Origin of the sequence: Paenibacillus sp. P13VS (assembly GCF_015143645.1) — a bacterium.
Lineage (GTDB): Bacteria > Bacillota > Bacilli > Paenibacillales > Paenibacillaceae > Paenibacillus > Paenibacillus xylanilyticus_A.
This window is the reverse complement of sequence record NZ_WYEV01000010.1, coordinates 115,343-165,848: the sequence shown is the minus strand read 5'-3', so window position 1 is coordinate 165,848 and position 50,506 is coordinate 115,343. Positions and strand designations below refer to the sequence as shown.

Here is a 50,506-nt window from a genome sequence, read left to right as displayed (position 1 = left end):
ATTTCCCAGTATGTAAGACCCCTTGAAGACGACGAGGTAGATAGGCTGGGGGTGGAAGTGCAGTAATGCATGGAGCTGACCAGTACTAATCGGTCGAGGGCTTATCCAAATTGCAGGTTCTAGTCGCAAGTTTTCGTTTCGGATCTAGTTTTCAGGGAGCAATCCTTGTTATATTGTTTGATTGACTGTTTGGAGAGATACCCAAGTGGCTATAAGGGGACCCTCTGCTAAGGGGTTAGACTGCGTAAGCGGTGCGAGGGTTCGAATCCCTCTCTCTCCGCCATCTTTATCCTAAGATGGACAAGCAATCAGTGATTATTAATATGGCGGTGTAGCTCAGCTGGCTAGAGCGTACGGTTCATACCCGTGAGGTCGGGGGTTCGATCCCCTCCGCCGCTACCATATTACCCAGGAGGCTTAGCTCAGCTGGGAGAGCATCTGCCTTACAAGCAGAGGGTCGGGGGTTCGAGCCCCTCAGCCTCCACCATATACGCCGGTGTAGCTCAACTGGTAGAGCAACTGACTTGTAATCAGTAGGTTGGGGGTTCAAGTCCTCTCGCCGGCACCATTAATGCCTGGAACCGTGGTGTAGTTGGCCTAACATGCCTGCCTGTCACGCAGGAGATCGCGGGTTCGAATCCCGTCGGTTCCGCCATTAATCTAAAATTGAATAAGGCTCGGTAGCTCAGTCGGTAGAGCAGAGGACTGAAAATCCTCGTGTCGGCGGTTCGATTCCGTCCCGAGCCACCTTTTAATCCTGGAGGATTAGCGAAGTGGCCAAACGCATCAGACTGTAAATCTGCTCCCGTACGGGTTCGGTGGTTCGAATCCATCATCCTCCACCAGTTTTACGAGTCATTAGCTCAGTTGGTAGAGCACCTGACTTTTAATCAGGGTGTCGAAGGTTCGAGCCCTTCATGACTCATCTTGTTAGAAAGAGCGATTAATCATTAAATTGATTAATCGCTCTTTTTGTATATTTGAAAATTAAACAACTGTTTACAGATCCAAGGCATCGAAGGCGATGTATTGTAAGATATGATAAAATAATAAAAAAAAGCAAAGTGGTGGCGTTCATTATATGAAGCTCATACTTGGTCTTAAACAACAAATTGAATCCATTATCGGCACGAGCTTGGACGAATACGAGATTACCGTAGAAGAATGGAATCAATCTGCAATGCAGTTAGTTGGTTGGGAACAGAAACAAAGCGGTTTGCTTGAGATGGAAAGCCCCGAGGAAGGACAACCTAAACAGGAGTTTGCTTCTGACGCGATAGCGAGTGTAAAGAGTTTAAATACAGAGGAACGTATCTACTTCAAAGTTAAGTCTAATAAAAATGAAAGAACGTTAGTATGTTGGGGTTGTTCTGCTAGCTCCATAACTACGGAAACACGGCGCTTAATTGAATTGCTGATTACTAACAGTTCAGACAGAATAGCTGAGGAGCTGCCAGTAACATATGAGAATAATCGGGAACAGGAACTTGCTGAATTGGGGAAATGGCTTCGACAGAAGATAGAGCACCCGGCGGGGCAGGAATCCATTCCGGAGCACTTTTCATTTCGGGATGAGCTGCACTCTGAAAAGATCCCGTTTCTATTGCAATGTGAGACACCAGACGCCCATCGTATTCGTTCAAAGGAATTGAACAAGTTGCTGGGGAGTTATTTTGGTGAGGACATTATGCTGATTCCTCTGGGAGAGCAGGACTGGCTCTTTTTGAGCGACGAGCAGATTGTAACAGGTGAGGCGGAAGAGGATACTCTCGAAGCAAAAAAGGATTTACTAAATGCTTTTTGTTTGGGGCTATATGAGTTGGTGGCGAGTGAATGGGCCGGTGTGTTTCATTTATCTGCGTCCATGCCGTGTATTCCAGTACAGGAGTTATCGACAATTACAGGTCTGCTTGAAGAGAGTATTCATTTGGGAAGAGCATTTCACGTAGCTCAGCATATTCACTTACCATGGGAACTGCATCTTGAGCGATTGGTGGCGAGTATTCCTGAACAGCAGCGTCTTCGTTTTATCAAGGAGACAGGTAAGGATACGACGATATTTGAGGATAGTGAGACACTTGCAACACTGGAGACCTATTTTAGTCTGGACTGCAATGTCAGCGAGACAGCAAAGCGCCTTTTCATCCACCGCAATACACTCGTATACCGTCTGGACAAGATCAAACAGGAGATTGGTTACGATGTAAGAAGCTTTGAAAGTGCTGTTCTGGTGCGGCTTTTGCTCCTTATGTACAAAGTGACGAAAAAGCTCTGATATTTTTGTGCAGTTTGCGAATAGTCAAACATCACATGGATGGGTTAATATAAAACTACAAAATGTATTCGATTACAAAATGATCTCTGAGGAGGCAACAATCATGGCTGGTGTACGTTTAGAGCATATTTTCAAAAAATACCCGGGTTCTGATAAAGCAACAGTAGTTGATATTAACCTGGACATCAAAGATAAAGAATTCTTGGTACTCGTTGGACCGTCCGGTTGTGGTAAATCAACAACACTGCGTATGATCGCAGGCCTTGAGGAAATTTCTGAAGGTAAACTCTATATCGGTGACCGTGTCGTTAATGATGTTGCTCCTAAAGACCGCGATATCGCGATGGTATTCCAATCCTATGCCTTGTATCCGCATATGAGCGTATATCAAAACATGGCGTTTGGTTTGAAACTGCGTAAAGTGAAAAAAGACGAGATCGACAAACGTGTTCGTGAAGCAGCTAAAATCCTGGATATCGAGCATTTGCTTGAGCGTAAACCTAAGGCATTGTCCGGTGGTCAACGTCAGCGTGTCGCTCTGGGACGTGCGATTGTCCGTGATCCACAAGTCTTCTTGATGGATGAGCCTCTTTCCAACTTGGATGCGAAACTTCGTGGTCAGATGCGTGCGGAAATCACAAAGCTTGCTAAACGTTTGGAAACAACAGTTATCTACGTAACGCATGACCAGATCGAAGCCATGACCATGGGTGATCGGATCGTCGTTATGAAAGATGGTATCATTCAACAAGCAGCTTCTCCTGAAGAGCTGTACAACCACCCAGCTAACTTGTTCGTAGCAGGCTTCATCGGTTCCCCGACAATGAACTTTATCTCGGGTAAACTTGCTGAGCAAGGTGCTAACCTGCACTTCGTAGCTCCAGGCGTGGACGTTGAAATCCCGCAAGGTAAAGCACAAGTGCTGAAATCAAGAGGATACATTGGCAAGGAAGTTATTCTGGGTGTTCGTCCAGAAGACATCCACGAAGAGCCAGTATTCCTGGAAGCATCCCCGAATTCTGTATTCTCTACACACGTAGACGTAACAGAGAACCTGGGTCACGAAATGCTCCTCTACTTGAGCGGTGTGGGTAATGATACGACTATCGCACGTGTAGATGGACGTTCCAATACTCGTGATGGTTCCACAGTTAAAATGGCAATTGACATGAACAAGGTTCATATCTTTGACAAAGAGACTGAAGTGAACGTTCTCCTTCAAGACTAATCATACTGGGATTCCTCGGATCCGATGGAACATCAGTTAACGCAATCATACATTGTATTCAGAGCCCCTTCCGTTGTTGCTGGAAGGGGCTTTTTTGATTAATGGGCGGCTGTGGTCCGCGATTGCATTCAACACTGAATTCATTTAAGATTATTTGAAGGCTGGTTTTGTTTTGTAAAGTCTGTAACCTGAAACAAACAAAATGAATGCGCTAATAATGGAATGGAAAAGACGCAAAAATGCTGATGTACATAGAGAGGCAGCGAATGCTGAAAGGAAGAGACAAATGGCGAAAAAAGTGAAGGTATCTGAATTGGTACAGCAGTTCCAGCTTGAGGTCGTTTCCGGATCTCAAGGTTTGAAGAGAGTAATTACGGTAGATGACTTGAACCGTCCTGGCCTCGAAATGGCCGGTTATTTTGAATACCATCCACAAGAACGGGTACAGCTGCTTGGGAGAACAGAGCTGGCCTTTTTTGCAATGTTACCTGAAGCAGAACGTCGTGACCGGATGCAGCGCTTATGCACAGAGGAAACGCCATGTATCTTGGTGACTCGTGGACTGGAAGTACCACAGGAACTTATCGAGATCAGTGAGGAGCAGAATCTGGCCGTGCTTCGCAGCAACATGGCAACTACGATTCTGTCCAGCCGTATTACCGGATTCCTGGAGCGTAAACTTGCGCCTACGGCAACAATTCATGGCGTACTTTGTGATGTGAACGGAGTTGGTATGCTGATTACTGGCAGCAGTGGTATTGGTAAGAGTGAAACGGCACTTGAATTGGTTAAGCGTGGACACCGCCTGATTGCCGATGATGCCGTTGAAATCCGTCAAACATCAGACTTCCAGCTGCACGGAACTGCACCAGAGCTTATCCGTCACCTGCTGGAGATTCGCGGAGTCGGGATCATCAACGTAATGACACTGTTTGGTGCAGGAGCTGTTCGTAACAATAAACGGATTACCCTGGTAGTGCGCCTTGAGGCTTGGCAGCAGGACAAGCAATATGATCGCCTCGGCTTGGATGAGGAAACAACACGAATCATCGATACGGATGTACCGCTGGTAACCATTCCTGTTCGTCCGGGACGAAACTTGGCTGTCATTATTGAAGTAGCGGCGATGAACTATCGTCTCAAGCAAATGGGACTTAACGCTGCACTGCAATTTACGAACAAGCTGACAGCAACGATTTCGGAAGACATGGAAGACATGGACTAGGATTGAAGAAATATTTTTTAGAAATGTAGGAACATAAGTTAAACGGATTTGAAATAAAGACCAAGACTGGCCTGCTCTACTTCTTACGGAATTTGGAGCAGGTCCCATTTGGTCATGCATACAGATGAGTGAATTTATAGGAGTGTGAATGAATGGATACATTATTACTGTTGAACCCCATTGCGTTCTCTATAGGAGCGTTAAAGGTTCACTGGTATGGGCTTATTCTCGGTACGGCAGCGCTCGTAGGTCTGCTGCTGGTGATCCGGGAGGGCAAGCGGTACAACATACCGCAGGAAGTATTTATGGATATGGTCCTGCTGGGTGTACCTTCTGCCATTATCGGAGCACGTATATACTACGTAGCTTTTCGATGGGATGATTATAAGGATAATTTCTGGGATGTCTTCAAGATATGGAATGGTGGTATCGCCATATATGGTGCGCTGATTGGCGCAATCATTTGTGCTGTCATTTTCTTCCGGCGTAAAGGGTACAATTTTTGGCGTATGGCTGACATTTGCGCACCTGGACTCATTGTTGGTCAAATGATTGGACGCTGGGGGAACTTTGTAAACCAGGAAGCCTACGGCGGACCTGTGGAAGAGTCCTTTTTACGGGACAAGCTGCATTTGCCAGACTTTATCGTCAATCAGATGAATGTGGAAGGTGTATTCCACCACCCTGCATTTTTGTATGAGTCGTTATGGAGCCTTGTTGGCTTGGTGCTGTTGTTAGTTCTTCGCCGGCAGAAGTTTCTGCGTGCTGGTGAGTTGTTCATGTCCTACTTTATCTGGTACTCCATCGGTCGATTCTTCATTGAAGCTCTGCGTACAGACAGTCTGGGCTTCCAGGCGCCACAATGGCTTGCTTCGCTCGTCAACGGTCTATGGTCTCCAATGACTGCACTGGGCTTCGAACAGGGTTATCTGGATCCAGCCTACGGTAACGTAAGAATCTCGCAATTGCTCGCCATCGGCATCATTATTGCAGCTATCATATTTATTGTTGTGCGAAGAGTAACAGGAAAAGCGGATGCACGTTATAGTGATCCAATTGTATCTTACAAGGTTTCATCTGAACCAACGGATGATATGCCGCAAGCAGGTCCGGTTGCCAGCAAAGAGAGTAAAGCAAGCCCAAGTCCCGCTAAAGAGGAGACGAAGCAAGCTGAGGATAAAAAGGAGTAATGCAGCATGATTGAAACGGTACTATTTGATCTCGACGGAACGATTATTGATACAAATGAGCTGATTATCAGCTCATTCCTGCACGTCATGGAAGGATGGGAGCATTCTGCTCCGTGGACGCGTGAACAGATTATCCCGCACATGGGAGGCACACTGGAGCAGCAGATGCGTACCTTCTCCGGACAGGATGAGGTGGCCGAGTATGTCAAAGGGTACCGCGCATATAACGATATCCATCATGAAGCGATGGTAAAACCTTTTCCGCATGTGAATGAGGTTGTTGAGGCTCTGCATCAAGCGGGCATTGTGATGGGAGTAGTGACGACCAAGATTCGCCCATCTACGCTTAAAGTGCTGGAACGTTTTGACCTGATGAAATATATGAAATCCATTGTAACGGTGACCGATGTAACCCATCCGAAACCTCATGCTGAACCTGTACTTAAAGCAATAGAGGAGTTAGGTGCAGATCCGGCTACAACGCTGATGGTTGGGGATAGCCCGGTCGATATCCAATCCGCCCAAAATGCGGGTGCACTTGCAGCAGGTGTTGCCTGGTCTCTCAAGGGAGAGGCAGTACTGAGTGAATATGGCCCGGATTATATACTACATGACATGAAGGACTTGCTTGCGCTGACCCGTATTGAAACGGGACGTTCATGAGGAAAGTCACCCGCTATCCGGTAGAGGGCCACAATGCACTCTGGCATATCTACAAGACGGTAAGTCCGTGGAAGGGTGTTCGCAACTTTATATGGATTCAGTTGTCACGGTATTGTCCTATTCTTCCGGTGAAGAACTGGATCTATCGCCACATGCTCGGTATGAAGGTGGGCAAACATACGGCATTTGGACTGATGGTTATGGTGGATGTGTTCTTTCCCGAGAAGATCACAGTTGGCGAAAACTCAGTTATCGGTTATAACACAACCATTCTCGCGCATGAGTACCTTATTAAAGAGTACAGATTGGGAGAAGTCATTATCGGTGAAAATGTGCTGATCGGTGCCAACACGACAATCCTTCCAGGGGTAACCATCGGGGATGGAGCAGTGGTCGCAGCAGGAGCGGTTGTTCATAAGGATGTAGCCCCAGGAGCTTTTGTCGGTGGGAATCCACTTCGTGAACTATCGCGCAAGGTCGATACCAGTGAATTGGAGCTTCACGTGAAAATGGATGAGCGTGTCCATTAGGGTTGGGTATCAAAAGGTATAGCAGTGGACACCCTGTGGAGTCGCCCTAAATTACATGATATACAGAGGCACACGACAATTGTGCTTGCTTCTGATGAGAAAGAGCTGCTGATGGCAGCTTTTTTCGTATACAGATGTTGCTGAGAGGACTTGTTTGAACAGATATAAATGATAAGGCAGAGCGGGTAAGCTAGAGAACTGCTTTGTTGACGATGAGGAGTCATTCATGTTATCATATCCCATATCCTTTAGTTTGTTAGCACTTTACCATATGAAAGTATTATGGAATAGTAAGAACCTATCATCAATCAAGAACAGATCGAGAATGCATCAAGAAGGCTGCCCGGCAGCATCTGAACAAGGTCCCTTAATAAAGGGTAATAGAAGATGGAATCGGGATTTACGATACATAAATCCTATTTAAGATAAAGCTAAAGCCCATAAACCAAACTACTGACTCGGGGTGAATGATACCAATGTCCAAACCAAAAGGCTTCGAAAAACCGACAGGTTTTCGTGACTATACACCACTTGTGGTAAACAAGCTGAGAACGATTGAACGGAACGTATTGGAATGCATGGAACGCTGGGGTTATCGCCAGATTATAACGCCAACGATTGAATATTACGATACGGTAGGAGTGGCGAGTTCGACTTCGGATCGGAAGTTGTTCAAACTGCTGAATAGCCGGGGAACTACACTTGTACTGAGATCGGATCTGACAGCACCCATTGCACGAGTAGTATCTTCTCTATTAAAAGATGAATCGCTCCCGCTGCGTCTGTCCTATCATGCGAATGTGTTTCGTTCCATTGAAGAAGAAGCCGGACGTGAGGCTGAATTCTTTCAGACAGGTGTAGAGCTGGTTGGGGATGACTCACCAGAGGCAGATGCCGAAGTGGTTGCACTTGCGATTGCCTCGCTGCAGGCAGCGGGTGTGTCTTCTTTTAAAATAGCGATGGGACATATGGGATTTCTAAACGGTTTGCTGGAGGAAGTCATTCCAGGACAGACGGCACAACAGGCCGCACTCAAAGAAGGGTTGCTCGGACGCGACTATGTTGGATATCGTCAGTCGATCGAGGAGCTTAATCTGGAAGCCAAACCGAAAGAACAATTGGAAGCCATTCTGCGATTGCGTGGCGGGAAAGAAGTATGTGCACATGCAGCAGAGCTTAGCTCCAGTGCTGAAGCAGCGCAATCCATTGCTCATTTGTGTGCTGTGTTTGAAGTACTGGAAGCCTACGGTGTCTCAGAGCATGTGCTGATTGACCTGACAATGATCGGAGACTTCTCCTACTATACTGGAATGACCTTCGAAGGGTATGCGGCAGAACTGGGATCACCGGTGTGCAGCGGGGGACGGTATGACAATCTGCTGCAGCAGTTTGGCCGCTCGCTTCCGGCAACGGGATTTGCGCTGAAAACGAACCGGATCATCGATGGTGTGCACGGCATTGCAATGGAAGAGAACAAACCTGTGCTTATCCAGTACGACAAGGCGCGCCGAGCTGAAGCACTGGCGGAAGCGGCCCGTTTACGGAGCAGCGGACAAAACGTGGTGACCAGCCTTTTAACGGATCATGAAGTAACAGAACCAGCAGCAGAAGTGGTGGCATCATCCGGTGGTAGCTCAGTGCGTTCATCAAGGGACGTCTACGATCAGGTTATCACCTATCAAGCTGAACAAGGAGGACGCTGAGATGTCGGATATTTTGAAGGTAGCCATGCCCAAGGGCCGGATCTATAAAAAAGCTTCCAAGCTCTTCCGTGAAGCGGGCCTCGATATTCCTGTTGATGTGGACGATACACGCAAATTGGTCATTGAAGTACCCGAAGCAGGAATGGAGTTCATCATGGCGAAGCCTGTAGATGTGCCAACGTATGTTGAATACGGTGTAGCGGATATCGGAATTGTCGGTAAGGACGTACTGCTGGAGGAAAATCGTGATGTCTACGAGCTGCTCAATCTAGGGATCGCACAGTGCCGGATGTCGGTGATCGGTCTGCCGGATTGGACACCGGGTATCCAGCAGCGTGTGGCAACGAAATATCCGAGAATTGCCTCTCAATATTTCCGCGAACAGGGCCAGCAGGTGGAAGTGATCAAGTTGAACGGCTCCATTGAACTTGCACCTCTGATCGGGCTAGCTGACCGGATTGTGGATCTGGTGGAGACGGGACAGACACTGCGTGAGAATGGATTGGTTGAGATGACAGGCATTCTGGATATCACGAGCCGCCTTATCGCAAACCGGGTGAGTTATCGGATGAAAAATGGACGGATTCAGGCATTGTGCGATGCATTGCAGCAGGTCATTCCAACGCCTAATGAAATTTCGGCAGGAAGCCTTCAGGGATAAATGATCGGCAAGATAGAATAGAGGAATGGATGAACACTTATGGCTGACAGGAAATACAGGGCCAGGGAGGTAGAAGGCATGAAAATTGTACCTGCACGGGAATTCGATCTGAAGCGGGAAGTGGATTACGGTACACCTGAGCAAAATGAAACAGTGCGCCGCATTGTCAGTGATATCCGCCGGGAAGGAGATGCGGCCCTGCTGCGCTATACGGAGGAGCTGGACCGCACAAAGCTGACTGCTGCCGGACTGCGCGTGCCGCAGGAAGAGCTTCAGGCAGCTTACGCTGCTGTAGAACCTTCCTTCGTGACGGCGATTCGGCAAGCCGCCGCCAACATTCGAGCGTTTCACGTGAAACAGAAACGTAATTCGTGGATGGATTGGCAGCCGGACGGCAGTCTGCTGGGCCAGGTCATCCGGCCGCTGAAGCGGGTCGGGGTGTATGTGCCTGGCGGTAAAGCAGCGTATCCTTCGTCGGTGCTGATGAATGTCATTCCGGCACAGGTTGCTGGTGTGCCGGAGATTGTTATGGTGACGCCGCCGGCAACCAACGGCGGCGAGGGCATTGACCCGTACATTCTCGTAGCTGCTGCGGAAGCAGGCGTGAACGAGATGTACCGGGTTGGCGGCGCGCAGGCCATCGCCGCTCTGGCTTACGGCACGGAGAGCATTGCCCCGGTCGATAAGATCTGTGGACCGGGTAATATCTACGTGGCGCTCGCGAAGCGTGAGGTCTACGGCGCGGTCGATATCGACAGCATCGCCGGGCCGAGTGAGATTGTGGTGCTCGCCGATGATACGGCGAATCCGGTGTATGTCGCCGCAGACCTGCTGTCGCAGGCGGAACATGACGAGATGGCATCGGCCATTCTCGTCACGACCTCGGCCGTGCTGGCGGAAGCCGTGCAGGCCGAAGTGCAGCGCCAGCTTGAGGCGCTGCCGCGGAAGGCGATCGCCGCTGCTTCGGTGGAGCAGTATGGCGCGATTATTGTGGTCGATTCCATGGATGAAGGAATCGACGTGGTGAACCGGCTTGCACCAGAGCATCTTGAGATTCTGGTGCAGGAGCCGATGGCTTATGCCGGCCGAACCGAAAATGCCGGCGCGATTTTCCTCGGCCCGTACAGCTCGGAGCCGGTAGGAGATTATTTTGCCGGACCGAATCATATCATTCCGACAAACGGAACTGCACGGTTCAGTTCTCCGGTAGATGTGGATGACTTTATTAAGAAATCAAGTTTGATATACTACAGCAAGGAAGCGCTGCTTCAAAATGGAGCGGCTATCATAGAACTGGCCCGCCATGAAGGGCTTGAGGGGCACGCCCGTGCAATCGCTGTACGGTTAGAACAGGAAGGAAAGGCGGAATCGGACAATGGATAAGCTAAATAACGGAGTAGAGCTTGAAACTACAGGTGCTGTGCGCCAGGCAGAGGTTGACCGCAAGACGAATGAAACCGATATTCAATTGGCATTTGCCGTAGATGGTACAGGGCAATCGACGATTGAGACGGACGTTCCTTTCCTTAACCATATGCTCGATCTGTTCACGAAGCACGGACAATTCGATCTGAATGTACAGGCGCGTGGCGACATTGATATTGATGACCACCACACCGTAGAGGATATCGGAATCTGCCTGGGACAGACCCTTCGCGAGGCGCTCGGAGACAAGCGGGGCATCAAGCGTTATGCGAGTGTATTTGTACCCATGGATGAGGCACTTGCTCAGGTTATCATTGATGTAAGCAACAGACCTCACTTCGAGTATCGTGCGGAGTATCCATCCCAGCAAGTGGGCAGCTTCTCGACAGAACTGGTGCATGAATTTCTGTGGAAACTGGCGCTGGAGGCGCGGATTACGCTGCACGTCATTGTTCACTACGGCCTGAACACACATCACATGATTGAGGCAATATTTAAAGCATTAGGACGCGCACTGGACGAAGCAACGATGATCGATCCACGTGTAACGGGCGTGCCTTCCACGAAGGGAGTGCTGTAGACGATGGCGATTGCAATTGTCGATTACGGTATGGGGAACCTGCACAGCGTCGGCAAAGCGGTCGAACGTCTTGGCTATGAAGCGCTGGTGACAGGTGACAGGGAAACGATTTTACAGGCAGACGGGGTCATCCTTCCTGGCGTTGGTGCATTTGGTGATGCCATGGAGCACCTGCGGGAGAGTGGATTGGACACTGTTGTGAAAGAAGCGGCAGCTGGAACCAAACCGCTGCTTGGGATCTGTCTGGGTATGCAGCTGCTATTCAGTTCCAGTGAGGAGCATGGGGAGCACACCGGATTGGATATCCTGCCAGGGAAAGTGGTGCGTTTTGCAGCAGGAGAGCTGAAGGTACCTCATATGGGCTGGAATCGCCTGGAGTTCCTTCATAAGGAAAATCCCCTCTTTGAAGGGCTTGAAGCCGGACATGTTTATTTTGTTCATTCCTATCATGCACGTACCGAAGTAGAAAGTGATCTGCTGGCAGTAACGGATTACGGACACCCGGTGACAGCCATTGTGGGAAGAGGAAGCAACTTTGGCATGCAGTTTCACCCGGAGAAGAGCGGTGAACTGGGCATGAAGCTGCTCGGAAACTTCCTGGCGTTGACAGGCAAGCCGAATCAGGGGGAAATCTGATTTTCCGGCAGGAGAACTGTTAGGTTGAAGCTATGCAGGATAGGCAGCCCCTATCCTACTTTTAATAAGCAGTCATACTCATATAGATGGATAAACAAATAAAGAACAAATCAGGAGGCCTTGTATGTCATCTTTTATTATATATCCGGCAATTGATATCCGGGACGGCAAATGTGTAAGACTGGTGCAGGGGGATTACAATCAGGAGACGGTATATAATGATGACCCTGTACAGGTTGCCCTCTCCTGGGAGAAGCAAGGTGGTACATACGTTCATCTGGTCGATCTGGATGGTGCAAAAGCGGGTCACCCCGTAAATGACGAACTTATTGGTCGCATTGCATCCGCAGTGAACGTGCCTGTTCAGGTAGGCGGCGGGCTGCGTACCGTAGCTGATGTAGAACGTTTGCTGGGTCTTGGTGTGAGCCGGCTCATTATCGGAACAGCAGCTATTGAAGACCGTGCATTTACCGAAGAAGTGTTAGGACGTTATGGAGATAAAGTGGCGATCGGTATCGATGCCCGAAACGGTTATGTGGCTACTCGCGGCTGGCTGGAGACATCTGAGGTGCAAGCTGAAGTACTGGCGAAGGAACTGGCGGCATTTGGTGCCGAGACGTTTATCTTTACCGACATATCCCGTGATGGAATGATGCAGGGGCCAAATGTGGAAGCCATTGTATCTCTCGCCAAGGCGAGCGGACGTAATGTTATCGCTTCCGGAGGTGTCAGTGTGATGGATGATCTGCTTCGCCTGAGCCGTCATGCGGATGATGGAATCGGAGGAGCAATCGTTGGTAAGGCGCTGTATACCGGCAGTATCGATCTGTCCGAAGCGGTGCGCGCAGTCAACAAGTAAAGGAACTGGATAGAGAGGAAGAGGAGTATGCTGGCAAAAAGAATTATTCCCTGTCTGGACGTTAAGGATGGCCGGGTTGTCAAAGGCGTTAACTTCGTGAATCTCCGCGATGCGGGTGATCCGGTTGAGCTGGCGGCACTGTATGACCGTGAAGGTGCAGACGAACTGGTATTTCTCGATATTTCCGCTTCTGTCGAAGGTCGTGAAACGATGGAAGAAGTGGTACGGCAGACCGCTGGCGAAATCGCCATCCCCTTTACTGTGGGTGGTGGCATCTCCAAAGTTGAAGACATGAAGCGCATTCTGCGTGCGGGTGCAGACAAAATCGCAGTCAACACGGCTGCTGTACTGAATCCCCAGCTGATTGCCGACGGTGCTCGCCGCTTCGGTTCCCAATGTATTGTAGTGGCCGTAGACGCCAAGTACAATGAAGCCTGGGGAGAGTGGGAGGTCTACACTCATGGAGGACGGAAACCTTCAGGAATCAAGGCGCTCGAATGGGTGAAACAGGCTGAGGAACTGGGAGCCGGCGAAATTCTGCTAACCAGCATGGATGCGGATGGAACCAAAGATGGATTCGACCTGAAGCTGACTGCTGCTGTATCCGAATCAGTACGAATTCCTGTCATTGCTTCAGGCGGTGCGGGTAAGGAATCTCATTTCTATGACGTGTTTACTGCTGGCAAAGCAGATGCAGGACTTGCTGCAACGATATTTCATTATAAAGAGATCGCTGTACCGGCGTTAAAACAACATTTGAGAGAACAAGGGGTGGAGATCCGTGAGTAATGTAAGTAACGAGATCAGGGAGCGCTTATCCCTGGAGCAGGTTGTAGAGCATATCCGCTGGAGTGACGGTCTGGTTCCTGCAATCGTGCAGGATGCTGAGACACGCCAAGTGTTAATGATGGCATACATGAACCGGGAATCATTGAAATTGTCACTGGAATCGGGAGAAACCTGGTTCTGGTCCCGTTCACGCCAAGAGCTGTGGCATAAAGGGGCTACGTCCGGGAACGTACAGACGATTACCTCACTGAAGTACGATTGTGATGGGGATACGCTGCTGGTAGAGGTTAAACCAAACGGTCCTGCCTGCCATACCGGTGAGGTGACCTGTTTCCATAATGAAATTGTAGGGCTGCCTCAGAATTCTACAGAACAATCCGGAAATGAAACAAACGCAGACGTCTCGGAATCAAAAGCCGAAGGTCGCTTTGAGGTACTTGCTGAGCTTGAATCCGTCATTGCTCAACGTGAAGTGGAACGTCCGGAAGGTGCATATACCACGTATCTGTTTGATAAGGGCGTTGATAAAATATTGAAAAAAATCGGCGAAGAAGCGTCCGAAACGATCATCGCCGCCAAAAATAAAGATAATGACGAGCTTCGACTTGAGGTCAGTGACCTGATGTATCACCTGCTCGTTCTACTGCAAGAGCGCAAACTGCCGCTGGACGACATTATGGCTGAGCTGAGCCGCCGTCATGAACGGCCACGCCGCGATTAGGGGGTGCTCTAATGCGTATTGACTATCACACTCACCATGAGCGCTGCGGTCATGCTGTCGGCAAGCTTGAGGCATATGTACAGCGAGGCGTGGAGATTGGACTGTCCCAGATTGGACTGTCTGATCACATGCCTTTGCTGCATGTAGATCCAGCGAATTATTATCCCGAAATGGCCATGCCCATGGAAGAGCTGCCTCGCTATGTGGAAGAATGCTTCTCACTGAAAGAGCGGTACCGCGGACAGATCGAGGTGCGTGTTGGCCTTGAAGGGGATTATATCGAAGGATGGGAGTCCGAAATCCGGTCAATCATTGAACGTTATCCTTGGGATTACATCATCGGTTCGGTTCATTTCCTTGGGGAATGGGATATCACCGACTTCCGCCAGACCCATCACTGGGAAGGCAAAGATATTTTAGAGGTATACCATCAGTATTATGATGCGGTAAGTAAAGCTGCTGCTACAGGCATGTACGATATTATGGGGCACACTGACGTTATTAAACGTTTTGGCTTCAATCCCTCACCGGAGCAGACGGAAGAGCGTATTGCACTGGAGAATGCAGCTCTGCAAGCCATTGCGAAGAGTGGCTGCGCTATGGAGCTTAATGCGTCCGGATTGTCGAAGCCTTGTGCCGAGATGTTCCCTAGTCGCCGGATGTTAACAGAAGCCATTAAGCTGGGTATCCCGCTCACCCTTGGTTCTGATGCCCACGACCCACTTAAACTGGGTGAACATTTGCCAGAAGCCGAGCAGCTTCTGAAGGAGCTGGGTTGTACGGAGGTGGCTGTTTTTGAAGGTCGCCGCCGCTCTTTCGCTCCTTTAAATGTATAAGACAGTGGGGTATAATGAGGTTAGGAAATAACCTTGTTCAATAAGGGATTATATAGGGAATCTAACCCTCGGGAGGGGCATTATGCAACATTCGTTACGTATTTTTTCCGGTTCATCGAACCCCAAGCTGGCAGAACAGGTATGTGACAAGCTGGGTGTACAGTTGGGCAAAATTAAGCTGTCCCGGTTCAAGAGCGGAGAAATATACGTTCATTACGAAGAAACCATCCGTAACTGTGATGTGTTTCTGGTCCAGTCACTGTCTCATCCGATTAACGAGCTGTTTGTCGAACTGCTCGTGATGATTGATGCGGCCAAACGGGCTTCTGCCCGCACAGTGAACATTATCGTTCCCTATTACGGATATGCCCGTCAGGAGCGCAAGTCTGCACCACGTGAGCCAATCTCGGCTAAGATGGTGGCAGATGTCCTGACGACAGCCGGTGCAAACCGGGTGGTAACGATTGATTTGCATGCAGCAGCGATCCAGGGCTTCTTCAACATACCTGTCGATCATATGACATCGCTTGATCTGATAAGCGAGTACCTGCTTAGCAAAGGCATTGAGAATCCGGTGGTCGTATCCCCGGATGCAGGACGGGCATCCATGGCGGAGAAGCTGGCCAATCGGTTGGATTCACCTTTTGCCATTATGATCAAAAAGCGGCCGAGCCACAATGAATCCATCATTACACATGTGATTGGAGATGTAGAAGGACGCACGCCAATTATCATTGAGGATCTCATTGATACAGGGACGACCATTTTAAATGTGGTGGAAGGGTTGAAGGAACGCGGGGCCAAAAATGTGTATGTGTGTGCGACACACGGTCTATTCTCGGGTAATGCGCTAACCAAGCTTAATCATCCATCCATAGCCGAAGTGGTTGTCACCGATTCCATTGCGCTGCCTGATGACCATCCGGAGTGCTTCAAAGTCCTGCCTGTTGCGCCAATGCTGGCAAGAGCCGTTCGCATTATTGTGGATGGAGGCTCCATGGCGACATTGTTTAGAGATTCGGGAATTTAATGTGTTCATGGAGATTTGCTGTTCCGTGTTTGAGTAGCTAGCTGCTCAGCACGGTTTTTTGTTTTTCTAAATTATATCTGAACTGCTTGATGCTATAATTCCCTGCTTGGCTGCTCTGAAGCTTGTGCTATAATAACATCAAATTGCATCTATCGGACTTATTTGGAGTTACCCGAAAACGCCACAATCAGAGCAAGAATGAATGAAAATGTGATAAATAGGAGAACCACAGCTGATGTACATTAGCTCAGTGGAGTGAGGAGTGGGGTCTATTGTCCCGTACTTGGTATTATCGGTTACTCTTTTCGTATTTCCCTATTTTTTTTCTTACCGTGACCATACTCATTTTTATTGCTTTTGTGTTCATTAACGATATCTCCCGAGAAGAAACGAGAAAAGCGGACCGTATATCCGCCAGTTATCTGGTAGATAACCTTGATCGTACTATTCGTGATATTGAACTGTCGGTGACGGAGGCCGTACAGAGTGAGCAGGCGTATAAGCTCTACTTCAACAATCCAGGTCAGGCAAGCAAGGAAACCGTCTATACCATCGCGCAGAGTTTGCGTGAACTGACGAATTCCTCCTCTTGGATTCAATCAATTTATTTATATGATAAAAAGAATGATAGCGCTTTAACTTCAAGCGGAGCACGAGAAATAGAAGGTTTTGCAGATCAATACTGGATTGAACAAATCATGTCTGGTTCCCTTGCTCCCGGGTGGCAGCCTGTCCGCGTATATGATGTGGAGTCGGTTCAGCGCACCCCAATCCGGGTGCTCACGGTTAATAAGGACATGCCTTTACCCTTTGGTACCGATGGTGTACTGGTCATTAATATCAAGATGAGTAGTATTGAGCAGAGCATCGACAGCATGGTGAATGGACAGCTTTCCTTCATGACGGTTACGGATCAGAAGGGTCAGGTTGTATATAATGCCCACTCAGACAGTGAAGGCGCTCATGGGGGACAACCATTAAATACACTTCACCTCGAAAGGCTTGGTTGGACGCTCGATAGTGGTATTAAGGCAGGCAATCTCTTTGGCTGGGTATCGGTCATTTCTTATGTATGGGTGTTTATTGCAGCCCTGACTGTTGTCTGTGCCATCATTTATATTGTCTATATCACTCGCCGCAATTATAAGCCTATTCAGATAATCATGAACCGAATTGAGGCCCATCAAATCAGAGCATCGGAGCAATCAGGGTCAAGTGTGGATGAAATGAAGCTGATTGACGGTGTGCTGGAAAATCTGATTAATCACATGATGGATTATGACGAAAAAAGCAGGGAAAATGCGCTGCTGCAGCGGAGCAAGCTATTTAACGATCTATTGCAGGGGGACAATCTGGATCGTGCCACTGAACGATTAAAGGAGCTATCACCGTTAACGGATACGGATCAGTCATCACACTTTACGGTTGTACTGGGAGAAATCAATCGATATGAGCAGGGGTTCCAGGAACGATATACGCGAGGTGAGCAGAACACGCTAAAATTCGCTCTGATGAACGTCTTGCAGGAGCTCACTCGTAACACGGGAATGCAATGCTGGATGGAGTGGGTGAGTGCGGACCGGATTGCGATCCTGTTTCAGTCCCTGGAACCCAGTGAAGATATGACTGACCGAATCTGTGCAGTTGCAGAAGAGTTCAGGTCTTGGGTGGAACAGAATCTCCGTATTTCGCTTAGCTTCGGAATCGGGCCGATTGCCAGAGGGGTAGGAGCAATCCGTGACTCATATACAGCAGCAGAAGCCGTTATGCAGCGCAAGCTCCTGATGAATGGAGATGTGGTTCTGGCCGGGGCTGGTGAAACCTCTCAGCAGTTGCTGGAAACCTACACCTACTTGCAGATGATTGCCGATTTTGTGAAGCGATTCCGAATGTCGAGCGGCCAGTGGCGTGACCTGCTTGAGGAGATTTTTACTGCCTTTGAGCACAACATGCTGCCTGATGACGATATTCTCTCTCTTCTCGAGGCCATGCTGCAGATGCTTCGCCGCGAAGTGGCCATGATGTCAGAGGAGCTTCAGGAGAAATTATCCGAAGAGAACTTGAATCAGTGGTTAAAATCGATGAAGGAAGCGAAGACGCTTGAGGATGTCAAATCCATGCTGTTTGATGATCTGACTGAACTGTTCCGAACCTATGTATCGGTGACCGAAACCAAGAGTTACAGAGCACTGGTCAATGAGATGAAAACATACATCGAAGAACAGTTTGCGAATCCGGATCTTTCGCTGAAGCATCTGAGTGATCGATTCCAGGTTTCGGGCAAGCATGCAAGTTATCTATTCAAAACAGAGTTTAACATGAAGTTTGTGGATTTCCTGACCGAGCTGCGGATGAAGGAAGTTGAACGACTTCTGGTCCACACCGATCTTTCGTTGCAGGACATTGCTCTGAAAGTGGGGTATGCCAACGGAATTACCCTTGGACGTGTGTTCAAACGGGTAACAGGGATTACACCAGGTGATTATCGCCGTTCGAAGCGTGAGCATCCCGCGAACAATTATAAAGAGAAAGAGTCGAGCGGCTGACTACATCAGGACATGTACAGGGCGGAATTCGTGCAGGCGCTCTCCGTCAGGAGAGCATCATGCACGAATTCGCCCTATTGCTGTTGTAGCATAACGATTCCGCTGTTAGAGGGACAGTTCATCGTGTGACAACCTCACACATGATTCCGGTTTATTGTGTTCATGCGAATATAGGCAGTGTATGAAAATGGTTTATCGTGTTTTGAAAGCAGGTCGGGTTGGGCGGAAATAACACTGTGCAGCATGAATGGAATAAATGGGTCAAGGAACCAATGAAAATGGTCAGTGTACGAAAATCGTCGCTGGCATAAACCATTCTCCTTATGTAAGCGTTTACGAAACGGGTTTGTTGCCAATGTCAGGAATGATGTGGAATACTCTGGGCAGGATTTAACCATTCACACAAGGGCAAAGGAGATGACACAAATGACAGGAAAAGCAACCAAAGGGAGTCTAAAGAAATGGGTAGGACTTGCGCTTACGATGGTAATGGGAGTTTCCTTGCTGGCCGGCTGTTCATCCGCATCAGAACAAGGCGGAGCAGATGGCAATGCGTCAGGTAATGGCGAGCGTGTCACCTTGAAAGTGGAAGTGTTTGATCGTGGTAACAGTCCTTCACCTTACACCATTACGAATAACTACTTATCAAAGCTGGTGCAGGAAAAATTCGGTGACCCGAATAATATTGATGTGCAGTTCGTACCGATTCAACGCTCGGAAGAAGTGACGAAGCTGAATGTTCTCATGGCCAGCAATACCGATGTTCCCGATATTGTTTTTGTATATGACTCAAGTGTGTTCTACCGCTATGCCCAGCAGGGCGGGCTGACCGATGTCGGTGAACTGCTGGATCAGTATGGACCGAACCTGAAGAAGTTCCTGGGCGAGGATACATTAAAGTTTGGACAGCTGGAAGGCCAGCAGTTCGCTATACCGGGTAAACGTGCGATTACAGGACGATACAGCTCGTACATTCGTAAGGACTGGCTGGACAAACTGGGATTGCCATTGCCTACAACTACCGATGAACTGTATACCACTTTGAAGGCATTTAAAGAGAAGGACCCTGGCCAGCTTGGCAGCAAAAACATTCCAATGGGAATGGCGCTGGCTCCAGCTCAATTTGAAACATTAATCTACTCCTTTATCAAGCCGGTTAGTGGTGATCTGACTTACGCGCAGCGTTTTGAGCTGCCACTGCATGAGGGTTTCAAGGATGCCATGAAGTTCATGAACAAACTGTACAACGAGGGCTTAATCAGCAAAGACTTCAGTCTGGATGAAGATAAAACCCAACTGGCCAAGGACGTGCAGAACGGTAACATCGGCTACTGGTCTGAAGATGTGGATGCCATCTTCTATGCAGATGGAACGCTGGACAATCTGCGCAAAAATGTAGAGGGAAGCAACCTGGTTCCAGTCGATGCTTATACCAATGCGAATGTAGACAACAAACATATTAAGTCTCGTTACGGCTCCAACGGCATGTACATCATGATTCCTAAAAGCAGTAAACGCGCTGTGGAAGCGATAAAATATTTGGACTGGATGGCTTCAGACAATAACCTGCTGGATATCCTCAATGGGGTTGAAGGGGAGAACTATGAACTGGTTGATGGACTTCCTGTTGTCAAAGAGGATGCCTCGCAGGAAGCCAAGGATCGTCTTTTCAATGCAGGGGATATGGCCATCATTTCGAACGGCAAAAATGTGGGTGACCAGGCCATGAATGAAAAAGCTTGGGTCTTGGGATTCCCGCAGAACAATCAGGAGATGTTGAAGCAGTCCATTGATATTGCCAATACGGACACTGTAGGACCGATTATCTTCGATAAGCCAATTGAAGCAGAAATGAAATATGGCACAGCACTCAAAGATAAGCTCAATGTCATTATCGTAAAAACAGCAATGGCGAAACCGGAAGAATTCGAAGCAGTATACGAACGGGAAATGAATGATTACATGTCACTCGGCGGTGAAGCACTGAAAAAAGAACTTGAACAAGCTGTTCAGGAGCTTGCTGCCAAATAAGAAAATGATCCTCGCAAGTGGTACAGAGCTTACTGGAGAGAGCAGATAAACTTTGAAGTGACCTGTGCCGTCACCGTCACTTGAGGCGGCACAGTTTATCTTCACGGATTGGAGGAGACAGACATGACCCCCTACTTGAAGAGGTATTGGCAATTGTACGCGTTGATTTCCCTGCCCCTTATTTACTTCGTGATTTTCCGTTACGGACCGATGTACGGCGTACAGATTGCATTTAAGGATTTTAACCTGTTTCAGGGTATTGGCGGCAGCGAATGGATTGGCTTTGATGCCTTCCGCGAGGTATTTGGGATGCGGGACTTCTACACCACGCTGCGAAATACCTTTATGCTCAACTTTCTGGATCTGATTGTATCTTTTCCTGCTCCAATTATCCTGGCAATCATGCTCTATGAAATTCGGTTTAAATGGTTCAAAAAACTGTCGCAGACCATCCTGTATATCCCTCACTTCATTTCATGGGTGATTATCGGGGGGATCGTATACCAGCTGTTTGGCAACCAATCAGGTATGGTAAACGGTGTGCTCGAGAGTATGGGGCTGAACCCCATCCCATTTCTGACGGAAAAGAATCCGTGGCTTGTAACCTACCTGTTTACCGGTGTCTGGCAAAGTGCCGGGTGGGGAACCATCCTGTATCTGGCTGCACTGACGGGTGTGAACAAGGAGTTGTTTGAAGCGGCTGAGATTGATGGAGCAACACGTCTCAAAAAGATCTGGCATATTACATTGCCAAGCATCAAGCCGACCATTGTAACCCTGCTTATTTTGAATCTGGGGCACATGGTCACGATTGGATTCGATCGTCCTTACATTATCGGGAACACAGCGGTGCGTGAATATTCAGATGTTCTAAGCACCTTCGTATACCGGATGGGTTTGGAATCCGGGCAGTATACACTGGCAACAGTAGTCGGACTGTTCCAGGCCGTCGTGGGTCTTATTTTCGTGCTGGGCTCCAACTACATTTCGAAAAAGGTAACTGGTGAAGGGATTTTGTAGAGGAAAAGAACGTAAGCGAGCCTGTTATTCTCTAGACCATCAGTAGAGGAGTTGTGCGCATATGAGTGACCGCACCTCAAATCGGATTTTTGATATCGTTAATATCTCCTTTGTAACCCTGTTTGTCGTGTTCTGTCTAGCTCCTTTTCTGCACACGATTGCCATATCGTTTAGCTCCAACCGAGCGATAACATCGGGAGAAGTGAGGCTGTTTCCGAAGGAGTTTAATTGGGATGCATACGTCAAGGTGTTCTCTGACCATTCCATGCTCTATTCACTTGGTTACACTGCGCTTCTGACGATTGCGACTACGGTATTATGCATGCTGTTTACTATTGCTGCAGCGTACCCGTTGACCAAGAAGAAACTGAAGGGCCGCAAGCTCTTCATGTATGTCATCATCATTACGATGTTCTTCAGTGGCGGGATCATTCCGGAATACTTGCTGATTCGTGATCTGCATTTGCTGAATTCGGTCTGGGCATTGATACTGCCGGGCTTGGTCAGTCCGTTTAACCTGATTATCCTGATCTCCTTCTTCAATGGCATCCCGGAAAGTCTGGAGGAGTCGGCTGAGATCGATGGAAGCTCACATCTTCATACGTTGTTGAAAATCATTCTTCCGCTCTCGCTGCCAGTGATGGCAACCTTGTCTCTCTTCTATGCGGTGGGACGTTGGAACGGATTCCAGGATTCCCTGATGTACATTAACGATCCACAGCTGTATCCGCTGCAGCTTAAGCTGTTCCAAATGGTACAGAACAACATGGTGAGTGAACTGACACAGATGGAGGGTGCAAACCGCGCACCGCTTACACCAGAAAGTCTGAAGGCTGCCACCGTTATATTTGCTACCGTTCCCATCCTGCTGGTCTATCCTTGGCTGCAGAAATATTTCGTTAGTGGTGCCATGCTTGGGGCTGTAAAAGGTTGATTGAAGCCATATCCATCATATGTGGGAAAGGTTGCAATAGAGAAAGGAAGAGTGAGCTTGTATGCAGCAAAATGATAAGGGTGAGTATTCGTTCTCCACATGCTGGAACATTAAGCGTCACCAGGTAGGCGAGGCCATGATCCAGGAAATTCGCGAGCTTGGCTTCCGCCGTGTTGAACTTAACTACAACGTGACGCAGGAAATGCTGACGTCTATTGAGCCTATGATTGAGCGCGGAGAGATTGGTGTTTCCAGTGTGCATAACACATTTCCTCATGTGCCAGACCCGGATTACGGTACAGACTCGGTACTGCTCGGATTCCAGGAAGAAACGAAACGTCAAAAGGCCATCCAGCTGCTTGTCGGTTCTGCAGAATATGCCCATCGTTACGGGGCTGAGGCTGTTGTTGTACACCCGGGAGAGGTACCTATCCCGGAGAGTGTCAGCAAGGAGCTTGCTCAGCTGTATCACGACGAGGGGAAGGATTCACCTAAGTATCGCAGCAAATGGGAGGAATTTGTTGAACGTCGGCAGGCAATGAGCACCGGTTACGTCCAACAGATTATTCGCAGCCTGGATGAAGTCTGCAATCAGGCAGCAGCCCAAGGTCTCCATGTCCAATTCGGCATCGAAACCCGCTCAAGACCCCAGCAGATTCCTACGCTGGCCGAAGCCAAGACCATTATTAAGGCTCTGCAAGGGGCTCCAGTTGGCATCTGGTATGATACCGGGCATGCCATCATGATGGATCGTCTGGGACTCTACGACAGCGTGGGTGAGATGCAAGGGCTGATGGATGATATCGTAGGTGTTCATATCCATGAGACGCTTGGCCTTTCGGATCACTGGTGCCCGTATGTGCACAGTCAAGATATGCATTTCTATGATGCATACCTCCCCATGATCCGCCAGGCAAGGGTCAAGGTCTATGAACTGAAATCCGCTTGTACACCGGATGAAATTCATGAGAGTCACGAACTGCTTATGAAGAAGATGGATACGGCAAGGGAGGAACGATGATGTTGGAAACAGACCGCACGCTGGATGAGTGTGCTGCGGCTGTTTCTTTGGCAATCCAGCCCAGCCACGCGCAAATACTCAGTTTGGAGGGAATGGCACATGTACAAGCAACTGGTGGATAGCAATGACAAGGCGGTGGAGAGAGGCTTGTCCCGGCAGGTGCTTGATCCGAATAGCCGATACTACGGTGGAACAATCGATCCCTACACCGGTAACGCCTGGGTTAATCATACGACCGGAACCCCTACGGATATGTGTTACTGGGGGGCAGCGCTTGCTAACCCCGATTCAAGCTATTATCGGAATGAAGAGCTGTTACATCGCCTTCTACTGGCAACGGAGTTTGTGCTCCGTAACCAGCATGAAGACGGCTCCATATCTCCGGGATGGACCAACTATCATTCACCGCCAGACACGGCGTTTGTCGTGGTGGGGTATGCTCAGTTGTACCAGCTGCTTCAACAGCAGGATTGGGAGAAGCTGCAGCCTGTGCTGGACAATATGCGGTTATTTTTGGAACGAACCGTACCTGTCATGCTTACAGGAGGTTGCCATACGCCGAACCATCGCTGGGTGTTATGCGCGGCTCTTGGTTTCCTGCATCAGCTGTTTGACCTGGAAGAGACAGTGAAGCGTGCAGAGCAGTGGCTGGCGGAAGGAATGGATATAACTCCAGATGGGGAGTGGACAGAACGCAGCAACGGAATCTATAACGCGGTTAGCGACATGATGCTGATCCATGCGGCTCGGTTGTTAAATCGTCCTGAACTGCTTGAGCCCGTCAGACTTAATCTGCGCATGATGGTGTATCTGGTACATCCGACAGGTGAGATTGTTACGGATTACTCGGGCCGTCAGGATCTGGGCAGTATGCATGACCTGTCCCCTTATTACCTGCCATATGCAATCCTTGCGCGAATAGACCAAGATCCGCTCTTGGCCAATATGGCGAAATGGGCAGGCGATTCACTAACAGACCCTGGCGTCTGTTCGGTCAATTCGCTCATTCGGTTATTGCTGGAGCCGGAGCTGCAGGAGATATATGAGGTCGAAGATGAACTGCCTAAGCAGTATGAGATCATGTTGAATGAACACTTTGCGCGCGAAGGTTATTTACAACAAATGGCGTCAGCAGGACATTATGGACATATCTCTCATAGCCGGATGCATACGGATTTTGGCGCGCCTGTTGCCCGAATAAGGGATCATGCGACAAGCATAACCATAATGACGGAAGTGCCGTCTTTCTTTGCTCTTCGTCATGGTTCGGTGCGTCTTCTGGCCGTGCAGCTGGCCTCCTACTTCAATCCCGGCTATGTGCCAATGCAGCAGATGGACCGATTGCCCGCAGGATATCGCCTGAGGGGTGAACAGAAGAAAGGCTATTATGCTCCTATTCCTGCAGATCAGCTGCCCGAGACTGTGAAAACTTCCACTAGCCCTTGGTATCTGCTACCTCATCAGAAACGAGAACTTACGCATGAACAGATATTCCGCATAAGTGCGGAGGTAGTAACAACGGAGAAGGGGTGGAAACTGGAATTGTCAGGTGACGAACCCGAGGAGGTTATGATGCAGTTGTCCTTCGTATTCGGAGATGAAGGGGAGCTGTCAGCTGGCGAGCTGCTTGAGACGAGTGGCGGGCATTATCTGTGGAAGGGTGGAACGCTCCGCTATTCTTGTGGAGAAGACTGGATCGAGCTAACCGGAGGCGAGATGGGCCATCTGGCAGCAACCGTACGCGAGGCGAAATTACCAGACAGGTGCAAGGTTGTGCAGGTCAACTTTATGACACCGTTCAGGAAGACGATAGACATTACACTGTCACCGACGATGGCAGCGAAGTTGTAAATGGAGAGGGATCTCCATTTTCAAAGAGAAATTCCCATGAAATTCAGATGGCATTTCACCCTTCAAGGAGGATGGAATGCCATCTTTTTTATGTGCAATTTTTGCATAAAGCTCTTGAAACTACATGTTGAGAAGACCGCCGCCAGATGTGGTATACTGGAGAGTATGAATGAAAGCAAAGAGGAGGTGCCTTGGAAGATGAAGGGCAAGCTAGTGCGGGCAGAAGGACCCCTTGCCAATATTATACCGATTCACTTGGATGCTTCTTTCTTTTTCGAGAGAGCTGTCCGCTCGCTGGACCGTAATCATGTTGACAAGGCATTAAAATATTTTCGTAAAGCTGTTGAATATGAACCGGAAAATCCGGTGAACCATTGCAATATGGCGGGTATATTATCTGAGAAGGGAGATTACGAAGCTTCCAATGCTGTTCTGGCGCATGTGCTGGAGGTGGTGGATCCGTCCATGACGGAATGCTACTTCTATATGGCCAACAATTATGCGAATATGGACCGGTTTGAGGAAGCCGAGCAGGCACTTGTTACGTATTTGGAGGAGGACCCACAGGGGCAGTTCATGACGGAAGCCGAAGAGATGATGGAGCTTCTGTATTATGAGCTGGATCGCCCGGCCAAGCTGAACCGGATCAAATCCCGTAAAGGTGTGGTTGAGCACGATCAGGCAAGAGAGCTGCTGGAAGAGGGGAAATTTGCTCAGGCAGCCGAACTTCTGGAGGGCATGTCACCCGACTACCCTGACTATTTGGCAGCCCGTAACAATCTTGCGCTTGCTTATTACTATATGGGACTGTTCCCCAAGGCGAAAGAGACGATTGCCGAAGTGCTGGAGCAGGAGCCGGGAAACCTGCATGCCTTGTGTAATCTCGCGATCTTCCACCAGAACGAGAATCGGGCAGACCAAGTGTTATTGCTGATCAAAAAACTGCGTGTCATCGTGCCTTACCAAAAGGAGCAGGTGTATAAATTGGCTACCACCATGGGAATTCTTGGGCAGCATGACTCGGCCTATACCCATTTCCGCCGACTCTTGAAGGATGAAGAGACAGCAGCCGATCCGGCGCTTGCTCATTACGCGGCCGTGGCAGCATATAATACGGCGCGTTACGATGTTGCAGAGCGGCTATGGCGCCATGTGTCCAAGCTTGATCCGGGCTCAGAGGTTTCCCAGTTCTATCTGTCTGGCCTTGATGCCGTTCGGGAAGGGGAGCGTGAGCCGGAGAAGCTCAGCTATCACTACCATCTTCCGTTTGACGAGCAATTCAGACAATGGGAGAACTATGGTAACGGTATACCGGAAGAGATGAAAAATGACCCGCTCATCCGTTCATCGTTCTTCTGGGCGCTGCGCCATGGAGATCGTGCAACGAAGCTTCAGGTCATTCATGCCTTGGCCATGATCGGTGATTATGAGGTGCAGCAAGCCCTGCAATCCTTCGTACAAGAGCCTGATGAAGATCAGGATCTGGTTGCTGCGGCTGAATCTGTGCTCAAAGGGCTCCAAATGAAAGAGCAGAATCAGGGCAAGAACCATGATCAACAACCGGTATCCGGGATAACAGACCGTCTTCTTCCTAAGATGCAATCAAGTACAGTGCAAGCCAAGTCGGAAACGACTTCGCACTGGCAAGCCGTAGTGGAGCGTGCTCTGCAGATGACAGAAGCGAAAGCAGAGCTGCAGCAGGAGATGGAACGGATCTGGACCGATTATGTATCCAGAGTGCATCCGGATGGCCCGGGGTTCAAGCAAATTGAAGGCTGGGCTGCGGGGCTGGAATATCTCGCAGCCAAAATCCACAGTCGTCCCGTTACCTATCAGAGCATTGCGGAACGGTACGGCATATCGGCTTCCACTGTTAGCAAATACGCACGGCAGATTGTTCGGGTGTGCGGAAGCATCCCGCCAACCGTGTAGTCTACTCCGGGTTACATGTACCCTTTCTTGTTGGCCGTATAGATGAGCAACATTACGTGCTTGGAGACAGTTTGAGAAAGATCGGAATTTCATGAAGGATACAATTGCCTGCAAAACGGGTAAACTTAACGAATAGGCTTCGTCATATCACTCTAGAAGTTTTCCAGTCAACACACTCTCAACCTTATCAAGGAGGCGGTATCTATATGTCTAAATACAGAACGATTGTGATCGGAACCGGACCTGCAGGTTTGACGGCAGCGATATATCTGGCTCGTGCCAACCTGAACCCTTTGGTCATAGAAGGTTTGCAACCTGGAGGCCAGTTGACAACCACGACAGAGGTTGAAAACTTTCCAGGGTTCCCGCAGGGCATTATGGGGCCGGAATTAATGGATAACATGCGGAAGCAAGCAGAGCGTTTTGGAGCGGAATTCAAGAATGGATGGGTAGAGGAAGTTGACTTCAGCAAGCCGCCATTCAAGGTGAAGGTCGGAGGCATTGGTGAGCTTGAGGCGGAGTCGATTATTATCTCTACCGGTGCTTCTGCCCGCTATCTCGGCATTCCGGGAGAGCAGGAAAATGTGGGGCGCGGCGTAAGTACGTGCGCGACATGTGACGGATTCTTTTTCCGTGGCAAGAAAATCATTGTTGTGGGTGGCGGCGATTCCGCGATGGAGGAAGCCAGCTTCCTGACCCGTTTTGCAACAGACGTGACACTCGTTCACCGCCGGGATGAATTGCGGGCATCGAAGATCATGCAGGACCGGGCGCGCAGCAATGAGAAGGTGAAATGGGCTCTGAACCGGACACCGCTCGAAGTTGTGCCAGAGGCACTGGGTGTCAAGGGATTGAAGGTGCGCAATAACGAGACCGGTCAAGAGGAGCTGCTCGAAGCCGATGGCGTATTTGTAGCGATTGGCCACACGCCTAACACGGGCTTCCTGGGTAACCAGATTGCTCTCGATGATCACGGTTATGTTCTGGTGAAGCCAGGAACCACCGAAACGAACATTCCGGGTGTATTCGCCTGCGGTGACGTTCAGGATACGAAATATCGCCAAGCCATCACGGCTGCAGGCTCAGGCTGTATGGCAGCCATGGACTGTGAGAAGTACCTTGAAGGTAGTATTATCCACGACTGGAGCGAAACGCTGGATAAGTAAGCATGACCAAGGTAGTGCACTGCATAAACTATAAATAAGAGACAACGGGAAGTCTCATCACGTGAGAGAAGCCGGGAGGCTTCTCTTTTTTTGAAACCAAATGGACATGAGATCGTATACATAATGGGCATATTAGCTGCGAGGTGAAGATTTTGGGGGAAATGATTAAAGAGTGGATAAAAAATGCAACAGTCAGACGCTTTTTGATTCTGCTGTTGTTTTGTTTGGTCCTGTTCAGCATGGGGAGTATGCTGCACATGATCTTGCTGCTATTTCTAGTGACGTATGTCATGAATCGGTTGCAGCAGTTTATTACGGGGAAACTAAATCGGCTATTTCCGATTAATTATAAAGTCGTCGTCATACTGCTCTATCTGATCGTCATTGCAGCCATTGTGCTGGGGATATCGAGATATTCACCGAGAATTGTCAATCAGGTCATTCAGTTAACCAATGAGATTATGACGTTCTTCGATACCGCTGAAGGGGATAATCTGGCAGCCAAAGTGGCCAGCTTCCTTCAATCATACGATATCAAGAACTATGCGAACGATGCATTGAAGTATATTTTCGCTCTGAGCAAATGGCTCGAGTTTATTCTGCTGGTCATCATACTCAGTCTGTTCTTCCTGCTGCAGAAGCAGGAGATCGTCAAGTTCACATCCAAGTTCAAAACGAGCAAGATCGGTTGGTTCTACAATGAAGTAGCTTATCTTGGGGACAAATTCGTATCGTCTTTTGGTAAGGTGATTGAAGCGCAGCTGATGATCGCCGTATTCAATACGGCTCTTACCATTCTGGGTCTATGGATACTCGGATTCCCGTATCTGTTTGCTCTGACGATTCTCGTATTCCTGCTGAGCCTTGTACCGGTAGCGGGAGTTATCATATCATTGGTGCCTCTGTGTCTGATCGGTTATCAAATGGGCGGAATACAGCTGAGCATTATCGTTATCGTCATGATTGTCATCATTCATGCACTGGAAACGTATTTCCTTAATCCAAAACTGATGGCACATAAGACGAAGCTGCCGATGTTTTACACGTTTATCGTACTGATTCTGTCACAACACTTCCTGGGAATCTGGGGCCTTATTATCGGTATTCCGATCTTTGTCTTCCTGCTTGATATCCTGGATGTCAACAAAATGGAGAAGACCGAGGAACCGGTACGTGTGGAAACCAAGCTATAACGATCGGCTCAACGACTGGGATTAGTGAGGATTATACGGCTGAAAAAGTTGAAACGCCTCCCGTAGGGAGGCGTTTTTGTTTTGTGCACGGGCCAGAGGCCACGTCTTTGTATATGTAGTTCGCCTGTGGATCGCGTCACTGGATGACGCAAATCCGATTTACAACCAGCCTTTCTCCTCAGCCACACTGACCGCTTCCATCCGATTTTTTGCCCCAAGCTTGTTAAAGGCTTCGGACAGGTAATTACGTACGGTGCCGTACGAGAGATGGAGTGAGGTTGCAATATGATTGGCGTTCATGCCGGTTGCTGCCAGTTTCAGCACTTCCTTCTCCCGCTCCGTTAAGGGATTAGATTCCTTGGCAGCGCCAAAGACCAGTTCGGGGGACACTTCCCGCCCACCATTCATGACACGGCGAATAGCTTCCGCTAAACGGTCACTTGGCTCGTCTTTCAACAGATAACCTTGCACACCGGCCTGAATAGCTCGTTCCAGGAAACCCGGCCGGGCAAAAGTCGTAAGGATGATAATGCGGCAGGTCAGGCCAAGTTGCTCTATACGTTCTGCGACCTCAAGACCCGTCATGACAGGCATTTCAATATCCATTAGGCATAGGTCAGGCTGAAGAGAAGAGATCTGCTGAAGTGCTTCTTCTCCGTTACCTGCTTCACCGATAACTTCAAAGTCATCTTCGAGATCAAGCAGTGAAGCAAGTGCGCCGCGCAGCATGCGCTGGTCTTCGGCAATCATGATTCGAATCACTATTTCACTCCTCCTTGGGGTTCACTGGCAATCAGCGGAAAGGAAAAGACGAGAATGGTTCCTCCTGCATCGGATGTAATCCGTAGAGAACCATCAATCAGTCCCAGGCGTTCAGACATGCCCTTCAGTCCGTTGCCTGGACGTTCGGTGGAAGGCATGCCGTGACCATTATCCCTTACCGTGATCTGAACGCCATCGTGTGTTCGTTCCAGATGGATCAGACTCTGAGAGGCGCCACTATGTTTCACGACATTGGTACGGCTTCAAGCATACAGAGACTGGCCATGTTCTGGGTCAGGTCCGGCACATCGCCATGCGGCTCCAGATCACCTGTTATTTGAAGCTCAATGTCTGCACTCTTCAGCATCTCTTGGGCGTCGGCTAGCGCTTCAGCTATGCTGATCGCCCGCATGTCAGAGACAAGCTGCCTTACTTCACGCAGCGCTGCTCGAGAGGTGCGTTCGATCTCACGCGCTTCCTGTATGGCACGTTCGGGATTTTTGGTGATCAATTTGGTGACGAGTTCGCTCTTGAGCGTGATCAAAGAGAGTGTATGTCCCATCGTATCATGCAGATCGCGGGCGATACGCATGCGTTCTTCCCGCTTGATCAACTCCTTGATATGCTGGTTGGCCTCATCCAGCTTCGCTTCCAGCTGCTGACGATCCAGCATGGTTCTGATTCCATAGGGTGATACCAGCATAATTAGGTAAAACGGAGTAAAGAACAGGAGTTGCTCCGCAGTAAATTCCTTGATGTTAACAGCAATGGGAATGGTCTGGACGATGGCAAAAAACAATAGAAACCGCCGGAACATCCGTTGCTCCGTATACCATCCGATAAAGTTGGCCGAGAAAAAGCCCAGAAAGAACATATTCGGATCAATCATAAGACTTAGTACCAGTACGGCAGCCATCTGCACACCAAGCCAGTAGGAGAATGCGGAGGTCCCGGACGTCATATATAGCTGCCGGTAGGTCAGGATAAATATAATGAATACCGTGACACCGATGTACAAATCAAGCCCATGAGCTTTCCATAAATAATAAATCGGCATAGCAAGATAGATCATCCAGATGTATGGATAAATTCCGTACCGCTTAGGGAAAAGCTCAAAACGCTGAAACATACCAAGATTAAGCCTCCTTTTGTTTGCTGCGGATATATGTGGATATTAACATAAAAGCCGCCAAGTATGCTGCCAATAGCAGGATATCCCGCAGCTCAGGTACACCACCGGTTACAATAACCCACGCTCCATTGCCGAAACTATAGGAAGGCAGCCAATGACCGATTTCTGCAAGCCAGCTCGGCATGACGTCCAACGGCATCCACATCCCCCCAAGTAAAGCGAGCGAAAGATATAGAGCATTGCTGAGCCCGGTAGCGGTATCGACACGGCGGAAGGTGCCAATACACGTACCAAGGGCGAGAAAGGGCAGAGAACCAGCCAAAATCCACAGTGCGGAGCCGATCCACTCGGAGACCGAGAGGGTAACGCCATTAATCAGATAGCCTGCTACAAAGATAATGACAATGGAACACAGATGCATGGCTGTCTGACCGATCATTTTGCCGCTGAAATAAATGGAGTCCGGGAGAGGAGTGACGCGCAGATAGGTGACCCAGCCGTGCACTCTCTCCTGAACGAGCCGGATCCCCAGGGTCATAATGGATGAACCCATAACGCTAAAACAGGTCATAGACATGAGGTAGTGTGCGTTCCACTCCTTCGCATCTACTGCATCTGTGGTAAATATGCGGGTGTAGAGAACGTAGAAGATCACAGGCATCAGCAGTGACCAAAATACAAAGTAGACATTGCGGGACATGCGAAGCATTTCAACGCGAGATTGGGCAAACAGTATAGACATATCAATGTCCCTCCTTCATGGTATCGAGCAAGGTAGCGTAAGCATCGTCCAGTTGTCCGGTTTCAATACGGATTTCTCTAACAGGCAGCTGGCTTGTAATGATGACACGAATCAGAGCATCAGTATCCTGTGTATGAAGAATACAGCGGTCTTTGCGATACTCGATCCGTTCAACTCCAGGCAGTTCTTCAATCTGTGTATGGATGTCCAGTAGTGCTGCATCGGGAGTTACAAGTCCGTTATCCATCTGGCCAACTGGCAGCGAGAAGGAAAGCGTCCGTTTGGTGATTCCATCTTTGATACGATCAGGCGTATCGTCTGCAACGATTGAACCTCCCGCGAACAGGATAATCCGGTCGGCTGCTTCATCGGCTTCCTGCAGGTAATGTGTCGTGAAAAGTATCGTCTTGCCGCGCTGGGCCAGCTGGCGAATCTGCTTCCAAAAATACCTTCGGGTCTCGGAGTCTAGGCCAACCGTAGGCTCATCGAAGAAAAGCACATCCGGGTCACCTGCCATGGCAAGGGCGAAGTTCAGACTACGCTTCTGACCACCTGACAGCTTCTCAGCCCTTCTGTTCAGATCTTCAGGCCTTAGACCTGTCAAAGCTTCGATCTTGTCCGCATTCAGCGGGGTAGGATAGTAGCTGCGCACCATACGAATGATTTCTCGAACCGTAAGGCCGTCCATGACACTCACGTCCTGAAGCATGACACCGATGCGCTCACGGACTTGTCTATGGCCTGGCGGCATTCCCAGAACGGTCACCTCTCCTGAGGAGGGGGTGGACAGGCCAAGCATCATGTTCAAGGTGGTTGTTTTGCCTGCGCCATTTGGGCCAAGGATGGCAACGATTGAGCCGCGGTTAATCTTCAGGGAAATAGGGTTAACGGCCAGCTTGCTGCCGAACCGTTTGCTGACTTGTTCAAGCTGTATGATGGTTGAGTCGGTATTCATCTTTATTCACGTCCCTTGTCTGTTCTCTAAGATATTTCCATCTTACCGAACGAACTGTGACGGGATTAGTAAGAGTTGTCATGACTTTCAGGTGACAACTGTCATCTTTTACGCATGGAACGAGTGATCATGAAATATCATGAGTTGAGGCTTCCCTTTCTAGTAGGGAAGCATGAAAGCTTGCGTTTTGGTAGAAGAGAGGAGAGGTTGTATACGTATACATGATACGGATGTGATAGGGTTCACAATCGCGGCGAAGCGTTCTGTATCAATGGTCTTATCGTCTTGACCCAGGCGTATCCTTCAATTATAGTTGGTACGTAGGATTAAACTATTTTAGATAGATAAAGGTGGCTTGCGGCATGTCTGAGAAAATCTACGTTGGGGTCGATCTCGGCGGAACAGCAATCAAGGTCGGTATATGCAATGAACAAGGTCAGCTTATGCATACGTATGAAGGGCCGACAGAAGTGGATAAGGGCGTAGATACGGTTATCGCCAACATCGAGAAGTATGTCCGTCATATCGTGGCAGAATCGCCATATAGCTGGGAACAGCTTGAAGGTGTAGGGGCTGGGGTAGCCGGGTTCACGAATGTACGCGAGGGTATTATCGTTCTCGCTCCTAACATCGGATTTCGGAATGTAGCCATTCGTTCGATTCTGGAAGAGCGTCTAGGCAAGCCAGTCAAAATAGATAACGATGCTAACGTTGCTGCACTGGGTGAGGCTTGGGCAGGTGCTGGCAAGGGTGTGGAAAATTGCGTATGTTACACGCTCGGCACAGGTGTTGGCGGAGGCTTGATATTGAACGGCAAAATCTATCAGGGCTTTTCCGGCATGGCAGGAGAACTGGGTCATGTCAGTGTTGTGCCTGATCTGGAAGCCATTCAGTGTGGTTGTGGTAAAATGGGATGTGTGGAAACTGTATCTTCCGCAACGGGCATTATCCGTATGGCTAAGGATGCAGTAGAACGCGGCGATCATACGTCACTTGCGCTTGTGGACAAAATTGCAGCCAAGGAAGTATTCGATGCAGCCAAAGCTGGCGATGAAGTGGCTCTGCGCATCGTAAATCGTGCTGCATTCTATCTGGGTAAATCGATGGCGGCTGTTGCTGCAGTCATAAACCCGGAAATGTTCATCATCGGGGGCGGTGTATCGAAAGCCGGTAATATCCTGTTTGACGAAGTACGTGCTGTATTTGCGAAACTGACACCTGAACCGCTGCAGGAGGGTGTTCAGATCCTGGAAGCAACTCTGGGCAACGATGCGGGAATTGTTGGCGCGGCAGGACTTCTCTTGCGTTCTTAGTAACCTCGGAACCATATGATTAGGCAGCAATATGATAAGGAGGGGACATTTATGCTTGAAGGTGAAGTTTCACCGGGCACAGGCGCCACGCTCATTATCATTACGGGCATGTCCGGAGCAGGCAAAACAATTGCGGTACAGAGCCTGGAAGATCTCGGCTTTTTCTGCGTGGATAATCTGCCACCGGTGTTGATTCCGAAATTTGCGGAACTGATTGAACAATCGAACGGCAAGATCGGTAAGGTAGCCCTCGTGATTGACCTGCGGGGACGGGAATTCTTTACGGCTTTGTCCGAGTCTTTGAACTATATAAAAGATCATTTTACCATTCACTGTGAAATTTTATTCCTGGATGCTACGGATTCCGTCCTTGTACAGCGCTACAAGGAGAGCAGACGCAGACATCCGCTGGCTCCTGAGGGCATGCCTCTTGATGGCATCCGTCTGGAGCGCAAGATGCTGGAGGAGCTTAAAAATTCAGCTACCCAAGTGCTGAACACAAGTACGATGAAGCCGGCGCAGCTTAAAGAGCGGATTATTTCCCGCTTTTCTCATTTGGAAAGTCATATGCTGTCGGTGAATATCACGTCGTTTGGATTTAAATATGGCATTCCAATCGATGCGGATCTGGTGTTTGATGTTCGTTTCCTGCCAAATCCGCATTATATTGATCATTTGCGTCCGAATACGGGGCAGAATAGTGATGTATATGAATATGTCATGAAATGGCCTGAAACACAGTCGTTTTTGACCAAACTGCTCGATATGCTGCACTTCCTGATTCCGCAATACCGGAAGGAAGGCAAAAGTCAGGTAATTATCGGGATTGGATGTACCGGAGGCAAGCATCGTTCGGTAGCCATATCTGAATATTTGGGCAAAATGTTGGGAAGCAGCGAAACTGAAGCTGTTACCGTGAGCCATCGCGACGCTGACCGTGATCGTCATTGAAGAGGGTGAAGGGATGAAAGAAGCCGGACCACGAAGAGAACGTCCGAGGATTGTTGTAATGGGCGGCGGAACCGGGTTATCCGTGATGCTGCGCGGTTTGAAAGAGAAGCCGCTGGACATCACGGCCATCGTCACGGTTGCAGATGACGGTGGTAGTTCAGGCATCCTGCGCAACGAACTGCAAATGCCGCCTCCGGGCGACATTCGTAACGTGCTTACGGCGCTGGCTGATGTTGAGCCATTGCTATCGGATATGCTAAAATATCGTTTTAATACAGGCGCGGGGCTTGCAGGCCACAGCCTGGGTAATTTGATTTTGGCTGCAATGACGGATATTTCAGGCGACTTTGTAACCGCAGTGCGGGAGCTCAGCCGCGTGTTTGCCGTTCGCGGTGAGGTTTTGCCGGCAGCCGGGCAGGCGGTTGTGCTGCATGCGGAGATGGAGGATGGCTCAATTGTTACAGGCGAGTCCAAAATCCCTGAAGCAGGTGGACGCATCAAACGCGTTTTCCTTGAACCGGATCACGTGGAGCCGTTGCCAGAGGCTGTGGAGGCTATTCGACAAGCAGATGCCATCCTGATCGGGCCAGGCAGCTTGTATACGAGCATTCTGCCTAACTTGTTAGTTCCCAAACTGGCAGAGGCTGTCGTCGAGGCAGAGGCCGTGAAAATGTTTATATGCAATGTGATGACACAGCCTGGAGAGACGGATAACTATACGGTGAGTGACCACCTCAAGGCGGTTCATGAGCACGTGGGGCATCAGCTCTTTGACTATGTTATTGTTAATAATGGTGAAATTCCGCTGCAGGTGCAGAATAGGTATGCGGAAAAAGGAGCCAAACCGGTTGTTTTGGATATGGATGTACTAAAAAGTTCAGGCTATCAGGTAGTTGCGGATACACTTGTTCTGTTTAGAACCTATCTGCGTCATGATGCCGATAAGCTTAGTCACCACATCTATCAGCTGGTACAAAATTGGATGTTACGGAAGAGGTGAAGTCCCATGTCGTTTGCAGCACAGACCAAAAAAGAATTAACCATGATTGAGAGTGAACCGTGCTGCGAAAAGGCGGAACTTTCAGCCCTCATCCGTATGCTAGGTGCGGTGCAGTTATCGAATAAAAAAGTGATCTTGGATATTTCGACGGAGAATGCCGCGATCGCAAGACGGGCATACTCTCTGCTTAAAAAGCATTTTCAAGTGCATACGGAATTGCTTGTCCGCAAAAAGATGCGGCTGAAAAAGAACAATGTGTATATTGTTCGAATTCCGTCCATGGTACAGGAGATATTAAAGGATCTGTACATTGTATCGGAAGGCTTTTTGTTTACTCCAGGAATTAATCAGGAGCTGTTACGGAAAAACTGTTGTAAACGGGCTTATCTACGCGGCGCGTTTATGGCGGGTGGCTCGGTCAACAACCCTGAAGGATCCTCGTATCACCTGGAGATCGCATCCATGTATGAAGAGCACTGTCAGGCCCTCGTGGATCTGGCCAATGAATTTCATCTTAATGCCCGGTGTATAGAACGCAAAAAAGGATTCATCCTATACATTAAGGAAGGCGAGAAAATTATTGAGCTGCTCAGCATCATTGGTGCGCATCAGGCCTTGTTCAAGTTTGAGGATGTACGGATTATGCGGGATATGCGTAATTCCGTTAACCGGATCGTCAACTGTGAGACAGCTAATCTGAACAAGACGATCGGAGCTGCAGTGAGACAGATCGACAATATCAAGCTGCTGCAAAAGGAAGTCGGTTTGGAGTCTTTGCCTGAGAAGCTGCGTGAAGTCGCAGAGGTTAGACTGGCGCATCCTGACATTAACCTGAAGGAAGTTGGCGAGCTGTTAAAAGGTACCGTCAGCAAATCGGGTGTCAACCATCGGCTTCGTAAGATTGACGAGTTGGCTGAGAAAGTGCGGAATGAACGTCACGGTTAACGGATTGGACCTGGTTGAATAATCAGAAATGTGCTGGTTTTTTTTCTTCTAGTGTCCTGCGCGGGTTAATGGTATAATGTTATAAATATAATTGTGTATTTAATGTCTAGATTTCTAATAGGGGGTAAGTTTCCATGACAAAGCACCCGGTAGTTGTCCGTTTGAAAACGGGTCTCCATGCCAGACCTGCGGCACTGTTCGTTCAAGAAGCGAATAAGTACTCATCTGAAGTGTTCGTCGAGAAGGACGACAAAAAAGTTAATGCAAAAAGTATCATGGGGATCATGAGCCTTGCAATCAGTACTGGTACAGAAATCCAAATTAGTGCTGAAGGCGCGGACGCCGAACAGGCTGTAAACGCTTTAGTGAGTTTGGTGAGCAAGGAAGAACTTGAAAACCAATAAGATATGATTAACATGACATGAAGAAGTCCCGCAAGGGGCTTTTTTGCGTTATGGGCATAATCAAGTGCAACATTTTGGAAAATGTCTCCGTCTGTTAAGGTATCAAAATGCTTTGAGATTGAGATCTTAGACATAAGGAGGCTATGCGTAATGGGTAAACGATGGATGAAACCGTTTGGTGCGGTATTGGTGGCGGGAACATTGCTCGTGGGTGGTACAGCGTGGGTGGCACCGGGGAGTTATGCCTATGCTGCAGAAGTACAAGGGGTACAGCAAAATGTGATTAATGTAGTGGGCAAAGGCGAGATTCAGGTAAAGCCGGATATCGCTTATCTATCGATCGGAGTGAATAGCACAGCTGAGACAGCAGCCTCCGCCCAGAAGGCAAATGCAGCAAAAATTCAAAAGGTATCCAACCTGCTGAAGAATACGTGGAAAATCAGTGCAGACGATATTCAGACCAGTCAATTCTATGTACAGCCAAACTATACGTATAGCGATAAAGAAGGTCAGAAAGTTAAAGGCTATACCGCTCATCATACGCTGACGATTACGTACCGCGAAATGGACAAGATTGGTGAACTGCTGGATGCTGCTTCACAGGCAGGTGCCAACAATATCGAGAATGTACGCTTTACGGTAGAAAATCCGGAAAACTTCGAAGCACAAGTGATCGAGAAGGCTGTAGCCAATGCAGATGTAAAAGCAGCAGCGATTGCCAAGGCGGTTAAACGTCAATTGGGTGCTGTGTTGTCTGTAACTCAAGGTGATGGCAATGTGCCTGTGCTCTATGCAACAGAAAGTTCGACGGCCAAGGACATGGCAATGTCTGCTGCTGGTACAGAAATTGAAACAGGTCAGGTAAAAGTAAGCACGACGCTTAACATTACGTATGAAATGAAATAAACCTAGACGTAGATGAAGATATGAAGAGACTGTGTCCAATTGGGCAGGGTCTCTTTTGTTATATAGAGGAGCTTTAAAGAAGTTTGGTATTAACATCCTTGCTTTAACCAGAATAATGAGGAATCATTTGATGTCTTTTTTGTATATTTGTTCGTGACAAAACCTTTACCAAATGGATTTGGATTGAACAACATTGTAACGGGTGCTGTAAACCTTTCCTGAATTGGGTTAATTATAATAAAGAGGTGAGCGTATGAGATATGCGATCAGGATACATACGCAATAAACCATAGGCAAATTCGAGAGGAGTTTTATATATGACATCATGGAAAAAGTGGACAAGTGCATTACTCGCAGCAGGAATTATTGTAGGTAGTGGGGCGGTATGGCAGGATAACTCCGTGCAAGCAGCTTCGGTTACGTCAAAAGTTACGGCATCCACAGATGTTACATTGAAGTCTGCAGGCAAAACGTTGACACAAAAGGGTCTTCTACAAGGTGGATCCACGTGGGTATCACTCACTGCTGTTAAAGATGTGGCTGGTGGTACATTAACCTATAACGCAAAAACAAAAGAGTACGCACTGACTGCAGCGAATAACACGATGAAAATCAGCCTGGCGGACGGTGAACCGTCGCTAAGAGTAAATAATTATTATCCTAACGTTGAAGCGAAGCTGATCAAGGGACGTCTGTACATTCCTTTTTCGGCGATGAGAGATTATCTGGGGGTTCAAGGCAGCTGGGATGGTAAAACCAAAACACTGTCGCTGAGCAAAGTGAAGCAAAATAGCGTGAAAGTGAAATCAGCAAACGTGAAAGTGAATATCAAAAATGCTGAGGTAGATATTCAATATCCGCAGGTGAGTGGACTTGCTAGCGATGAGGCCGAAGCGGCAATCAACAAAGTGTTGAAAGACGAAGTGGATACATTCGTAACTGCTTTCAAGAAGCAAACGGCAGAATACGGAACGGCAGCAGCCAACCGTCCATATGCATTTGAGAGCACCTATGTGGTGACGTACAACGAGAACGGCGTGCTGGGATTGGTTACTCAGCGTTATGAAGATTATGCCGGAGCCCACGGGATGACTACTCGGACAGGTCACACCTTTGCGCTGGATACAGGTAAAGAGCTAAGTCTTGATGATGTGCTGCAAAACAACAAAACAATGCGCGATACGCTTGGCAAAAAGGTTGGGGAGCAACTTAAGGCTCGCGGTGGTTACCTGGACGGCTATAAAGGTCTGAACAAGGACCAGGACTTCTATGTAACGCCTACAGGGGTAGTTGTATTCTTCCAACTGTATGAATACACTGCTTATGCAGAAGGTTTCCCGGAATTCTCGTTTACGTACAAAGAGTTACTCCCTAAAGGTACACAGCCATTCAGTGGAATTGCAGCAGAGTAATTATTCGATATCATTCTATAAAAAGAGCGCCCCTCGTCATGTTCATGACAAGGGGCGCTTCTTTGTAGTAGGAACGGGTCAATCAATTCACCTGTTCCTATCTTCAATATACAGTTACCTCGGCTTATACGCCTTGGGAGCCAACGTTTGCGATGACTTTATCAATGATACCGTAATCGGCAGCTTCAGCAGCACTCATGAAGTAGTCACGGTCTGTATCTTTCTCGATGCGCTCCAGTGGTTGACCTGTGCGCTCAGCGATGATGCGGTTCAAGGTATCACGCATTTTCAGAATGCGGCGGGCACGGATTTCAATATCCGAAGCCTGACCTTGTGCGCCGCCCAGCGGCTGGTGAATCATGATCTCACTGTTAGGCAGTGCAAAACGTTTGCCTTTTGCACCTGCATTGAGCAAGAAAGCGCCCATGGAAGCAGCCATACCTACACAGATGGTAGATACATCAGGTTTGATAAATTGCATTGTATCGTAAATGGCCATACCGGCTGTGATGGATCCGCCTGGGCTGTTGATGTATAGATGAATGTCTTTCTCCGGATCTTCCGCAGCGAGGAACAACATCTGTGCCATGATGGCATTCGCAACAACGTCATTTACATCGCTGCCTAGAAAGATAATACGATCCTTCAGCAATCTGGAATAGATGTCATAGGCGCGCTCACCGCGGTTGCTCTGTTCAACGACCATAGGAATATAACTCACGTGAAAAACCTCCTCGGAAATGTACATGGAATAGTGTATCTATTTAAACTGTTACCGTATTACCCACATCATAAACAATTTCAAACAAAAAGTCAAAGAAAGTCAAACTAACTTTGAAAAAAAAGAAACCTTTACGGTTCCATTGGTTAAAAGGGTTATGAGCTGCTAATCAAGAATGGCGCGCCCGCCAAGAATCGAACTTGGATCTCAGGCTTCGGAGGCCTACGTCATATCCATTGGACCACGGGCGCACGTTGATGTGACAGCAATAATGATTATAGCTCATGGCATTCTGAATTGCAAGAGATATGATCAAGCTTATGGTTTGGATTGACCTGAAATTGATCATGATGATGAAGAATGGATAAAGAAAGCATTTAAGTAAATGCTAAGAGAAGTTTTGGACAGGTTGCATGAAGCACAATCCTGGAGTCAGTAGAAGCGATATATAGATGAGAAATTTGGTTTTCTTCTATATATGGTATGAATGTGGCTGCGCGTTCCTGTGGAAGTTGGAGATTGTGAAAATAAGCGCGTACAATGGGCCAAAACGTTGTGAAATAAGGCTTTTGAAACACTTGCATGTCACGTCAGTTTTAGGTAGAATAGACGTGGGACTTAAAAAGTTAACCCGGGACATTTTAGGGCCATGAAAGAGAGCTTGGAACGAGAAGCTTGCGGGAGTGGAAAGCATGCGAACGATTTTAGAAGTGCAAAAGCAGCTTCTGCCTGATCTCATGGATGTTTTGAAGAAGAGGTATACGATTCTACACCAGATCATGTTATCGGATGTGATCGGGAGAAGGACGTTAGCCAATTCCATGCAGATGACCGAGCGGGTTCTGAGGGCTGAGACCGATTTGTTAAAGGCTCAGGGACTTATTGAAATTGACAGTGCGGGGATGAAGATCAGTGAGGCAGGGCATGATCTGCTGCAGCAGTTAGAGCCAGTAGCCAAAGAGCTGTTCGGATTATCCGAGCTGGAAGAACGCATCAAGCAAGCCTACGGTCTGCAAAAGGTAGTTGTCGTTCCCGGCGATTCGGACATTTCTCCATTTGCCAAACGGGAACTGGGTAAGGCTGGAGCGAAGGCTCTTAGTCAAGTAATGAATGATAACGACGTTGTTGCCGTTACAGGCGGATCAACAACGGCAGGAGTAGCAGAGCAGCTGACTCCGCCAACTTCGCTAAAAGGTGTCTGGTTCGTACCGGCACGCGGCGGTTTGGGAGAAAGCCTCGAAATTCAGGCCAATACGATTGCATCGACAATGGCAAAACGGGTAGGAGCACAATACAAACTCCTGCATGTACCGGATTTGCTGAGTGATCATGCCTATGAATCGTTAATTCAGGACCCAAGCGTCCAGGAGATTCTCCAGCTGATCAGACAGTCACGCATCGTAATTCACGGAATCGGTGATGCCGTGGAGATGGCACGAAGACGCAAACTTGCAACGGAGATCATTGAAGAGCTTCAGGAGCAAGGAGCCGTATCTGAATCCTTCGGTTATTATTTTAACGATCAGGGTGAAGTGGTACACACCATGCTAACTCTGGGCATGCGACTTCAGGATATTGAACGGACCGATGTGGTAATTGGAATTGCGGGCGGCAAAAGTAAAGCGGCTGCCATTCATTCCGTACTGCGATTCGGGCAGGAAGATATTCTGATTATTGATGAGGCAGCTGCCGAAGTCATCGTTGCCGAAATGGAATAAAGATTTTTCTTTTACCACAACTCTTGTTGTCTTGACGGACTTCACCGTCTGTCTTGAATATATAGCTTCATAAAAAAATTAAATCAAAACTTGGGAGGAACTTACTCATGATTAAAGTAGGTATTAACGGTTTTGGACGTATTGGTCGCTTGGCATTCCGCCGTATTCAAAATGTAGAGGGCATTGAAGTAGTAGCAATCAACGACTTGACTGACGCTAAAATGCTGGCTCATTTGCTTAAATATGATACAACTCAAGGTCGCTTCGATGGCGATGTTGAAGTACACGACGGCTTCTTCAAAGTGAACGGCAAAGAAGTTAAAGTACTGGCTAACCGTAACCCAGAAGAACTTCCTTGGGGCGACCTGGGCGTAGACATCGTTCTGGAATGTACTGGATTCTTCACAACTAAAGAAGCAGCTGAGAAGCACCTTAAAGGCGGCGCTAAAAAAGTTGTTATCTCCGCACCAGCTACTGGCGACATGAAAACCATCGTTTACAACGTAAACCATGAAATCCTCGACGGTACTGAAACTGTAATTTCCGGCGCATCTTGCACAACTAACTGCCTGGCTCCTATGGCAAAAACACTGCAAGACAAATTCGGAATCGTTCAAGGTTTGATGACTACAATTCACGCTTACACTGGCGACCAAAACACATTGGATGCTCCACACCCTAAAGGTGACTTCCGTCGTGCTCGCGCAGCAGCTGAAAACATCATCCCTAACACAACTGGTGCTGCTAAAGCAATCGGTTTGGTTATCCCTGAACTGCAAGGTAAACTCGACGGTGCAGCTCAACGTGTACCAGTAGCTACTGGTTCCCTGACTGAGCTCGTAACTGTTCTTGGACAAAAAGTAACTGCTGACGAAGTTAACGCAGCAATGAAAGAAGCTTCCGATCCACAAACTTTCGGATACACTGAAGACGAAATCGTATCTTCCGATATCCAAGGTATCACTTTCGGTTCCCTGTTTGATGCAACTCAAACTAAAGTTCTGACTGTGGGCGACCAACAACTGGTTAAAACTGTAGCTTGGTATGACAACGAAATGTCCTACACAGCTCAATTGGTTCGCACTTTGGAGCACTTTGCAAAAATGATTAAGTAATATCTGCAATAACATAGAGCGGAAACAGATGCTATTGTTTCCGCTCTTTATCTATCAACATTTTGCAAATTTCTCAAAAACACCAGGGTTGACAGGGGATTTGGGCTCCTGATCGGTCCACCAAATACATGGGTGCGGAGGAAATACAGATGAACAAAAAAAGTGTACGCGATATCGAATTGACAGGAAAACGGGCTTTTGTCCGTGTAGATTTCAATGTGCCGCTCGAAGATGGTAAAATTACAGATGACAAACGTATTCGTGCAACACTGCCAACGATCAACTACTTGATCGAAAAAGGTGCGAAAGTCATTCTGGCGAGCCACATGGGTCGTCCAAATGGCGAAGTTGTGGAATCCTTGCGTTTGACTCCAGCGGCTGAGCGTCTGTCCGAGCTGCTTGGTAAAAAAGTGGTTAAAGCTGACGATTCCATCGGTGAAACTGTTAAAGCACAAGTTGCTGAACTGAACAACGGTGACGTCTTGCTGCTTGAAAACGTTCGTTTCCATGCAGGCGAAGAGAAAAACGATCCAGAACTGGCAAAACAATTTGCTGAACTGGCTGACGTTTTCGTTAACGATGCTTTCGGAGCGGCTCACAGAGCACATGCTTCAACAGAAGGTATCGCTCACTTGCTGCCAGCAGTATCCGGTCTGTTGATGGAGAAAGAACTTGAAGTGCTCGGCAAAGCCATTTCCAACCCTGAGCGTCCGTTCACTGCAATCATTGGCGGATCCAAAGTTAAGGACAAAATCGATGTAATCGACAACCTGCTTAACATTGCAGACAACGTAATCATCGGTGGAGGATTGTCCTATACATTCATGAAGGCTCAAGGCCACGAAGTAGGCCAATCCCTGTTGGATGAGTCCAAACTGGATGTAGCTCTGGGCTTCATCGAAAAAGCAAAAAAACTGGGTAAAAACTTCTATCTGCCAGTAGATATCGTCATTTCTGATGATTTCAGCGCTAACGCAAACACAAAAGTGGTTGAAGTTGGCGACATTCCTGCAGATTGGGAAGGTATCGACATCGGTCCTAAAACACGTGAGATCTATGCTGACGTTGTTAAAAACTCCAAACTTGTTGTATGGAACGGACCAATGGGCGTATTCGAAATCGAGCCTTTCTCCCACGGTACTCGTGCAGTGGCAGAAGCTTGTGCAACAACGGATGCTTACACAGTAATCGGTGGTGGCGACTCCGCAGCAGCAGCTGAGAAGTTCAAACTGGCTGATAAAATGGACCACATCTCTACAGGTGGCGGTGCATCACTGGAATTCATGGAAGGCAAAGTGCTTCCAGGCGTAGTTGCATTGAACGACAAGTAAGTTTTAAGCTATAGCATGAAGGAGTTGAAAACCATGAGAACACCGATTATCGCAGGTAACTGGAAAATGTTCAAAACGGTTTCCGAATCCAATGACTTCATTCAGGAAGTTAAAGGAAAAGCGGAAGTTGAAGGCGTAGAGACTGTAATCTGCGCACCGTTTACGAATCTGCCTACATTGGTAGAAGCTGTGAAAGGCACAAACATCAAAATTGGTGCTCAAAATCTTCACTTTGAAGACAACGGTGCATTCACTGGTGAAATCAGCGGCGTAATGCTGAAAGATCTGGGCGTGGATTATGTAATTATTGGTCACTCGGAGCGCCGTCAATATTTTGCGGAAACCGATGAGACTGTCAATAAAAAGCTGCATGCAGCATTCCGTCACGGATTGACTCCAATCTTCTGTCTTGGTGAGACACTTGAAGAGCGTGAAGCAAACCAAACAAAAGACGTATGCAAAGTGCAAACGGAAGCTGCTTTTGCAGGTCTGTCTGCTGATCAAGCGGCACAAGTGGTTATCGCTTATGAACCAATCTGGGCGATTGGTACAGGTAAATCCTCCACATCCCAAGATGCGAATGAAGTTATTGCTTACATCCGCAGCCTGGTGAAGGATCTGTACGACGAGAAGGTTGCAAGTGCAGTTCGTATTCAATACGGCGGCAGTGTTAAACCAGAGAACGTAACAGAATACCTCGGACAAAGCGACATCGACGGCGCGCTTGTTGGCGGTGCCAGCTTGCAGCCGGCTTCGTTCATCGCGCTTGTTGAGGGGGCGAAGTAATGACAGCTCCAAAACCTGTAGCACTGATCATCATGGATGGCTTTGGTCTTCGTAACACGGTGGAAGGCAACGCAGTAGCGCAAGCCAAAAAGCCGAACTACGATCGCTTCATGAGCCAATTCCCACACACAACTCTCACTGCTTGCGGTGAAGCTGTAGGTTTGCCAGAAGGGCAAATGGGGAACTCCGAGGTAGGTCACCTGAACATTGGTGCCGGCCGGATCGTATACCAGGATTTGACCCGTATCTCCAAATCGATTCGCGAAGGCGAGTTTTTCGAAAATGAAACACTTGTCAAAGCTGTGCGCGAAGCGAAACAAAACGGTAAAAAGCTTCACCTATACGGATTGTTGTCTGATGGCGGCGTACATAGTCACATCGACCACCTGTTTGCCATGCTGGATCTGGCCAAAAAAGAAGAAATGAATGACGTTTATATTCATGCCTTCCTGGATGGCCGTGACGTTATGCCGGATAGCGGTAAAGACTTCATGAAGAAGCTGATCGCCAAAATTGAGGAAGTCGGTGTAGGTCAAATTGCAACGGTTCAAGGTCGCTACTATGCGATGGACCGTGACAAACGTTGGGAACGTGTTGAGAAATCATATCGTGCCATCGTTTATGGTGATGGACCAAAATACAACGATCCACTCAGAGCGGTTGAAGAATCGTATGAGAAATCCGTATTTGACGAATTCGTTGAGCCAACGGTTATCGTTAAAGCGGATGGTGAGCCGGTAGGTTTGGTAGGAAGCGGCGATTCCGTAATCTTCCTGAACTTCCGTCCTGACCGTGCGATTCAGCTGTCGCAAGTATTCACGAACAAGGATTTCCGTGGTTTCGACCGTGGTCCGAAATTCCCAGAAGGCTTGCACTTTGTCTGCCTGACGTTGTTCAGTGAAACGGTTGAAGGTTATGTGGCTTACTCGCCTAAAAACCTCGACAATACACTGGGTGAAGTTCTGGTTCAGAACAACAAGAAACAGCTGCGTATTGCTGAAACCGAGAAATACCCGCACGTTACCTTCTTCTTCAGCGGTGGACGCGACGTGGAGCTTCCGGGCGAAACTCGCGTGCTGATCAACTCGCCAAAAGTTGCAACGTATGATCTGCAACCGGAGATGAGCGCTTACGAAGTAGCGGATGCATGTGTTCGCGAGATTGAAGCAGACAAACATGATGCGATCATTCTGAACTTCGCCAACCCGGATATGGTTGGACACTCCGGCATGCTGGAGCCTACCATCAAGGCGGTTGAAGTGACAGATGAGTGCATGGGACGTGTTGTTGATGCAGTGCTTGCCAAAGGCGGCGTTGTACTCATCACTGCTGACCATGGTAACGCGGATATGGTATTTGATGAGCAAGGACGTCCGTTCACTGCTCATACAACAAACCCGGTTCCATTTATCGTTACAGACCCTAACGTAACCTTGCGTGAAGGTGGAATCCTGGCCGATATCGCGCCAACGATTCTGGACCTGATGCAGTTGCCTAAACCGGAAGAAATGACAGGTACTTCTGTCATCGCTACCCGTAAATAATTCGTTTAAATAGGTTGTTGAATAAGACAAAGTGGAACCTGGAACGAAGCAGGCAGAACCAATCTGAAGAAGCAACGCGTTCGCCTTTATCACATGATTCCAACATATGAAGATAAGTTCATAGGAATCAGGGGATAACAGCGATCGGAAGATGGTACTGCATGCGGAGTGGTCTGGTGAAACTCAATTATTCTGAACGTATTAAAAATAAATTCAAATTTAAAGGAGATTATCACTCATGACTATTATTTCTGACGTGTACGCTCGCGAAGTCCTCGACTCCCGCGGTAACCCTACAGTTGAAGTTGAAGTATACCTGGAGTCCGGCGCAATCGGACGCGCAATCGTTCCATCTGGTGCATCCACTGGTGCCCACGAAGCTGTTGAGCTTCGCGATGGTGACAAATCCCGCTACCTGGGTAAAGGCGTTCTGCAAGCTGTTAAGAACGTAAACGAAACAATCGCTCCAGAAGTAATCGGTATGGACGCTTTGGATCAACTGGGTATCGATAAAATGATGATCGCTTTGGATGGTACGCCAAACAAGGGTAAACTGGGTGCTAACGCAATCCTGGCTGTATCCATGGCTGTAGCTCGCGCAGCTGCTGACGCTCTGGACCTGCCACTGTATGTTTACCTGGGCGGATTCAACGCTAAAGCATTGCCAGTACCAATGATGAACATCATCAACGGTGGTGAGCATGCTGACAACAACATCGACGTTCAAGAGTTCATGGTTCTTCCTGTTGGAGCACCAACATTCAAAGAAGCTCTTCGCGTTGGCGCAGAAATCTTCCACAACCTGAAATCTGTACTGAGCTCCAAAGGCCTGAACACAGCTGTAGGTGACGAAGGTGGTTTCGCACCGAACCTTGGTTCGAACGAAGAAGCAATCACTACAATCATCGAAGCGATTGAAAAAGCAGGATACAAACCAGGTGTTGACGTATTCCTGGGTATGGACGTAGCTTCCACTGAGTTCTACAAAGATGGTAAATACACACTTGCTGGCGAAGGTAAATCTTACACTTCCGCTGAGTATGTTGACCTTCTGGCTTCATGGGTTGAGAAATACCCAATCATCACAATCGAAGACGGTATGTCCGAAGATGACTGGGATGGTTGGAAATTGCTCACTGAAAAACTGGGTGACAAAGTACAACTCGTTGGTGACGACTTGTTCGTAACAAACACTGAGCGTCTGGAAAAAGGTATCAACGAAGGTATTGGTAACTCCATCCTGATCAAAGTTAACCAAATCGGTACACTCACTGAAACATTCGATGCAATCGAAATGGCTAAACGTGCAGGATACACAGCTGTAATCTCCCACCGTTCCGGTGAGTCCGAAGACAGCACAATCGCTGACATCGCGGTTGCAACAAATGCAGGACAAATCAAAACAGGTGCACCTTCCCGTACAGACCGTATCGCGAAGTACAACCAATTGCTCCGCATTGAGGATCAACTGGGCGAACTGGCTCAATACAATGGTCTTAAAGGATTCTACAACCTTAAAAAATAAGCTGTGTTCACAGCTTCTAAGGCAAGCCGGGTAACCGGCTTGTCTTTTTCATTTCTTTATAACATAGACAGTATCATGGATAAGGTTGTAGATTGGGAATAGCTGTGGTACAATTAAAGTAACTGTTTTTATGGTGAGATGTTATGCCCACATGGGTAGGAGGTGGAAAGAATGGATATTGCTTTGAAATTGCTGCTCGTTGTTTTCTCGATCGGTCTAATCACTGTAGTATTGCTGCAGCACGGGAAAAGCGCTGGTTTGGCGGGTGCCATCTCCGGTGGTGCGGAACATCTTTTCGGTAAAACGAAAGCGCGCGGATTGGATCTTTTCCTGCAACGTGCAACCGTTGTACTGGGTGCAGGATTTATGATCTTGGCTATCATTGTTACAGTCATTTCCAAGTAAGGAATGCTGTATTGATTGGTAGATCAAGCATATATGAATGAACGACCTAAGATGATGAACCTTCGTTTCGAGAAGAAACGAAGGTTTTTTAATACATTGGCGCATGTCCAAAGTTTACCAACTGTTTTTTTCAACCCATGTAATCTTCGGTTCCCCACTTCCCTTTCATTTGCCTTCCCGTACTTAGCTCAGTTGCCTACTTAGTGGTTCGTTACGAACGACTTTGCTCATAACATTTCATATTTATTTCGTCTTTGAACGTAGTTCTTTAAAGAATTTGTTATCTTACAATCCAATGAAAACGTGTACTCATGACGTGAAGTGGTGCGTTCGGCTAAGGTTTGGATTATTTTGCGGGGTACGGATGCGGTGGATTGAATTCGTGTATACTAGGGTATGAGATAGTGAGGGCATGTGTTACGTGGCATGAAAATTGCAAAAATTCAGATACATAAAGACAGGATACAAACCAGATTACACTTTTACGTTTCCCGAGGTGAATATTAATGATAACAGAACAACAATTGCTCGACTTCATGCGGGAAACCGCTTATAAACCGATGACCTATCAGGAGCTGGAACAGCACTTCGAGATTGAAGATGCAGCTGATTTCAAAGCCTTTTTGATCATGCTGAATACACTGGAGGAATCCGGCAAGATTCTGCTTACCCGTAACAACAGGTACGGCATGCCTGAACGCATGAACCTGGTTCGCGGAAGACTGCAGGCACATGCGAAGGGATTTGCTTTTCTCATCCCTGAAGATAAAGAGCATCCGGATGTCTACATCCAT

46 protein-coding genes, 9 tRNA genes and 1 rRNA gene (1 of these 56 only partly in view) are annotated in these 50,506 nt (G+C 48.2%); 49 read left to right on the top strand and 7 right to left on the bottom strand.

Features of this window, described 5'->3' with window-relative positions; translation table 11 throughout:
- The 34 genes from GUA98_RS23020 to GUA98_RS22855 form a co-directional block, all read left to right on the top strand.
- Positions 1–109: ribosomal RNA gene (locus tag GUA98_RS23020) — 23S ribosomal RNA — on the top strand; the annotation flags it as partial.
- 82 nt (positions 110–191) lie between these two features.
- Positions 192–283, top strand: a tRNA-Ser gene (locus tag GUA98_RS23015).
- Positions 284–325: 42 nt separating this feature from the next.
- Positions 326–402: transfer RNA gene (locus tag GUA98_RS23010), tRNA-Met, on the top strand.
- A 9-nt stretch (positions 403–411) separates the two neighbouring features.
- Positions 412–487 (top strand) — tRNA-Val (locus GUA98_RS23005).
- A gap of 5 nt (positions 488–492) precedes the next feature.
- Positions 493–568 (top strand) — tRNA-Thr (locus GUA98_RS23000).
- A gap of 9 nt (positions 569–577) precedes the next feature.
- Positions 578–655 (top strand) — tRNA-Asp (locus tag GUA98_RS22995).
- Positions 656–674: 19 nt separating this feature from the next.
- A tRNA-Phe gene (locus GUA98_RS22990) sits at positions 675–747 on the top strand.
- Positions 748–759: 12 nt separating this feature from the next.
- Positions 760–845: transfer RNA gene (locus GUA98_RS22985), tRNA-Tyr, on the top strand.
- Positions 846–852: 7 nt separating this feature from the next.
- Positions 853–925, top strand: a tRNA-Lys gene (locus tag GUA98_RS22980).
- Positions 926–1,081: 156 nt separating this feature from the next.
- Positions 1,082–2,275 (top strand): PucR family transcriptional regulator, encoded by a 1,194-nt coding sequence (locus GUA98_RS22975; protein WP_193724500.1) that lies wholly within the window; start codon positions 1,082–1,084, stop codon positions 2,273–2,275.
- Between the two features lie 103 nt (positions 2,276–2,378).
- The gene (locus tag GUA98_RS22970) at positions 2,379–3,503 is read left to right on the top strand and encodes an ABC transporter ATP-binding protein (RefSeq protein ID WP_095292957.1); all 1,125 of its coding nucleotides are present in this window, start codon (positions 2,379–2,381) and stop codon (positions 3,501–3,503) included.
- 286 nt (positions 3,504–3,789) lie between these two features.
- On the top strand, positions 3,790–4,728 hold the full coding sequence (gene hprK, locus GUA98_RS22965) for an HPr(Ser) kinase/phosphatase (protein ID WP_095292959.1): 939 nt from the start codon (positions 3,790–3,792) through the stop codon (positions 4,726–4,728).
- A gap of 152 nt (positions 4,729–4,880) precedes the next feature.
- The gene (lgt, locus tag GUA98_RS22960; RefSeq protein WP_153976476.1) at positions 4,881–5,918 is read left to right on the top strand and encodes a prolipoprotein diacylglyceryl transferase; all 1,038 of its coding nucleotides are present in this window, start codon (positions 4,881–4,883) and stop codon (positions 5,916–5,918) included.
- Positions 5,919–5,924: 6 nt separating this feature from the next.
- A complete protein-coding gene (ppaX, locus tag GUA98_RS22955) occupies positions 5,925–6,581 on the top strand; it encodes a pyrophosphatase PpaX (protein ID WP_153976477.1) in 657 nt (218 codons plus the stop codon).
- Positions 6,578–7,111 carry an acyltransferase gene (locus GUA98_RS22950; protein WP_153976478.1) on the top strand — a complete coding sequence of 178 codons (534 nt, stop codon included), beginning with the start codon at positions 6,578–6,580 and terminating at the stop codon, positions 7,109–7,111. The genes ppaX and GUA98_RS22950 overlap by 4 nt, the downstream gene beginning before the upstream one ends.
- Positions 7,112–7,587: 476 nt before the next feature.
- Complete coding sequence (locus GUA98_RS22945; RefSeq protein ID WP_153976479.1) at positions 7,588–8,814, top strand: ATP phosphoribosyltransferase regulatory subunit; 1,227 nt, start codon at positions 7,588–7,590, stop codon at positions 8,812–8,814.
- A gap of 1 nt (position 8,815) precedes the next feature.
- On the top strand, positions 8,816–9,475 hold the full coding sequence (hisG, locus tag GUA98_RS22940) for an ATP phosphoribosyltransferase (protein WP_153976480.1): 660 nt from the start codon (positions 8,816–8,818) through the stop codon (positions 9,473–9,475).
- Between the two features lie 78 nt (positions 9,476–9,553).
- Positions 9,554–10,858, top strand: a complete 1,305-nt coding sequence (gene hisD / locus GUA98_RS22935) for a histidinol dehydrogenase (RefSeq protein WP_193724499.1) — start codon at positions 9,554–9,556, stop codon at positions 10,856–10,858.
- Entirely contained in the window at positions 10,851–11,480 is a 630-nt protein-coding gene (hisB, locus tag GUA98_RS22930) for an imidazoleglycerol-phosphate dehydratase HisB (protein ID WP_227780001.1), read from the top strand. The genes hisD and hisB overlap by 8 nt, the downstream gene beginning before the upstream one ends.
- 3 nt (positions 11,481–11,483) lie before the next feature.
- Entirely contained in the window at positions 11,484–12,116 is a 633-nt protein-coding gene (gene hisH, locus GUA98_RS22925) for an imidazole glycerol phosphate synthase subunit HisH (RefSeq protein ID WP_193724498.1), read from the top strand.
- 124 nt (positions 12,117–12,240) lie between these two features.
- Complete coding sequence (hisA, locus tag GUA98_RS22920) at positions 12,241–12,975, top strand: 1-(5-phosphoribosyl)-5-[(5-phosphoribosylamino)methylideneamino]imidazole-4-carboxamide isomerase (protein WP_095292978.1); 735 nt, start codon at positions 12,241–12,243, stop codon at positions 12,973–12,975.
- Between the two features lie 27 nt (positions 12,976–13,002).
- Positions 13,003–13,764: an imidazole glycerol phosphate synthase subunit HisF gene (gene hisF, locus GUA98_RS22915; RefSeq protein WP_095362053.1), complete on the top strand. Its 762-nt coding sequence runs from the start codon at positions 13,003–13,005 to the stop codon at positions 13,762–13,764.
- Complete coding sequence (hisIE, locus tag GUA98_RS22910; RefSeq protein ID WP_193724497.1) at positions 13,757–14,485, top strand: bifunctional phosphoribosyl-AMP cyclohydrolase/phosphoribosyl-ATP diphosphatase HisIE; 729 nt, start codon at positions 13,757–13,759, stop codon at positions 14,483–14,485. The genes hisF and hisIE overlap by 8 nt, the downstream gene beginning before the upstream one ends.
- A gap of 11 nt (positions 14,486–14,496) precedes the next feature.
- A complete protein-coding gene (gene hisJ, locus GUA98_RS22905; protein WP_193724496.1) occupies positions 14,497–15,321 on the top strand; it encodes a histidinol-phosphatase HisJ in 825 nt (274 codons plus the stop codon).
- A gap of 82 nt (positions 15,322–15,403) precedes the next feature.
- On the top strand, positions 15,404–16,351 hold the full coding sequence (locus tag GUA98_RS22900) for a ribose-phosphate diphosphokinase (protein WP_153976486.1): 948 nt from the start codon (positions 15,404–15,406) through the stop codon (positions 16,349–16,351).
- Positions 16,352–16,623: 272 nt separating this feature from the next.
- Complete coding sequence (locus GUA98_RS22895) at positions 16,624–18,897, top strand: helix-turn-helix domain-containing protein (RefSeq protein WP_193724495.1); 2,274 nt, start codon at positions 16,624–16,626, stop codon at positions 18,895–18,897.
- Between the two features lie 426 nt (positions 18,898–19,323).
- On the top strand, positions 19,324–20,928 hold the full coding sequence (locus GUA98_RS22890) for an extracellular solute-binding protein (RefSeq protein WP_153976488.1): 1,605 nt from the start codon (positions 19,324–19,326) through the stop codon (positions 20,926–20,928).
- A gap of 123 nt (positions 20,929–21,051) precedes the next feature.
- Entirely contained in the window at positions 21,052–21,948 is an 897-nt protein-coding gene (locus tag GUA98_RS22885) for an ABC transporter permease (protein WP_095292991.1), read from the top strand.
- A 61-nt stretch (positions 21,949–22,009) separates the two neighbouring features.
- Positions 22,010–22,882: a carbohydrate ABC transporter permease gene (locus tag GUA98_RS22880; RefSeq protein WP_193724494.1), complete on the top strand. Its 873-nt coding sequence runs from the start codon at positions 22,010–22,012 to the stop codon at positions 22,880–22,882.
- 61 nt (positions 22,883–22,943) lie between these two features.
- Positions 22,944–23,903 carry a sugar phosphate isomerase/epimerase family protein gene (locus GUA98_RS22875; RefSeq protein WP_193724493.1) on the top strand — a complete coding sequence of 320 codons (960 nt, stop codon included), beginning with the start codon at positions 22,944–22,946 and terminating at the stop codon, positions 23,901–23,903.
- Positions 23,904–24,002: 99 nt separating this feature from the next.
- On the top strand, positions 24,003–25,754 hold the full coding sequence (locus GUA98_RS22870) for a hypothetical protein (RefSeq protein WP_193724492.1): 1,752 nt from the start codon (positions 24,003–24,005) through the stop codon (positions 25,752–25,754).
- Positions 25,755–25,952: 198 nt separating this feature from the next.
- On the top strand, positions 25,953–27,686 hold the full coding sequence (locus GUA98_RS22865; RefSeq protein ID WP_193724491.1) for a tetratricopeptide repeat protein: 1,734 nt from the start codon (positions 25,953–25,955) through the stop codon (positions 27,684–27,686).
- 206 nt (positions 27,687–27,892) lie between these two features.
- Positions 27,893–28,852, top strand: a complete 960-nt coding sequence (gene trxB, locus GUA98_RS22860; RefSeq protein ID WP_193724490.1) for a thioredoxin-disulfide reductase — start codon at positions 27,893–27,895, stop codon at positions 28,850–28,852.
- Between the two features lie 257 nt (positions 28,853–29,109).
- Positions 29,110–30,045 (top strand): AI-2E family transporter, encoded by a 936-nt coding sequence (locus GUA98_RS22855; RefSeq protein ID WP_236146770.1) that lies wholly within the window; start codon positions 29,110–29,112, stop codon positions 30,043–30,045.
- 159 nt (positions 30,046–30,204) lie between these two features.
- On the opposite strand, the gene GUA98_RS22850 is transcribed toward GUA98_RS22855, so the two are convergent.
- Genes GUA98_RS22850 through GUA98_RS22835 form a run of 5 tightly spaced genes read right to left on the bottom strand, consistent with a single transcriptional unit; the run spans position 30,205 to position 33,636 of the window.
- Positions 30,205–30,807, bottom strand: coding sequence for a response regulator transcription factor (locus tag GUA98_RS22850; RefSeq protein ID WP_193724489.1), 603 nt, complete (start codon positions 30,805–30,807; stop codon positions 30,205–30,207).
- Positions 30,807–31,055 carry a sensor histidine kinase gene (locus GUA98_RS29770; protein WP_227779999.1) on the bottom strand — a complete coding sequence of 83 codons (249 nt, stop codon included), beginning with the start codon at positions 31,053–31,055 and terminating at the stop codon, positions 30,807–30,809. Before GUA98_RS29770 ends, GUA98_RS22850 begins: the two co-directional genes overlap by 1 nt.
- On the bottom strand, positions 31,052–31,936 hold the full coding sequence (locus GUA98_RS22845) for a sensor histidine kinase (protein ID WP_227779997.1): 885 nt from the start codon (positions 31,934–31,936) through the stop codon (positions 31,052–31,054). The genes GUA98_RS29770 and GUA98_RS22845 overlap by 4 nt, the downstream gene beginning before the upstream one ends.
- Positions 31,937–31,943: 7 nt before the next feature.
- Positions 31,944–32,681, bottom strand: a complete 738-nt coding sequence (locus tag GUA98_RS22840) for an ABC transporter permease (protein WP_153976494.1) — start codon at positions 32,679–32,681, stop codon at positions 31,944–31,946.
- A 1-nt stretch (position 32,682) separates the two neighbouring features.
- Positions 32,683–33,636, bottom strand: a complete 954-nt coding sequence (locus tag GUA98_RS22835; RefSeq protein WP_193724488.1) for an ABC transporter ATP-binding protein — start codon at positions 33,634–33,636, stop codon at positions 32,683–32,685.
- A 362-nt stretch (positions 33,637–33,998) separates the two neighbouring features.
- On the opposite strand from GUA98_RS22835, the gene GUA98_RS22830 reads away from it, so the two are divergent.
- The 7 genes from GUA98_RS22830 to GUA98_RS22800 all read left to right on the top strand — a co-directional run bounded on the left by GUA98_RS22830 (position 33,999) and on the right by GUA98_RS22800 (position 40,567).
- The gene (locus tag GUA98_RS22830; RefSeq protein WP_095362039.1) at positions 33,999–34,949 is read left to right on the top strand and encodes an ROK family glucokinase; all 951 of its coding nucleotides are present in this window, start codon (positions 33,999–34,001) and stop codon (positions 34,947–34,949) included.
- A gap of 51 nt (positions 34,950–35,000) precedes the next feature.
- Positions 35,001–35,900 carry an RNase adapter RapZ gene (rapZ, locus tag GUA98_RS22825; protein WP_095293011.1) on the top strand — a complete coding sequence of 300 codons (900 nt, stop codon included), beginning with the start codon at positions 35,001–35,003 and terminating at the stop codon, positions 35,898–35,900.
- A gap of 13 nt (positions 35,901–35,913) precedes the next feature.
- The gene (locus GUA98_RS22820; protein ID WP_095293013.1) at positions 35,914–36,900 is read left to right on the top strand and encodes a gluconeogenesis factor YvcK family protein; all 987 of its coding nucleotides are present in this window, start codon (positions 35,914–35,916) and stop codon (positions 36,898–36,900) included.
- Between the two features lie 6 nt (positions 36,901–36,906).
- Positions 36,907–37,845: a DNA-binding protein WhiA gene (gene whiA / locus GUA98_RS22815; protein WP_095293015.1), complete on the top strand. Its 939-nt coding sequence runs from the start codon at positions 36,907–36,909 to the stop codon at positions 37,843–37,845.
- 134 nt (positions 37,846–37,979) lie between these two features.
- On the top strand, positions 37,980–38,249 hold the full coding sequence (locus GUA98_RS22810) for an HPr family phosphocarrier protein (protein ID WP_017691248.1): 270 nt from the start codon (positions 37,980–37,982) through the stop codon (positions 38,247–38,249).
- 150 nt (positions 38,250–38,399) lie between these two features.
- On the top strand, positions 38,400–39,155 hold the full coding sequence (locus GUA98_RS22805) for an SIMPL domain-containing protein (protein WP_193724487.1): 756 nt from the start codon (positions 38,400–38,402) through the stop codon (positions 39,153–39,155).
- A 317-nt stretch (positions 39,156–39,472) separates the two neighbouring features.
- A complete protein-coding gene (locus GUA98_RS22800; RefSeq protein WP_193724486.1) occupies positions 39,473–40,567 on the top strand; it encodes a PdaC/SigV domain-containing protein in 1,095 nt (364 codons plus the stop codon).
- A 124-nt stretch (positions 40,568–40,691) separates the two neighbouring features.
- On the opposite strand, the gene clpP is transcribed toward GUA98_RS22800, so the two are convergent.
- The gene (gene clpP, locus GUA98_RS22795) at positions 40,692–41,288 is read right to left on the bottom strand and encodes an ATP-dependent Clp endopeptidase proteolytic subunit ClpP (RefSeq protein WP_095293022.1); all 597 of its coding nucleotides are present in this window, start codon (positions 41,286–41,288) and stop codon (positions 40,692–40,694) included.
- A 176-nt stretch (positions 41,289–41,464) separates the two neighbouring features.
- Positions 41,465–41,539 (bottom strand) — tRNA-Arg (locus GUA98_RS22790).
- Positions 41,540–41,980: 441 nt separating this feature from the next.
- Here GUA98_RS22790 and GUA98_RS22785 point away from each other — a divergent pair.
- From GUA98_RS22785 to rnr, 8 genes are all read left to right on the top strand, one after another.
- Positions 41,981–43,006, top strand: coding sequence for a sugar-binding transcriptional regulator (locus GUA98_RS22785; RefSeq protein WP_095362035.1), 1,026 nt, complete (start codon positions 41,981–41,983; stop codon positions 43,004–43,006).
- Positions 43,007–43,113: 107 nt separating this feature from the next.
- Positions 43,114–44,121 (top strand): type I glyceraldehyde-3-phosphate dehydrogenase, encoded by a 1,008-nt coding sequence (gap, locus tag GUA98_RS22780; protein ID WP_095293026.1) that lies wholly within the window; start codon positions 43,114–43,116, stop codon positions 44,119–44,121.
- A 149-nt stretch (positions 44,122–44,270) separates the two neighbouring features.
- Positions 44,271–45,452 carry a phosphoglycerate kinase gene (locus GUA98_RS22775; RefSeq protein WP_154896771.1) on the top strand — a complete coding sequence of 394 codons (1,182 nt, stop codon included), beginning with the start codon at positions 44,271–44,273 and terminating at the stop codon, positions 45,450–45,452.
- Positions 45,453–45,485: 33 nt separating this feature from the next.
- Positions 45,486–46,238: a triose-phosphate isomerase gene (gene tpiA, locus GUA98_RS22770; protein WP_095293028.1), complete on the top strand. Its 753-nt coding sequence runs from the start codon at positions 45,486–45,488 to the stop codon at positions 46,236–46,238.
- Positions 46,238–47,782, top strand: a complete 1,545-nt coding sequence (gpmI, locus tag GUA98_RS22765) for a 2,3-bisphosphoglycerate-independent phosphoglycerate mutase (RefSeq protein ID WP_193724485.1) — start codon at positions 46,238–46,240, stop codon at positions 47,780–47,782. The genes tpiA and gpmI overlap by 1 nt, the downstream gene beginning before the upstream one ends.
- Positions 47,783–48,020: 238 nt before the next feature.
- On the top strand, positions 48,021–49,307 hold the full coding sequence (gene eno / locus GUA98_RS22760; protein ID WP_095293032.1) for a phosphopyruvate hydratase: 1,287 nt from the start codon (positions 48,021–48,023) through the stop codon (positions 49,305–49,307).
- Positions 49,308–49,478: 171 nt separating this feature from the next.
- Entirely contained in the window at positions 49,479–49,712 is a 234-nt protein-coding gene (gene secG, locus GUA98_RS22755; protein ID WP_095293034.1) for a preprotein translocase subunit SecG, read from the top strand.
- Between the two features lie 506 nt (positions 49,713–50,218).
- Positions 50,219–50,506 carry the beginning of a ribonuclease R gene (gene rnr, locus GUA98_RS22750; protein WP_193724484.1) on the top strand. The gene runs 2,451 nt beyond the window's last position, so the window shows 288 of its 2,739 coding nt (coding positions 1–288); the start codon lies at positions 50,219–50,221; the stop codon falls past the right edge of the window.

Excerpts from the sequence above, each read along its gene's own strand:
- GUA98_RS22975 (WP_193724500.1), top strand. The coding sequence starts at position 1,082 with ATGAAGCTCATACTTGGTCTTAAACAACAAATTGAATCCATTATCGGC.
- GUA98_RS22970 (WP_095292957.1), top strand. The coding sequence starts at position 2,379 with ATGGCTGGTGTACGTTTAGAGCATATTTTCAAAAAATACCCGGGTTCT.
- hprK (WP_095292959.1), top strand. The coding sequence starts at position 3,790 with ATGGCGAAAAAAGTGAAGGTATCTGAATTGGTACAGCAGTTCCAGCTT.
- lgt (WP_153976476.1), top strand. The coding sequence starts at position 4,881 with ATGGATACATTATTACTGTTGAACCCCATTGCGTTCTCTATAGGAGCG.
- ppaX (WP_153976477.1), top strand. The coding sequence starts at position 5,925 with ATGATTGAAACGGTACTATTTGATCTCGACGGAACGATTATTGATACA.
- GUA98_RS22950 (WP_153976478.1), top strand. The coding sequence starts at position 6,578 with ATGAGGAAAGTCACCCGCTATCCGGTAGAGGGCCACAATGCACTCTGG.
- GUA98_RS22945 (WP_153976479.1), top strand. The coding sequence starts at position 7,588 with ATGTCCAAACCAAAAGGCTTCGAAAAACCGACAGGTTTTCGTGACTAT.
- hisG (WP_153976480.1), top strand. The coding sequence starts at position 8,816 with ATGTCGGATATTTTGAAGGTAGCCATGCCCAAGGGCCGGATCTATAAA.
- hisD (WP_193724499.1), top strand. The coding sequence starts at position 9,554 with ATGAAAATTGTACCTGCACGGGAATTCGATCTGAAGCGGGAAGTGGAT.
- hisB (WP_227780001.1), top strand. The coding sequence starts at position 10,851 with ATGGATAAGCTAAATAACGGAGTAGAGCTTGAAACTACAGGTGCTGTG.
- hisH (WP_193724498.1), top strand. The coding sequence starts at position 11,484 with ATGGCGATTGCAATTGTCGATTACGGTATGGGGAACCTGCACAGCGTC.
- hisA (WP_095292978.1), top strand. The coding sequence starts at position 12,241 with ATGTCATCTTTTATTATATATCCGGCAATTGATATCCGGGACGGCAAA.
- hisF (WP_095362053.1), top strand. The coding sequence starts at position 13,003 with ATGCTGGCAAAAAGAATTATTCCCTGTCTGGACGTTAAGGATGGCCGG.
- hisJ (WP_193724496.1), top strand. The coding sequence starts at position 14,497 with ATGCGTATTGACTATCACACTCACCATGAGCGCTGCGGTCATGCTGTC.
- GUA98_RS22900 (WP_153976486.1), top strand. The coding sequence starts at position 15,404 with ATGCAACATTCGTTACGTATTTTTTCCGGTTCATCGAACCCCAAGCTG.
- GUA98_RS22890 (WP_153976488.1), top strand. The coding sequence starts at position 19,324 with ATGACAGGAAAAGCAACCAAAGGGAGTCTAAAGAAATGGGTAGGACTT.
- GUA98_RS22885 (WP_095292991.1), top strand. The coding sequence starts at position 21,052 with ATGACCCCCTACTTGAAGAGGTATTGGCAATTGTACGCGTTGATTTCC.
- GUA98_RS22880 (WP_193724494.1), top strand. The coding sequence starts at position 22,010 with ATGAGTGACCGCACCTCAAATCGGATTTTTGATATCGTTAATATCTCC.
- GUA98_RS22875 (WP_193724493.1), top strand. The coding sequence starts at position 22,944 with ATGCAGCAAAATGATAAGGGTGAGTATTCGTTCTCCACATGCTGGAAC.
- GUA98_RS22870 (WP_193724492.1), top strand. The coding sequence starts at position 24,003 with ATGTACAAGCAACTGGTGGATAGCAATGACAAGGCGGTGGAGAGAGGC.
- GUA98_RS22865 (WP_193724491.1), top strand. The coding sequence starts at position 25,953 with ATGAAGGGCAAGCTAGTGCGGGCAGAAGGACCCCTTGCCAATATTATA.
- trxB (WP_193724490.1), top strand. The coding sequence starts at position 27,893 with ATGTCTAAATACAGAACGATTGTGATCGGAACCGGACCTGCAGGTTTG.
- GUA98_RS22855 (WP_236146770.1), top strand. The coding sequence starts at position 29,110 with ATGATCTTGCTGCTATTTCTAGTGACGTATGTCATGAATCGGTTGCAG.
- GUA98_RS22845 (WP_227779997.1), bottom strand. The coding sequence starts at position 31,936 with ATGTTTCAGCGTTTTGAGCTTTTCCCTAAGCGGTACGGAATTTATCCA.
- GUA98_RS22840 (WP_153976494.1), bottom strand. The coding sequence starts at position 32,681 with ATGTCTATACTGTTTGCCCAATCTCGCGTTGAAATGCTTCGCATGTCC.
- GUA98_RS22835 (WP_193724488.1), bottom strand. The coding sequence starts at position 33,636 with ATGAATACCGACTCAACCATCATACAGCTTGAACAAGTCAGCAAACGG.
- GUA98_RS22830 (WP_095362039.1), top strand. The coding sequence starts at position 33,999 with ATGTCTGAGAAAATCTACGTTGGGGTCGATCTCGGCGGAACAGCAATC.
- rapZ (WP_095293011.1), top strand. The coding sequence starts at position 35,001 with ATGCTTGAAGGTGAAGTTTCACCGGGCACAGGCGCCACGCTCATTATC.
- GUA98_RS22820 (WP_095293013.1), top strand. The coding sequence starts at position 35,914 with ATGAAAGAAGCCGGACCACGAAGAGAACGTCCGAGGATTGTTGTAATG.
- whiA (WP_095293015.1), top strand. The coding sequence starts at position 36,907 with ATGTCGTTTGCAGCACAGACCAAAAAAGAATTAACCATGATTGAGAGT.
- GUA98_RS22810 (WP_017691248.1), top strand. The coding sequence starts at position 37,980 with ATGACAAAGCACCCGGTAGTTGTCCGTTTGAAAACGGGTCTCCATGCC.
- GUA98_RS22805 (WP_193724487.1), top strand. The coding sequence starts at position 38,400 with ATGGGTAAACGATGGATGAAACCGTTTGGTGCGGTATTGGTGGCGGGA.
- GUA98_RS22800 (WP_193724486.1), top strand. The coding sequence starts at position 39,473 with ATGACATCATGGAAAAAGTGGACAAGTGCATTACTCGCAGCAGGAATT.
- GUA98_RS22785 (WP_095362035.1), top strand. The coding sequence starts at position 41,981 with ATGCGAACGATTTTAGAAGTGCAAAAGCAGCTTCTGCCTGATCTCATG.
- gap (WP_095293026.1), top strand. The coding sequence starts at position 43,114 with ATGATTAAAGTAGGTATTAACGGTTTTGGACGTATTGGTCGCTTGGCA.
- GUA98_RS22775 (WP_154896771.1), top strand. The coding sequence starts at position 44,271 with ATGAACAAAAAAAGTGTACGCGATATCGAATTGACAGGAAAACGGGCT.
- tpiA (WP_095293028.1), top strand. The coding sequence starts at position 45,486 with ATGAGAACACCGATTATCGCAGGTAACTGGAAAATGTTCAAAACGGTT.
- gpmI (WP_193724485.1), top strand. The coding sequence starts at position 46,238 with ATGACAGCTCCAAAACCTGTAGCACTGATCATCATGGATGGCTTTGGT.
- eno (WP_095293032.1), top strand. The coding sequence starts at position 48,021 with ATGACTATTATTTCTGACGTGTACGCTCGCGAAGTCCTCGACTCCCGC.
- secG (WP_095293034.1), top strand. The coding sequence starts at position 49,479 with ATGGATATTGCTTTGAAATTGCTGCTCGTTGTTTTCTCGATCGGTCTA.